This is a genomic window from Entomospira culicis, assembly GCF_028748145.1.
In the GTDB taxonomy this organism is placed as follows: Bacteria; Spirochaetota; Spirochaetia; order WRBN01; family WRBN01; genus Entomospira; species Entomospira culicis.
In genome coordinates this window covers 461,374-519,044 of sequence record NZ_CP118181.1, presented here as the reverse complement: position 1 = coordinate 519,044, position 57,671 = coordinate 461,374, and the positions used below count along the sequence as shown (strand labels likewise).

57 protein-coding genes and 6 tRNA genes (2 of these 63 only partly in view) are annotated in these 57,671 nt (G+C 47.1%); 32 read left to right on the top strand and 31 right to left on the bottom strand.

Annotation, left to right across the window (positions count from 1 at the left end; translation table 11 throughout):
• The 8 genes from PVA46_RS02460 to ilvA all read left to right on the top strand — a co-directional run.
• Nucleotides 1-303, top strand: partial view of a heavy metal translocating P-type ATPase gene (locus tag PVA46_RS02460; protein ID WP_167695178.1) — the 3' end only. Its footprint begins 1,950 nt before the window's first position; the window shows 303 of its 2,253 coding nt (coding positions 1,951-2,253); the start codon falls outside the window, past its left edge; its stop codon occupies nt 301-303.
• A 299-nt stretch (nt 304-602) separates the two neighbouring features.
• Nucleotides 603-884, top strand: coding sequence for a septation regulator SpoVG (spoVG, locus tag PVA46_RS02455; RefSeq protein ID WP_167695177.1), 282 nt, complete (start codon nt 603-605; stop codon nt 882-884).
• Between the two features lie 39 nt (nt 885-923).
• A tRNA-Gln gene (locus tag PVA46_RS02450) sits at nt 924-996 on the top strand.
• A 69-nt stretch (nt 997-1,065) separates the two neighbouring features.
• Complete coding sequence (locus PVA46_RS02445; protein ID WP_167695176.1) at nt 1,066-1,629, top strand: 50S ribosomal protein L25; 564 nt, start codon at nt 1,066-1,068, stop codon at nt 1,627-1,629.
• Nucleotides 1,616-2,218, top strand: a complete 603-nt coding sequence (pth, locus tag PVA46_RS02440) for an aminoacyl-tRNA hydrolase (RefSeq protein ID WP_167695175.1) — start codon at nt 1,616-1,618, stop codon at nt 2,216-2,218. The genes PVA46_RS02445 and pth overlap by 14 nt, the downstream gene beginning before the upstream one ends.
• Entirely contained in the window at nt 2,199-3,161 is a 963-nt protein-coding gene (gene tilS / locus PVA46_RS02435) for a tRNA lysidine(34) synthetase TilS (protein ID WP_167695174.1), read from the top strand. The genes pth and tilS overlap by 20 nt, the downstream gene beginning before the upstream one ends.
• 3 nt (nt 3,162-3,164) lie before the next feature.
• Nucleotides 3,165-4,346, top strand: coding sequence for a tRNA uracil 4-sulfurtransferase ThiI (gene thiI, locus PVA46_RS02430; protein ID WP_167695173.1), 1,182 nt, complete (start codon nt 3,165-3,167; stop codon nt 4,344-4,346).
• A 31-nt stretch (nt 4,347-4,377) separates the two neighbouring features.
• The gene (ilvA, locus tag PVA46_RS02425; RefSeq protein ID WP_167695172.1) at nt 4,378-5,583 is read left to right on the top strand and encodes a threonine ammonia-lyase; all 1,206 of its coding nucleotides are present in this window, start codon (nt 4,378-4,380) and stop codon (nt 5,581-5,583) included.
• A gap of 82 nt (nt 5,584-5,665) precedes the next feature.
• On the opposite strand, the gene gpmI is transcribed toward ilvA, so the two are convergent.
• Nucleotides 5,666-7,312: a 2,3-bisphosphoglycerate-independent phosphoglycerate mutase gene (gpmI, locus tag PVA46_RS02420; RefSeq protein WP_167695171.1), complete on the bottom strand. Its 1,647-nt coding sequence runs from the start codon at nt 7,310-7,312 to the stop codon at nt 5,666-5,668.
• Nucleotides 7,313-7,504: 192 nt separating this feature from the next.
• Between gpmI and PVA46_RS02415 the strand changes: the two genes are divergently transcribed.
• Genes PVA46_RS02415 through truA form a run of 4 tightly spaced genes read left to right on the top strand, consistent with a single transcriptional unit; the run spans nt 7,505 to nt 11,050 of the window.
• Nucleotides 7,505-8,476, top strand: a complete 972-nt coding sequence (locus PVA46_RS02415; protein WP_167695170.1) for a hypothetical protein — start codon at nt 7,505-7,507, stop codon at nt 8,474-8,476.
• Nucleotides 8,477-8,520: 44 nt separating this feature from the next.
• A complete protein-coding gene (locus PVA46_RS02410) occupies nt 8,521-9,429 on the top strand; it encodes a CdaR family protein (RefSeq protein WP_167695169.1) in 909 nt (302 codons plus the stop codon).
• Nucleotides 9,426-10,301: a DUF2225 domain-containing protein gene (locus PVA46_RS02405; RefSeq protein ID WP_167695168.1), complete on the top strand. Its 876-nt coding sequence runs from the start codon at nt 9,426-9,428 to the stop codon at nt 10,299-10,301. The genes PVA46_RS02410 and PVA46_RS02405 overlap by 4 nt, the downstream gene beginning before the upstream one ends.
• On the top strand, nt 10,238-11,050 hold the full coding sequence (gene truA, locus PVA46_RS02400) for a tRNA pseudouridine(38-40) synthase TruA (protein ID WP_167696266.1): 813 nt from the start codon (nt 10,238-10,240) through the stop codon (nt 11,048-11,050). Before PVA46_RS02405 ends, truA begins: the two co-directional genes overlap by 64 nt.
• A 155-nt stretch (nt 11,051-11,205) precedes the next feature.
• Here truA and PVA46_RS02395 read toward each other — a convergent pair whose 3' ends face one another.
• The 7 genes from PVA46_RS02395 to PVA46_RS02365 form a co-directional block, all read right to left on the bottom strand.
• Nucleotides 11,206-11,496: a cell division protein ZapA gene (locus tag PVA46_RS02395; RefSeq protein ID WP_167695167.1), complete on the bottom strand. Its 291-nt coding sequence runs from the start codon at nt 11,494-11,496 to the stop codon at nt 11,206-11,208.
• A 6-nt stretch (nt 11,497-11,502) separates the two neighbouring features.
• A complete protein-coding gene (locus PVA46_RS02390; protein ID WP_167695166.1) occupies nt 11,503-11,844 on the bottom strand; it encodes a hypothetical protein in 342 nt (113 codons plus the stop codon).
• Nucleotides 11,845-11,904: 60 nt separating this feature from the next.
• On the bottom strand, nt 11,905-12,261 hold the full coding sequence (rplT, locus tag PVA46_RS02385) for a 50S ribosomal protein L20 (RefSeq protein ID WP_167695165.1): 357 nt from the start codon (nt 12,259-12,261) through the stop codon (nt 11,905-11,907).
• Between the two features lie 23 nt (nt 12,262-12,284).
• Complete coding sequence (gene rpmI / locus PVA46_RS02380; protein ID WP_167695164.1) at nt 12,285-12,500, bottom strand: 50S ribosomal protein L35; 216 nt, start codon at nt 12,498-12,500, stop codon at nt 12,285-12,287.
• Between the two features lie 33 nt (nt 12,501-12,533).
• Complete coding sequence (gene infC / locus PVA46_RS02375; protein WP_167696264.1) at nt 12,534-13,037, bottom strand: translation initiation factor IF-3; 504 nt, start codon at nt 13,035-13,037, stop codon at nt 12,534-12,536.
• A gap of 158 nt (nt 13,038-13,195) precedes the next feature.
• Entirely contained in the window at nt 13,196-14,167 is a 972-nt protein-coding gene (locus tag PVA46_RS02370; protein WP_167695163.1) for a hypothetical protein, read from the bottom strand.
• Nucleotides 14,168-14,176: 9 nt separating this feature from the next.
• The gene (locus tag PVA46_RS02365; RefSeq protein WP_167695162.1) at nt 14,177-14,758 is read right to left on the bottom strand and encodes a TP0733 family outer membrane beta-barrel protein; all 582 of its coding nucleotides are present in this window, start codon (nt 14,756-14,758) and stop codon (nt 14,177-14,179) included.
• 228 nt (nt 14,759-14,986) lie between these two features.
• On the opposite strand from PVA46_RS02365, the gene PVA46_RS02360 reads away from it, so the two are divergent.
• The 4 genes from PVA46_RS02360 (at nt 14,987) to PVA46_RS02345 (ending at nt 21,431) form a co-directional block, all read left to right on the top strand.
• Nucleotides 14,987-15,406, top strand: a complete 420-nt coding sequence (locus PVA46_RS02360) for a ribosome maturation factor RimP (protein ID WP_167695161.1) — start codon at nt 14,987-14,989, stop codon at nt 15,404-15,406.
• A 15-nt stretch (nt 15,407-15,421) separates the two neighbouring features.
• The gene (gene nusA, locus PVA46_RS02355) at nt 15,422-16,858 is read left to right on the top strand and encodes a transcription termination factor NusA (protein WP_167695160.1); all 1,437 of its coding nucleotides are present in this window, start codon (nt 15,422-15,424) and stop codon (nt 16,856-16,858) included.
• A 90-nt stretch (nt 16,859-16,948) separates the two neighbouring features.
• A complete protein-coding gene (gene infB / locus PVA46_RS02350; protein ID WP_167695159.1) occupies nt 16,949-19,606 on the top strand; it encodes a translation initiation factor IF-2 in 2,658 nt (885 codons plus the stop codon).
• A gap of 79 nt (nt 19,607-19,685) precedes the next feature.
• A complete protein-coding gene (locus tag PVA46_RS02345) occupies nt 19,686-21,431 on the top strand; it encodes a phospho-sugar mutase (RefSeq protein ID WP_167695158.1) in 1,746 nt (581 codons plus the stop codon).
• Here the strand turns inward: PVA46_RS02345 and PVA46_RS02340 are convergent, their stop codons facing one another.
• The 6 genes from PVA46_RS02340 to PVA46_RS02315 are packed head-to-tail and all read right to left on the bottom strand — an operon-like array spanning nt 21,432 to nt 27,795.
• Complete coding sequence (locus PVA46_RS02340; protein ID WP_167695157.1) at nt 21,432-22,673, bottom strand: ABC transporter permease; 1,242 nt, start codon at nt 22,671-22,673, stop codon at nt 21,432-21,434.
• Entirely contained in the window at nt 22,660-23,364 is a 705-nt protein-coding gene (locus PVA46_RS02335; RefSeq protein ID WP_274360311.1) for a hypothetical protein, read from the bottom strand. Before PVA46_RS02335 ends, PVA46_RS02340 begins: the two co-directional genes overlap by 14 nt.
• A gap of 10 nt (nt 23,365-23,374) precedes the next feature.
• Nucleotides 23,375-24,235, bottom strand: a complete 861-nt coding sequence (gene ftsY, locus PVA46_RS02330; protein ID WP_167695155.1) for a signal recognition particle-docking protein FtsY — start codon at nt 24,233-24,235, stop codon at nt 23,375-23,377.
• A gap of 38 nt (nt 24,236-24,273) precedes the next feature.
• The gene (locus tag PVA46_RS02325) at nt 24,274-25,167 is read right to left on the bottom strand and encodes an FAD binding domain-containing protein (protein ID WP_167695154.1); all 894 of its coding nucleotides are present in this window, start codon (nt 25,165-25,167) and stop codon (nt 24,274-24,276) included.
• Nucleotides 25,154-25,618, bottom strand: coding sequence for a (2Fe-2S)-binding protein (locus PVA46_RS02320; RefSeq protein ID WP_167695153.1), 465 nt, complete (start codon nt 25,616-25,618; stop codon nt 25,154-25,156). Before PVA46_RS02320 ends, PVA46_RS02325 begins: the two co-directional genes overlap by 14 nt.
• The gene (locus PVA46_RS02315; protein WP_167695152.1) at nt 25,618-27,795 is read right to left on the bottom strand and encodes a molybdopterin cofactor-binding domain-containing protein; all 2,178 of its coding nucleotides are present in this window, start codon (nt 27,793-27,795) and stop codon (nt 25,618-25,620) included. The genes PVA46_RS02320 and PVA46_RS02315 overlap by 1 nt, the downstream gene beginning before the upstream one ends.
• A 125-nt stretch (nt 27,796-27,920) precedes the next feature.
• Here PVA46_RS02315 and PVA46_RS02310 point away from each other — a divergent pair, with 125 nt between their 5' ends.
• The 5 genes from PVA46_RS02310 (at nt 27,921) to gap (ending at nt 34,286) form a co-directional block, all read left to right on the top strand.
• Nucleotides 27,921-29,894, top strand: a complete 1,974-nt coding sequence (locus tag PVA46_RS02310) for an HDIG domain-containing metalloprotein (RefSeq protein ID WP_167695151.1) — start codon at nt 27,921-27,923, stop codon at nt 29,892-29,894.
• Entirely contained in the window at nt 29,895-30,359 is a 465-nt protein-coding gene (gene ybeY / locus PVA46_RS02305) for an rRNA maturation RNase YbeY (protein WP_167695150.1), read from the top strand.
• Nucleotides 30,360-30,375: 16 nt separating this feature from the next.
• Nucleotides 30,376-31,152, top strand: a complete 777-nt coding sequence (locus tag PVA46_RS02300; RefSeq protein WP_167695149.1) for a hemolysin family protein — start codon at nt 30,376-30,378, stop codon at nt 31,150-31,152.
• Nucleotides 31,139-33,127 (top strand): tetratricopeptide repeat protein, encoded by a 1,989-nt coding sequence (locus PVA46_RS02295; RefSeq protein WP_167695148.1) that lies wholly within the window; start codon nt 31,139-31,141, stop codon nt 33,125-33,127. The genes PVA46_RS02300 and PVA46_RS02295 overlap by 14 nt, the downstream gene beginning before the upstream one ends.
• Nucleotides 33,128-33,203: 76 nt before the next feature.
• Nucleotides 33,204-34,286 (top strand): type I glyceraldehyde-3-phosphate dehydrogenase, encoded by a 1,083-nt coding sequence (gene gap / locus PVA46_RS02290; RefSeq protein WP_167695147.1) that lies wholly within the window; start codon nt 33,204-33,206, stop codon nt 34,284-34,286.
• 71 nt (nt 34,287-34,357) lie between these two features.
• Here gap and PVA46_RS02285 read toward each other — a convergent pair whose 3' ends face one another.
• A complete protein-coding gene (locus PVA46_RS02285; protein WP_167695146.1) occupies nt 34,358-34,552 on the bottom strand; it encodes a hypothetical protein in 195 nt (64 codons plus the stop codon).
• Between the two features lie 247 nt (nt 34,553-34,799).
• Here PVA46_RS02285 and PVA46_RS02280 point away from each other — a divergent pair, with 247 nt between their 5' ends.
• Complete coding sequence (locus tag PVA46_RS02280; RefSeq protein ID WP_167695145.1) at nt 34,800-35,798, top strand: class II fructose-bisphosphate aldolase; 999 nt, start codon at nt 34,800-34,802, stop codon at nt 35,796-35,798.
• A 52-nt stretch (nt 35,799-35,850) separates the two neighbouring features.
• Here the strand turns inward: PVA46_RS02280 and PVA46_RS02275 are convergent, their stop codons facing one another.
• From PVA46_RS02275 to lepB (PVA46_RS02265), 3 genes are all read right to left on the bottom strand, one after another.
• Complete coding sequence (locus PVA46_RS02275; RefSeq protein ID WP_167695144.1) at nt 35,851-37,647, bottom strand: alanine--tRNA ligase; 1,797 nt, start codon at nt 37,645-37,647, stop codon at nt 35,851-35,853.
• A gap of 65 nt (nt 37,648-37,712) precedes the next feature.
• A complete protein-coding gene (gene lepB, locus PVA46_RS02270) occupies nt 37,713-38,387 on the bottom strand; it encodes a signal peptidase I (RefSeq protein WP_274360310.1) in 675 nt (224 codons plus the stop codon).
• Nucleotides 38,388-38,443: 56 nt separating this feature from the next.
• Nucleotides 38,444-39,448: a signal peptidase I gene (gene lepB, locus PVA46_RS02265; protein WP_167695142.1), complete on the bottom strand. Its 1,005-nt coding sequence runs from the start codon at nt 39,446-39,448 to the stop codon at nt 38,444-38,446.
• A 103-nt stretch (nt 39,449-39,551) separates the two neighbouring features.
• On the opposite strand from lepB (PVA46_RS02265), the gene PVA46_RS02260 reads away from it, so the two are divergent.
• On the top strand, nt 39,552-40,349 hold the full coding sequence (locus PVA46_RS02260) for an RNA methyltransferase (RefSeq protein WP_167695141.1): 798 nt from the start codon (nt 39,552-39,554) through the stop codon (nt 40,347-40,349).
• Between the two features lie 48 nt (nt 40,350-40,397).
• Complete coding sequence (locus PVA46_RS02255; protein ID WP_167695140.1) at nt 40,398-40,898, top strand: FKBP-type peptidyl-prolyl cis-trans isomerase; 501 nt, start codon at nt 40,398-40,400, stop codon at nt 40,896-40,898.
• Nucleotides 40,899-40,939: 41 nt separating this feature from the next.
• Here the strand turns inward: PVA46_RS02255 and PVA46_RS02250 are convergent.
• Nucleotides 40,940-41,012, bottom strand: a tRNA-Asn gene (locus PVA46_RS02250).
• 111 nt (nt 41,013-41,123) lie between these two features.
• On the opposite strand from PVA46_RS02250, the gene PVA46_RS02245 reads away from it, so the two are divergent.
• From PVA46_RS02245 to PVA46_RS02230, 4 genes are all read left to right on the top strand, one after another.
• A complete protein-coding gene (locus PVA46_RS02245; RefSeq protein WP_167695139.1) occupies nt 41,124-41,855 on the top strand; it encodes a hypothetical protein in 732 nt (243 codons plus the stop codon).
• Nucleotides 41,856-41,911: 56 nt separating this feature from the next.
• Nucleotides 41,912-43,003 (top strand): 23S rRNA (adenine(2503)-C(2))-methyltransferase RlmN, encoded by a 1,092-nt coding sequence (rlmN, locus tag PVA46_RS02240; protein WP_167695138.1) that lies wholly within the window; start codon nt 41,912-41,914, stop codon nt 43,001-43,003.
• Between the two features lie 77 nt (nt 43,004-43,080).
• Nucleotides 43,081-44,733 carry a putative manganese-dependent inorganic diphosphatase gene (locus PVA46_RS02235; protein ID WP_167695137.1) on the top strand — a complete coding sequence of 551 codons (1,653 nt, stop codon included), beginning with the start codon at nt 43,081-43,083 and terminating at the stop codon, nt 44,731-44,733.
• Nucleotides 44,734-44,804: 71 nt separating this feature from the next.
• Nucleotides 44,805-45,617 carry a ZIP family metal transporter gene (locus tag PVA46_RS02230; RefSeq protein ID WP_212603840.1) on the top strand — a complete coding sequence of 271 codons (813 nt, stop codon included), beginning with the start codon at nt 44,805-44,807 and terminating at the stop codon, nt 45,615-45,617.
• A 20-nt stretch (nt 45,618-45,637) separates the two neighbouring features.
• Here PVA46_RS02230 and ruvC read toward each other — a convergent pair whose 3' ends face one another.
• The 10 genes from ruvC to PVA46_RS02180 all read right to left on the bottom strand — a co-directional run bounded on the left by ruvC (nt 45,638) and on the right by PVA46_RS02180 (nt 51,008).
• Nucleotides 45,638-46,132, bottom strand: a complete 495-nt coding sequence (ruvC, locus tag PVA46_RS02225) for a crossover junction endodeoxyribonuclease RuvC (RefSeq protein WP_167695136.1) — start codon at nt 46,130-46,132, stop codon at nt 45,638-45,640.
• On the bottom strand, nt 46,133-46,870 hold the full coding sequence (locus PVA46_RS02220; RefSeq protein ID WP_167695135.1) for a YebC/PmpR family DNA-binding transcriptional regulator: 738 nt from the start codon (nt 46,868-46,870) through the stop codon (nt 46,133-46,135).
• 90 nt (nt 46,871-46,960) lie between these two features.
• Nucleotides 46,961-47,437 (bottom strand): J domain-containing protein, encoded by a 477-nt coding sequence (locus PVA46_RS02215; protein WP_167695134.1) that lies wholly within the window; start codon nt 47,435-47,437, stop codon nt 46,961-46,963.
• Nucleotides 47,438-47,522: 85 nt separating this feature from the next.
• Entirely contained in the window at nt 47,523-48,527 is a 1,005-nt protein-coding gene (locus tag PVA46_RS02210; RefSeq protein ID WP_246226725.1) for a flagellar filament outer layer protein FlaA, read from the bottom strand.
• Nucleotides 48,528-48,658: 131 nt separating this feature from the next.
• Nucleotides 48,659-49,093: a hypothetical protein gene (locus PVA46_RS02205; protein ID WP_167695132.1), complete on the bottom strand. Its 435-nt coding sequence runs from the start codon at nt 49,091-49,093 to the stop codon at nt 48,659-48,661.
• Between the two features lie 83 nt (nt 49,094-49,176).
• Nucleotides 49,177-50,040: a peptide chain release factor N(5)-glutamine methyltransferase gene (gene prmC, locus PVA46_RS02200; protein WP_167695131.1), complete on the bottom strand. Its 864-nt coding sequence runs from the start codon at nt 50,038-50,040 to the stop codon at nt 49,177-49,179.
• Nucleotides 50,041-50,046: 6 nt separating this feature from the next.
• Nucleotides 50,047-50,655 (bottom strand): hypothetical protein, encoded by a 609-nt coding sequence (locus PVA46_RS02195; RefSeq protein WP_167695130.1) that lies wholly within the window; start codon nt 50,653-50,655, stop codon nt 50,047-50,049.
• Between the two features lie 107 nt (nt 50,656-50,762).
• A tRNA-Lys gene (locus PVA46_RS02190) sits at nt 50,763-50,835 on the bottom strand.
• A gap of 19 nt (nt 50,836-50,854) precedes the next feature.
• A tRNA-Arg gene (locus tag PVA46_RS02185) sits at nt 50,855-50,928 on the bottom strand.
• A gap of 7 nt (nt 50,929-50,935) precedes the next feature.
• Nucleotides 50,936-51,008 (bottom strand) — tRNA-His (locus PVA46_RS02180).
• Nucleotides 51,009-51,117: 109 nt separating this feature from the next.
• On the opposite strand from PVA46_RS02180, the gene PVA46_RS02175 reads away from it, so the two are divergent.
• Together PVA46_RS02175 and PVA46_RS02170 are read left to right on the top strand one after the other, a co-directional pair.
• A complete protein-coding gene (locus PVA46_RS02175; protein ID WP_167695129.1) occupies nt 51,118-52,146 on the top strand; it encodes a lipid II:glycine glycyltransferase FemX in 1,029 nt (342 codons plus the stop codon).
• A 56-nt stretch (nt 52,147-52,202) separates the two neighbouring features.
• Nucleotides 52,203-52,276, top strand: a tRNA-Asp gene (locus PVA46_RS02170).
• A gap of 86 nt (nt 52,277-52,362) precedes the next feature.
• Here PVA46_RS02170 and PVA46_RS02165 read toward each other — a convergent pair.
• The gene (locus PVA46_RS02165; protein WP_167695128.1) at nt 52,363-54,546 is read right to left on the bottom strand and encodes an acyltransferase; all 2,184 of its coding nucleotides are present in this window, start codon (nt 54,544-54,546) and stop codon (nt 52,363-52,365) included.
• A gap of 156 nt (nt 54,547-54,702) precedes the next feature.
• Between PVA46_RS02165 and PVA46_RS02160 the strand changes: the two genes are divergently transcribed.
• Nucleotides 54,703-55,683 (top strand): M15 family metallopeptidase, encoded by a 981-nt coding sequence (locus PVA46_RS02160; RefSeq protein WP_167695127.1) that lies wholly within the window; start codon nt 54,703-54,705, stop codon nt 55,681-55,683.
• 15 nt (nt 55,684-55,698) lie between these two features.
• Here PVA46_RS02160 and PVA46_RS02155 read toward each other — a convergent pair whose 3' ends face one another.
• Nucleotides 55,699-57,132: a lyase family protein gene (locus tag PVA46_RS02155; protein WP_167695126.1), complete on the bottom strand. Its 1,434-nt coding sequence runs from the start codon at nt 57,130-57,132 to the stop codon at nt 55,699-55,701.
• A gap of 157 nt (nt 57,133-57,289) precedes the next feature.
• On the opposite strand from PVA46_RS02155, the gene PVA46_RS02150 reads away from it, so the two are divergent.
• A protein-coding gene (locus PVA46_RS02150; protein ID WP_167695125.1) for a peptide chain release factor 3 crosses the window boundary here: on the top strand, nt 57,290-57,671 show its 5' portion. The gene runs 1,187 nt beyond the window's last position; the window shows 382 of its 1,569 coding nt (coding positions 1-382); its start codon is at nt 57,290-57,292; its stop codon lies off the right edge, out of view.

Below are 57,671 nucleotides of genomic sequence, written 5' to 3'. Positions count from 1 at the left end.
ACCGCACTCACCGTGCACAACGCCAGCGACGTTACCATGGAAGTCGCCGATGTTGTCCTCATGCAAAACGACATGAAGCTTGTCCTAAAAACGATTCTTCTTAGCAAAAAAACCCTCCATATCATCAAACAGAACCTCTTTTGGGCATTTATATATAACATCATTGGCATTCCTATCGCTGCCGGCGTGCTCTACATATTCGGTGGGCCATTGCTCGATCCGATGCTCGGCGCACTCTTTATGGCCTTCTCCAGTGTCTCGGTCTTAACAAATTCCCTGCGCCTCAAGCGTATCAAACTTTAAGTAATCACATGGTAATATCACTCTCCACTTTGATAAAAAATAAGGTGGAGAGCGTTTTTTATCCCTAATTTATTTCGCATAGATGGGGAAAATTCTGATCAATAGAAACGATTTTGGCAAAACAATAATCCTTTTTTTAGATAAAATAATACGAAAATAGGTCAAAATATCCTCTTTAGCCATTTTTTTAAAAAAAATTGTGAAAAAAAAGTGAAAAAAATCGCGCTAAATACTTGATAAAAAATCAAAGTAATGATAAGATTATAGTAGTTATTAAGCATCAAAGAGGAGATGAAAAAATGGATGTAACTGATGTACGTGTTCGTAACGTATCCATGGAAGGAAAGCTAAAAGCTTATGTTACAGTAACTTTTGACGATGCATTCGTCGTGCACAATGTCAAAGTCATTGAGGGAGACGATGGCGTCTTTATCGCTATGCCCTCACGAAAAACCAAAAAAGGGGAGTACAAAGACGTCGCCCACCCCATCAACACCGACTTTCGGGGGGCCTTGCAAGAAAGAATCATTTTAGAGTATAATAAGCATATCAGTGATGCACCCATGGATGAAGATTACTAACAATCAACAGCTAAGGGAATTATACTCCTGATTAAACGTTTGGGCGTCGGCAAGTGGTAAGCCAACTGGTTTTGATCCAGTCATTTCGGAGGTTCGAATCCTTCCGCCCAAGTTCTTTTTATCCAATGCTTCAATTTTATAGAGAGGCTTTATCTTAACTTTAAATAAGCAGGTATGTAAAATGAGTAAAAATTTACTAATTAATGCCAAAGTGCGTAATGACTTTGGAAAAAATGCTAATGGTCGTCTACGTAAAAGTGGCTTAACCCCCGTTGTTCTTTATGGTGAAGGCAGAGAAGGTAATCTTCCACTTGTTGTCGATAGCAAAGAGTTCGCCCAAACCTTTAAGTATATTAACCTCAACAGCACCATCGTAAAACTTGCCATCGAAGGTCAAGGTGAGGTTGAAATCCTCGTAAAAGAGTATCAATTCGATCCAGTACGCGATGTCATCCTACACGTCGATTTCTATCAAATGGTTCGCGATGCCCTTGTAAAAACCAATGTCCCTCTCCTCCTTACCGGTAGCGCCATCGGTCTACGTGAAGGTGGTGTAGTAAGTCAAAAACTAAGTACCATCGAAGTAGAAAGCATGAAGCGCTTTGCTCCTGCTAAGGTACTCCTCGATATCTCGGCGTTAAAGATTGGTGAACAATTTACCGTTGCTGATATTAAAACGCTCGAAAATGTTCGCTTTGTCAACGCTAGCGAGACAGTAGTCGTTACGGTAGATGCTCCTCAATAAGAGTAGTGCAAAGTTAATTGTTGGTTTAGGTAATCCTGGTTTGCAATACCTGCAGACCAGGCATAATATTGGATTCACTCTTATCGACTCCTTCATTGCGACCCACCCACCCCTCAAAATGATACAACATGCTCAATACCAGCTCTATAAGTATCAAGCGTTAGGCGTTACTTTTTTTCTCCTCAAACCCCTCACCTACATGAATCTTTCTGGTGAAATTTTGCCTCTTATTTGGAAAAAAACTGGTACAACTATCGCCTCTACCCTTGTCCTCTGCGACAACCTCGACCTCCCCTTAGCCCAAATGCGATTCAAACTTAAAGGTGGTTCTGCCGGACAAAAAGGGCTTCAAAACATTATCCATGTTGCAAACACCGATCAATTCCCACGTCTCTTCTTTGGCATCGGTCGTCCAAGTCATCCTGCGCAAAGCATTTCAAGCTATGTACTTAGCTCTTTCACTTCAGAGGAAGAACCAACCCTCCAACGTGGCTACGCCATAGCCCTCACCATTATCCAACTCTGGGTTAAAGAAGATTTCAACAAGATTTACGAGGAGCTCGCTCTTCATGCTAAATCAATTTCTTAAAGCTATTCAATCCTTCCATCTACCTCAAAAAACGCGCATCATCGTTGCCACCTCCGCAGGATTAGACAGTGTTGCTCTCTTACATCTCTTGGCAAGAACAAATCATCTCTCTCAGTTTACGCTGGAAATCGCGCATCTTACCCATAATATCCGATCATCCGAAGAGGGTGAGATGGATAAAGCACTCATCCAGCAATTGGCAGATAGTTATCAATTACCTGTTCATTTTTATACATTACAAAGAGATACGCTGAACAAATATGGTCATGAACAGATGGCGCGAACTGAGCGTCAGCGATGGCTTTTTTCGCTTTGCCAAACAGATGAGGACAAAATCGCCCTTGCCCATCACGCCGATGATCAGGTGGAGACGATCTTTATGCGTCTGCAAAAAAATTATCCGCTAAAAGGACTAAAGGGAATCAGCGCAGAGTCCCATCCGATTATTCGCCCGCTTTTAGCCATGAAAAAGAGCCAGCTACGACAATTTTTAGAGGCAAACCACCTTACTTGGCACGAGGATAGCACAAATCAAGATCCTAGCATCGAACGCAATTATCTACGCGCACAGCTCCAACATATTACCCCGTATTGGCCCACGATGATGCAAAATCTGATTCATTTGGGAGTAATAACAACGGAATATAATCAACTTTTAGATTATCTTTTTACAGAGGAACTTAGCCATATTCGCTATGATGCATCAATCCCTCACTTCATCTATCCCTATAACAGATTCACCCATCTACCTAATCTTGTGCGCAATGAATTAATCTTTTATTGGTTTAATCAACTGATGAAAGGCATCATTCGCGCCGACTATCGCTTACCTCTTAAGTTTATCCAAAATATTAATCTATTCCCCCAGCGTACCACTCTTTTACGAGGACATGGGATCATCATTCGTCGAAAAAAATCAAATCTATACATCAGTAAGGAGTAATTTATGGAACTATTTTTATTACGTGCAGGCGAGTATATGCTCAAAAAAGGTAGCCGTCCGCTCTTTGAAAAGCAAATGCAAGCCAACTTAAAACGAAGCTTAAAGCCTTACCTACAAAGGATTATCATGCGCGATGGACGCATCTATCTACAGTGCGTAGAAGGACAACGGAAAGCTGTGAGTCAGATCTTAAACAAAACCTTTGGCATTGCCGATTTTCACTGGGCAAAAGAGAGCCCACTAGTATTAAATGAGATAAAAAGTACCTTACAAGCGCTCTTAGAAACCGAAGGGGTTAGTGATGCGTTGCGGTTTAAAGTAGATGTAAAACGCCCCAATAAATCTTTTCCCATGCAAAGTTATGACCTTAGTGTGGCTCTAGGCGGATGGCTTTTGGATCTTTATCCACAATGGAAAGTAGATTTGCATCAGCCAGAGTTGACGGTGAAAGTGGAGATTCGGGAGCGGGTCTACCTCTATCTTATCAAACATAAGGAACGAAATGGCGCTGGGGGATTACCTGTGGGTGCGGTAGGACGTGGCGTTTTGATGCTTTCTGGTGGTATTGATAGCCCCGTGGCTGGCTATATGATGAATAAAAGGGGCATGAATTTAGTGGCGGTGCACTTTCACACTCCACCCTATACGGGGGAGGAGGCGCTCCAAAAAGTGGAACAATTAGCCCAAGCCTTGGCGCCTTGGAACAGTGGAAAACTCTCGCTTTATACGATCAATTTTACTGAAATTCAACTGAAAATTAATCAATTACCTAAAGCAGAATTTGCTACCATTGTCGGGCGGATTCTTATGATGAAAATCGCACGTCTCATTATGTTAAAAGAAGATGCTAGAGCCATTATTACTGGGGAAGCGCTCGCGCAAGTAGCCTCGCAAACCCTAGAGAGTTTACAGGTTACCGATGCACTCTCGCCTGCTCTCGTTTTACGCCCTTGTGTTGGCATGGATAAGCAAGAGATCATCGAGATTGCCCAAACGATGAAGACCTTTGCCACCTCGATTATTCCGGCAGCCGATTGTTGTTCGCTCTTTGCTCCCGATCGCCCGGCAACCCGACCTAAAATCGAGGAAGTAGCCGACCTTATCACCCAACTTGCAGCAGAAGATCTCATCGAAAAAGCCTTTTCTCAAGCAAAAATTGTAACCTATCCCCAAAGAGAGGCTTGATTTACCCACACAATAAGCTTATAATAAGAAGATGAATATCACATTATTAGACGTTACTAAAGCAAAGGAGCGTATTCAATCGCTCGTTCTGCATACTCCCTTAATGAAATCATTTCTCTTTAGCGATAAAGAACAAGAGGTCTTTCTCAAGCTGGAGAATGTCCAACGTACCGGTAGCTTTAAGCTACGTGGCGCCTATAATCGCCTGCTACAATTGACCCCCGAGGAGCGAACACGCGGGGTAATTGCCGCTTCGGCGGGGAATCACGCACAAGGGGTTGCCTTGAGTGCCAAGGAGCTGGGCATCCATGCCACCATCTGTATGCCAGAGAATACGCCCCTCACCAAGATCCGTAAGACACAATCTTATGGTGCGGAAGTTGTCTTAGAGGGAGCAAACTTCGACGCTGCCTACGCCTATGCGCGTACCATTGCTGAGAAGTCGCGCGTGGCCTTCATCCATCCCTTTGACGATGTGGATGTAATTGCTGGACAAGGGACTATCGCGCTAGAAATTCTCGCGGATAATCCGCATATTGATGCAATCGTGATTCCAATTGGGGGCGGCGGTCTGGCCTCTGGTATTGCTGTGGCTGCCAAAGCGATCAATCCCCACATCAAGATCATCGGTGTGGAGGCCGAAGGCGCAGCCAGTTTTAACGAAAGTTTTCAACAATCACGTATTTGTACCCTAGATTCAGTAAAAACCCTTGCCGATGGTATTGCCGTAAAGCGCCCCGGTGAGGCGACCTACGAACTACTCTCTCGCTACCTAGATGCTCTAGTTTTGGTGAATGAGGATGAGATTAAGCAGGCAATTATGCAACTCTTAGAGCACCATCAAATTCTCGTAGAGGGCGCAGGAGCCGTCGCCGTGGCAGCCTTTATGCATGGTAAAATTGAGAAGAGCTATCGTCAAGTGGCGTTGATTACCTCGGGGGGAAATTTGGATCTGAGTACGCTCTCTAAAATTGTCGATTATGGCTTAATGCAAGCCAAACGACGCATTAGCTTCACCGTCGAACTAGAGGAGCGCGCCAGCCATTTGCATGAGCTCATGCATATCTTTGAGCAATACAATGCCAATATCTACGCAGTAAGCCAGAGCCGCAATCATGCCAATCTTAAATTTGGCTACCAAGATACCGACATCGTGCTAGAGACTAATGGCGAAGGACACGCCAAGAAGATTTTACAGGCGATAAAAAAGGCGGGGTTCGTCTTACGCAATGCATAACTTTTTATATTGAGTATCAAAATAAATAAAAAGTATATGAAGGAGATCCATATAACAAGCGGATCTCCTTCATAAAACCATGTTACTTCAAGGTGATAATCGACGTGTCGTAGTCGCTTGGCGCCTCGTAGCCTAGGAGGTTGATCAAGGTGGCAGCAACGTGTGAGATGCCTAAGCCCTCTTTGAGTTTAAGATCGTACTCCCCTTGGTAGGTGGGATCGAAGATGATAAACGGCACGGGGTTGAGCGAATGGCTCGTCTTTGCCTTTGGTTTGCCATTCTCCATGGCAACGGTACCATCTTTTTTGAACTCATACATCTCATCGGCATTACCATGATCGGCGCTGACTACGAGGATACCACCCACTGCCTCAATCGCCTTCTTGAGACGACCAATATTGAGATCCATCGCCTCGAGGCTAGCAACCGCAGCTTGATAGCTACCGGTGTGTCCGACCATATCACCATTGGGGTAGTTAATTTTGATGAAATCGTACTCTTTACTATTGATTGCCTCTAAAACCGCATCGGTAATCTCGGCGCACTTCATGGCAGGGCGTTGCTCGAAGGGAACGTTATCGCCTTTAATTTCTACATAAGTTTCTAAATTTTCATCAAACTTACCGCTCTTGTTCCCGTTAAAGAAGTAGGTGATGTGACCAAATTTCTGCGTTTCGCTAATGCTATACTGCTTAAGCTTGAGCGCACAGAGAAACTCGGCAAGGGTACGATCGATTGCAGGGGGCGTTACCAAGTAGTGCTTGGGTACGTGAAGATCGCCATCGTACTCCATCATGCCGGCGTAGAAGACCTTGGGGACGCGGATACGATCGAAATGAGGAAAATCATTGCCCGACTCAAAGGCAGAGGTGATTTCTAGCGCGCGATCGCCACGGTAATTAAAAAGGATCACTGAATCGCCATCTTGCACCGTACCGATAGCCTTGCCGTCTTTAGCGATAACAAAGGGAGGAAGATCTTGATCTAGGGCACTGGTTTCAGCGCGCAATGTCTTAATCGCCTCGACAGAAGAGCTAAATTGACGCCCCTCACCCAAGACGTGGGTGTGCCAACCACGCTCAACCATCGGCCAATCGGCATTGTAACGATCCATCGTGATATACATGCGCCCACCGCCACTGGCGATCTTAGCATCGAATGTTCCATCGGCATTGAGTTCAGCAAGGAGCGCCTCAAAGGGCTCAAAATACTCTAAAGCGCTGGTGGCAGGGACATCACGCCCATCAAGAAGTGCGTGGATGCGCACCACTTTAACGCCATCAATCTTAGCCTGCTTAACCATCGCCTCAAGGTGCTTGATATTGCTATGCACACCGCCATCGGAGAGGAGGCCGATAAAGTGTAGCACGCCTTGGGTCTTGATGGCCTCTTGCCAAGTATTCCCGCTAAACATCGAGCCCTCTTGGAGCGACTTATTAACCAACTTCGCGCCTTGAGCAAAGATGCGTCCTGCACCAAAGGCGTTATGACCTACCTCGCTATTCCCCATATCTTCGTCGCTAGGTAGACCAACGGCCTCACCATGAGCTTTAAGTTTGACAAGCGGGCAAGTGCTAGAGAGCTCGGCAAAGGTCTCCATCACCGCGTTGGCGACGGCATCACCCTCTTTGCGCTTACCGTAGGCCACGCCATCCATGACCACAAAGACCACTGGCCCCGAACGCTTTTTCCAGTTAGCAAGTTTCTTCAATGTCTCTACCTGTTTCATCTCGATTCCCTTCATTTAAATATAAATTCGCTATATCAGAAGAAGTAGCTCTTTTTACTATAAAAAAAATTCATCATCTTGCCTAGACTCTTACCCACTTTTTTCGAGAATTTCGTCTTATTTTATCGAAATTTATCAATTAATAGAACTAGATGTTCAAGTTTTTCCACGCAAGCGGTCGACATAAAAAGTATGAAACGCTTAACATTATTGAGTTCCATCACCCTATTACTCCTTAGCTCCAGCCTCTTCGCCACCGAGCGATTGGTGCATCAACAAATTCTCTATCAAGGCAGTAAAACGATCTCATCCAGTAACGATCAAAATCCGGCATGGAGTCGTATCGCTAGCCCCACCTTCCAGCATGTCAACAGCACCCTCACCGCAAATGAGTCACAAAAGTGGCGTCTCAAGGTCTTCTATAGCGTACCAGAGGCGACGGGACCGTTTAGCATTCAAGCCAGAGTAAACCTTGGCAACGATCAACGCCCGATCTTCTCTTTGGGCTGGGATAATGCGGGGCGTACCGGTAGTCGTGAGGTTACCAGTAATTGGTTAGAGCTTAAAGATAGCTCCACCATCTCGTTAATGGATATCGATCTCTACCTAGCACGCTCCTCCAACAATCCTAAAGCTAAAGTTGAAATCCACAGCATTCAGCTAGAAATTTGGCAAGGCGATTTAAACGATCGGACACAACAAGCCAATCTTGGTGCGCCTAGCGTTCGCCCTGGAATCGTAAAAAATCCCATCAGCAATCCAAAAGAAGCCGCCAAAACTGCTGGCATCGAATTCCTCAAAGCTGCCATGAGTGGCGACCGCAAAGCCATGGATGAACATCTTTCCATCACCCCTGTCAACATGACGACGATGATCGCCGTAGATCGAAACTCGGTTGCCAATCTTGTCTTACCCAATGGCAAGACCTTTGCCGACTATCTCGATAGTTACGATATCGAAGTGATCGCCTACCAAGATGTTGCTGGTCTCTTTGACGACTGGGAAAAGTACGAGGTGCGCGGTTGGCAAATCTCTAACAAAAGTTTTATCTTTATTGGCAATACCCCTAAGTTTGGCAAGCAAGACTTTATGGCTGGCAAGCCACTCATCTTTGTGATGGAGGAAGAGAACGGAAAGATGGTCGTAAAGGGTATCCTAAGCTAGCTATGGCATTAGCGAATCTACTTAAAGAGTTTTTCGTTAAGGATATGTTTGCAAAAGTTGTGAGCGTTCTGCTCGCAACGCTCTTTTTTTTTATCTACCGTGGGCTGGATTCCGAACAGATCTCGTTCTCCCTACCCATTCAATTGACCCTTCCTGAGGATGTTGTTGTTTTAGAGCAAGATGCTAGCACCGTTAAAGTAACGCTAAAGGGAAGACGTGCAGATATCGCTCAATTTGAACGACGAAATATCGCGCTTTCCCTTATCATCGATGAATTCAAGGAGGGGGAACACTCCTACCCCATTCAGCTTGCACCAACCGTACAGCGACACTACCTTAAGGATCTGCGTCTATACTTGGAGCCGGCAACGGTGCAAATTCGCTTAGAACCCATCATCGATAAGCTAATCCCCATCGAACCAGTGCTTCTAGGACAGCCAGCCAAAGGCTTCATGCAGAGCAAGCTCATCCTAGAGCCCGATAGCGTTATCGCCAAAGGACCACGCTCTATGCTGGAACGCATCAATATCATTCGCACCCAACCCATCGATATCAGTAACCAAGTAAAATCGCTTCAAACCACCATCGATCTCCATATTAATCAACCAAAAATTGAGCTCTCGCATTATCAAACCATGCTTACAGTTGAGATTATTAGCCAATTCCAATTTAAACGTACACTGGAAATCCCCTTAACGCTTCTCAATCTCGCCGAGCATCTTGAACTGGAAGATATTAATCTATTTTATGGAAAGATAACCATTGAGAGTAAAGTCAACAATTTCGATGCCATTAATCCTAACGTCCTCTCCCTCAAGCTCAATATGGAGCAAATTACGCAAGCTGGCCTCTATAATTTACGCCCAGAATTAAATAATCTTGCGCAACTACCCGATGATTATAACATCATTGTCAACCAGATAACTATTAAAATAAAAGAGAAAGAGTCATGAGCGATATACCAAAAGTTACCTACTTTGCCAAAAACCCCTTAACTTGCCCCATTTGTGGTCATTCCGTCATCAAAGAAGAGCTCCTCTCGGGATCTGGACGACTCATTGCCGGCGATTTAACCGATGAGCTTCACCGTAAATACGAAAAGACCAAAAAATTTGGTACCATCTATCCCCTAACCTATGTCCTACCACACTGCTCTAGCTGTCACTTTACTGCATTTACCCCCGATTGGCAAAATTTTAAACTCAAAATGAGTAAACAATTGCTCATGCACGAACAAAAACGTGCCTATGAAATGGCCGAATCCATTCTAGGGCCACTCAATTTTGATGAACCAAGACGCCTGGAAGAAGGCATCGCCAGTTATCTCATCGCGCTCTTTGTCTACGAGCAAGCCGCCCCAGAGATGATACCCATATTCAAGCAAGCCCTCGTTACCCTCCGTGGCGCTTGGCTTGCCAGCTATCTTGCCCAAGAAGATCCAGAAAAAGAAGAGACGTCCCAACAGCTCTCTGCCATGCTCTACCGAAAAGCGGCGTTTTATTATCGATATTCATGCGAACTGGAGGAGACGACATCGCAGGGCTTCACCAAACTGAGCTTTCAGGGGCCAGACCAAGACAATAATTTTGGCTTTGACGGTGTCTTATATTTAGCGGGATTACTTGAATTTAAATATGGACAGCGCAATAATCCAGAAGCACGCCTTATTTCACTTAACAGCGTCAAAACAATCATTAGTAAGATTGTTGGTAGTGGCAAGGCAAGTAAGTCTAAACCTAAAGATATCCTAGATTTAGCTCGATCGCTCTATGCTGCAATCAAGGCCGAAGTCGAATCGTTGGAGCACGAATTATCCAAAGAATAAAACTCATTATCGCCTACAATGGCGCACAGTTTTGTGGATGGCAAGAACAACCTATTGGGCGTAGCGTCGAATCGGTGCTCTATCGCGCCATTCGTACGTTGCCTTTTCCCGTCGAACGCATCCAAGCTGCCGGACGTACCGATGCTGGCGTTCATGCAAACGGGCAGGTTGTCGCCTTTAGTATGAAAAAAAATAACATCCCCGTACACAAATATCCACATATTCTTAATCCTAAGCTTCCTCACGATTTACAAGTACTTCACAGCGAAGAAGTTCCGCTTCTCTTTAATCCCCGACGAGATGCAACCTCGCGTCTCTACTGTTACCGCATCGCAGCCCAAGAAGGATTAATGCCAACGCAACCCAATATCACGATTATTCGCCATGCTTTATCCTTATCAAACATCAATATTCTTGCTGACCTATTTGTTGGTACACATGATTTTACCGCATTTTGTAGCAGCAAAGATATGAACAAAACAAAAATTCGCACCATCTATAGTGCGCAATTTATTGCGGTGCATAATCAAATTCACTTTTATATCCGTGGCAATGCATTTTTAATGAATATGGTTAGACAAATTGTCGGAACTATCATCGAACCGATCGCCTTTGAGACAAACTATCAGCGTATCAAGCTTGCGCTTTTACATAAGGATAAAGCCATGACCGGTCCAACAGCACTTCCCCATGGATTAACCTTGGAAGAAGTAAGTTACAAAAAACCCCATAGCGCCGATGAAGAGTAAAATCCAACTTGAAGCTTTATTTCAAGTGGGTTCTCGCAAAAACGTGTCAACGTCAGACAATACCAACGTTTTCTCCATTTTAATCTGAAAAACCCTTAGGATATTTTTGTGCAAGTGAATATACTCCCCTGTCGCACGCCACAGGAACAACAATTTTACTTTAAAATACGATCCATTAACTTTGACATACGCAAAATTTTATCCTGAATCATCCGTTCCTCTCTACTATCAACGGAGAGATCCTCTTTTTTATGGAGCTGATCAGACAAAAAAAATCCAGCCATGATTGCTACCGAAATAGGATCTTGAATGCCCAAATTTTCTTGTACATCAACCGTAGCATCCAACAACGATTTTTCTAACTTACGCAGATAGTCGATATCCTCCGTCGTTTTAACCGTAAGACTCACCCCAAGTAAGTGAATCGTGTAGAGATGAACATCCATTCACAACTAATGATGGTGAGACTCACCAGAGGATTGCTCATCATTTTGAGGAGTAATGTAAGGGGTAGGCTCGTCTTTGAGCTCCACATTATCCTCATACGACCGACTAGCCTCATCGAGCAACCCGATAGCATCCATGATGCCCTTTTCCACCATCAACTGTGCACCTTCTAAAGCTCCAGCCTTAGAAGTAACTGCCTCATAGCGCTCACGTAAGACATTGAAGTCAGACTCAAGTTGCTTTTTCTCTAAACGAATGCGCTCGTTTTCACTACGCAACTCCTCGACAATCGCGACAACTTGTTGAACTTTTGCCTCCAGTTGCTCTACTTGTTCTAATGTTACCATAACTCTCTTCTCCCCAAAGGTGCACATGTTTTGTTAGGCAAGTACACCCTATTTTGGATTTTAGGCTAGTGCCTTTTTTGCCTCAACCACAAGTGATTCAAATGCTTTTGCATCTTCAATCAAGAGGTTGGATAAGGCTTTGCGATTAAGTTGGATATTAGCCTTTTTCAAGCCATCCATAAAGCGTGAGTAGCTCATATCTTGCGAGCGTGCACCAGCAGAGATACGGGCGATCCATAAGGAGCGGAAGTCTCTCTTTTTTGCACGACGATCGCGATAAGCATAGATCCCAGACTTCATGAGCTGAGTTTTTGCTACACGGTGCAACTTGCTACGTGTACCCCAGTAGCCCTTGGCCTGCTTTAAAATTTTATTTCTTCGATTCTTACGACGAGTTCCATCGACTGCTCTTGGCATTTTGCTCTCTCCTACAATGCGTTTTAGTAAGGCATCATCACCTTAATTTTCTTCATGATATTTCCAGACATGACTGTCTTCTGGCGCAATTTTCTCTTACGAGAAGAAGGCTTTTTCGTAAGAATGTGACGCATTCCCTGTGGTCTAAACTTGACCTTTTTTCCACTGCCGGTAACGCTATAACGACTGGCTGCAGCCTTACGGCTCTTAACCTTATGCTTTTTGACTTTACTTGCCATGATTAACCTCTTCTATTCTTTTATAAAAATGATCTACTTTTTCCCCGATTTAGGAGCCAAGGACATTGACATATAGCGACCCTCCATGAGGGGAGGCTTTTCAACGATACAGATATCCTCTCCTAAATGATGCAACACTTCTTGTAGCACATCAGCGCCACGTTCGGTGTGAGCAAATTCGCGACCTCTAAAGCGCACCGAGACCTTAACCTTGTCGCCTTCGCCCAAAAATTGACGAATATGCTTGATCTTAAACTCCATGTCATGCGTATCAATTTTAGGTTGCATACGCACTTCTTTGAGTCTGGTCTGCTTCTGATTTTTTTTTGCTTCACGTTGTTTTTTGTCTTGCTCAAAACAATACTTGCCATAATTTAGAATACGGCAGACCGGCGGCACAGCCTTAGGGGCAATCTCCACTAAATCTAATTCTAAATCCATCGCCTTTTGCAAAGCCCACTTTGTATCAACGACGCCGGCCTGTTCACCATTTTCGTCGATTAATCGAATCGTAGCAACACGAATTTGTTCGTTCATGCGCACATCTTTAGCAGCCAAACTTCCTCCTCTAGACTCTTAAACCAAATCTCTCTGTCTATAATCATTCTCATTAGTGAGAACTTAAGTGCCTTCATAATATAGCATTTTTTTCTATTTAAGTAAAGTACCCCTCATGCAAAGTCGAAAAAAATCTTTTACTCCCAAATCCACACGCCATCAGCACCACTTTGCGTCCATAAACCGCGATCGGTGGTGAGGGCGAATAGGATGCCATTTTTATAGAAAAAGCGCTCAATGTAGGTTGTATTAAGTTCGCTAGCTAGATAAACGTTGCCATCCGTAACACTAGTGATGGGATTTCGAGAGAGATAGCGTCCATCAACATCTTGAAAAATCTCGCGATAGCCACCAACGACAACCCCCGCAAGGGCGATCGTCGGAGGGCTTCCGTCTGTAGCGGTAGTGTTAAACGCGGTGGTATTGGAGATAACCGAAGCTCCGGTAACCCCTTCTGCTAGGATAGAGCCAAACGCTGCGCCTGAGATCTCGCCCACACGTGTATTAGCCACCAACCAAACGCCATCGGTACCACGCGGATCACGAAATTGATCAGGGTTAACAGCGGTACCCGTTGAACCGACGGTAAAGACGCCTGTTGTGCTGATTACATAGGTCGTGCCGATGACTCCCACATAGCGCCCGACATACCGATGACCGTTGACAAAAAAGATATCCATAGGATTATTTGTCGTCTCATCTCGCCCGTAGGTGATGGTAAGTGCAGGACTTACTGTTTTGTCAAAAAAAGCACGCTCAGCAGAGGCATCAAGCACCGTACCTAAGTTCATACTAGAAAAATCGTAGGTATAGATACCTTCAGTAAAAGAAATTCGCCCACCCTCTACGTCGATAGAGTGCGCCCACTGTGGTAGCTCATAACGCTCCCAGTCTACCGAGCCAATGGCGCGTCGGTAGAGAATACCACCAGCAAGGGCGTAGAGATAACTGCCATCCGTATCTACATCGAAGATACGTGCGCTCTTATTTAAATTATTCTGTGGGGTACGCCCTTCTACCACCTGTGTCCAGAAGATAGGATCTTGACACGAGCCCATCATGAGCGCGACGATCGTAAGCAAGCCTATGCGTCGTATAATATGTTTCATTCTTCTCTCCTATAGCCTGTAGCGCCCTGCGATCATCACCTCAACAAAGGTACCTACCCGACTCTTAGGTAGATCATCCCAAACCACTTGAGGAACAATCCAGAAGGTAGTGTCGATGCCAATAGACCAAGAGCGTGTGATATTAAAGAAGACACCCGCGTGCGGACGCACTAAAAAATTGATCGCAAAGAGCGTTCGATATTTATTAAAGAGTAATCCTACATCCACACCCACAGGAAAATCGAAGCGAATGGTGTGGAACTCCCAGCTGATACGCGTAACTACGGGCACTAAAAAGGAGTAATTTTTGCTAGAGTTGGTGATACTGCCAAACGAAGCACTGCCACCAATCTTTAAATTATTCGATAAGTAGTAATCAAAGCCCAGCCCAATCGAAAAACCTGTCTTCATACTAGACATGGTAAAGTCTGAAAAGTTAAACGCATGGACGTAGAGCGGAAAGAGTGCCCCCACCCCCACACGAATTTGCACATCACCCTTTTCGTAAACCTCATCACTTGCGCCACTTTGTGCCCAGAGATTGCCTACCGAAAGACTACATATAAATAAAACGAAGACCAATTTTCGCACAATTTACCTCACTACACTGATGCAAAGTATACCCCTTTTCCCCAACAAGATCAAGAGACCCCCAAAGCATTTATCCCGAGAATTCGTAAAAAAGGTGCGCACCCCTTGACTATTTTTAGCTTTTTATCTATAATCTAGTTGGTTAAATGGTTTTATGTTTACACATAATACAGCTTACAATCTTCATTGTAAAGCTTTTTTTTTATTCCAATATGCGAGGTACCTTCCATGCTCAACCTAGAAGACGTGATCACCACTCTCACCCAAGAGCTCCACTACCATGTGGTAGAGCTCACCATTAGCCCCAGCCGTGGCGGTAAACGCGCAACACTTTATATTTATAAAGAAGGCGGAGTGGGCTTAGATGATTGCTCCACTGTTGCCTCCAGCATCAACCTCCAACTCGAAGCCCTCCACCCCGACCTCGCCCTCGATCTCCAAGTCTCCACCCCCGGTATCGACCGTCAATTTAAAGCCAACCACGAGTACACCATCTTTATGCACCATCAAATTGAAGGTACTAAAAAAGATTCTACTCAATTTTCCGGAGAAATTACCGATGTTAAAGAGGATGGGTTCTACCTAGACCAATCCACCTTTATCGCCTTTGCCGACGTTTCTAAAGCGAAACTCAAAACCGACTTTTAATCTAAGGAGAAGATAATGCCTTCATTTATTGGAGATGCTGTACGTCAGCTACAAAGTGGACACGATATTTCAGAAGAGCTGGTAGTAAAAACCATCGAGGATACGCTCTTGGCTGCCTATAAGCGTCGCTTTCGCTCCTCGGAAAATGCCATGATCCAATTTTCTAAAGATCTGCAATATGTAACCCTCTACGCTCGCCGTGAAGTCGTGGAGGATGACGACTGGGACAACCCCTACACGCAGATCGAAATTAGCGAGGCAAAAAAGCATAATCAAGATGCCGAAGTCGGCGATGAAATCCTTATCGAGGTTGACCCAAAAGAGTTCGACCGTACCGATATTCAAGCAGGAAAACAGCGTAACCGTCAAGACTTTAAAGAGATCCAAAAGAATACTCTCTACAGCGAATTTAAAGATAAAGTCGGTGAGGTTGTTATCGGCTACTATCAGCGCCTCCACAAGGGCAATATCTATGTAAGCCTTGGTAAAACCGAAGGCATTATCCCCAAACGCTACCAATCGCCTCGCGAGCATTACGAAATCGGCGATCGCATTAAAGTGATGATTTGGGAGGTCAAGAAGAGTACTACAGGTCTCTCTATCGTCCTCACCCGCACCCATGCCGAATTTGTCAAGCGCATTCTTGAGATAGAGATTCCAGAACTTAATGACGAGACCGTTCATATCCACAAAATTGTACGCGAACCCGGCTATCGCACCAAGTTGGCCGTCTTCTCTAGCCGTAGTGATATCGACCCCGTAGGTGCCTGTGTTGGTGCAAAAGGACAACGCATCCAAAGTGTTATCCGTGAGCTTGAAGGCGAGAAGATCGACGTGCTCTTATATGAAGATAATATCGCCGAATTCATCAAAAATGCCCTCTCTCCAGCCAAGGTTCAAGCTGTTTATATCCTCAACCAAGCCACGCGTAAGGCGCTTGCCATTGTGGGCGAGGATCAACTCAGCTTAGCCATCGGGAAAAATGGCCTCAATATCCGCCTAGCTAATAAGTTAGTCGACTGGAATATCGATGTCAAAACCGAGGCACAAGTCGCTGATATGGAGATCGATCTCCACGAAGCAAGCATGCCCGACGGTCTCTTTGACGATAGCTACGAAACCGATCTACGTATTGATGAACTGCCTGGTGTAAGCGAGCGCCTTGTTGCCCTCCTTAGCTCCAACGGCATCGAATTTGTCGACGGTCTGCAAACCCTCATCGATGGTCAAGGTCTTGAGTCTCTAGCTGGCATCACCGCCGAAGACATCACACGCATCCAAGAGATCCTAAATCTCCACTCCGAAATCGAAGAGCACCACCATCAGCAACAAGAGATCGAAGAAGAGACCTACGAGTGCCCCGAATGTGGATCGCCTATCACCGTGGAGATGCATGAATGCCCCAATTGTGGCGTTGGTTTGAGTTTTGAGGTAGAAGAGCACGAGGAGTAGTAGACGTTCTTTGCAAAATGGTATAGAATAAGAGAGACCTCTCCCCTCTGGGTAAAAGGTCGACGTATAAGGAAGGGTTAAATAGTAAGCATGACAAGCGAAAGCGATAAGGACAAAAAAGAGGGCGCTCCTCTTATCAAAAAGGACAAAAAGATCAAAGAGCAACCAGCGGTCGCTCCTGAGAAGAAGGAAGAGCAAGCTCAAGTCAAGGATGTAAAGAAGAAACGCGTCGTCGTCGTCTCCAAAAAGAGTCGAGAAGAGGAGTCCAAACCTAAGCCATCCTCCCACCAAAAGAGCGAACAGAACGCTCCTACCCCTGCTTCGCCCCATGTGCAGAGCTTGGACACCCCACGTACCCACAAGCGTGCTGGTAATCTGGCAGGTAACGCCTCTAGCAATACGACGCGATCCTCCTCTTATGGATCTTCTAGTAGCTACGGCTCACGCCCTACCAGTAGTGCTACCACCCAACGCTACGAGCAGACCTCTAGTTATGCGGGACGCCCCACTAGTAGCTATGCTAATCGTTACAACTCCTCACCCAATGGCGAACGTCCCCCCCGCCCAAACTACCCACAAGGGGATCGTCCCGCTGGGAGTCGCCCACCCTACGATCGCGATCGCGCTAATCAGGGTGGAGGCAGACCCCCCTACGGATCCTCGCCCAATGGTCGCACGGGAGGTGCCCAATCTGGTCGCCCCTATAGTGGTGGCAGTGCCGGTGGTGGTCGTCCGCCCTATGGCTCTTCCCCATACAATAATAATCGCCCCAACAGTGGCGGATCCACCTACAATCGATCAGGACCAGCACGCGCAGGCGGAGCTAAGCCGGCGGCAACCGAGACCATCGACACAAGCCGTAGCGCAGGAGCTGCTCGCTGGGCTGCCTCCAAAGGAAAGAAGAGCTATCAATCCAAAAGTCAAAGCGACAGCGAAAAATTCTTTCAACAGAAACGCAAAGCGCTCAACAACACCAAGGTTGTGCCCAGCTCTATCGACATTATGGAGAGCATTACCGTCGCCGATCTCGCGCGTAAAATGAACCTCAAGGCCAGTGAACTCATCGCCAAATTGATGGGTATGGGCGTAATGGTTACCATTAACGGACAAATTGACAGCGACACCGCCACCATCCTTGCCGATGAGTACAACTGCACGGTCAATGTCGTATCCCTTTACGATGAAACCGTCATTGAAACCGTAGCTGATCGCCCCGAAGATCTCTTACCACGCACCCCCATTGTTACCATTATGGGACACGTTGACCATGGTAAAACCAAAACCCTCGATGCGATTCGTAGCGCTGATGTTGTCTCCAAAGAGGCCGGAGGTATTACCCAACATATTGGTGCCTATCAAGTTACCCTTCCTAACGGTCAACAAATTACCTTCCTAGACACCCCCGGACACGAAGCCTTTAGCGCCATGCGTGAGCGCGGTGCTTCGGTTACTGATATTGTCGTCTTGGTTGTTTCGGGTACAGAAGGCGTTATGCCACAAACCAGAGAGGCCATCCGTCAAGCCCAAGAGGCCAAAGCGCCGATCATTGTTGCGGTCAATAAAATGGATCTTCAAGATGCCAGCATGGAGAAAATTCAACAACAACTTGCTGAATTCGAACTGACTCCAGAGAGTTGGGGCGGAAGCACCATCTTTGTCCCGATCTCTGCGCTCACCGGCATGGGTATTGACCTATTATTGGAGTCGATTCTCCTCCAAGCCGAGGTGATGGAGCTTAAGACCAACCCCCACTGTGCAGCCGAAGGACACGTCATCGAGGCACGTATCGATCCTGGGAGAGGAATTGCAGCAACAGTTCTCCTTAGTCGAGGTACGCTTAATGTGGGTGATGCCTTTGTTGCCGGTATTTATCACGGTAAGATTCGTGCCATGTACAACGATAAGGGTCAACGCATTAAGAGTGCAACCCCTGCCCAACCCGTGGAGATAACGGGATTCTCCGAAGGCACGCCCAAAGCAGGCGATCCCTTTCAGGTTACCAAAGATGAGGCGTTTGCTCGTCAAATTGCCAGCAAACGCCAAGAGCTCCACAAGATGGAAGGCGCGAAAAACATCAAAAAGGTCTCCTTGGCAAACTTTATGGAGAGCATCTCCGAACTCGATCAAAAAGAGTTACGCCTTATCATCAAGGGCGACGTGCAAGGGTCGGTTGAGGCACTCAAGCAATCGCTGGAGAAACTCTCCACCCAAGAGATCCGCCTCACCGTATTGAGCGCGGCAGCAGGTGCAATTGTTGAACAAGATGTCAAGAGCGCCGCCACCTCCGACGCGATCATTATTGGTTTCCACGTTCGCCCCACGCCCAAAGCACAGCTCCTTGCCGATCAAGAGAAGGTGGAAATTCGCAAGTACAACCTCATTTACGAGGTGATTGAGGATATTACCCTTGCCATCGAAGGTCTACTCTCTCCCGAGCTACGTGAGCAAGTTACCGGTCAAGCTGAAATCCGCAAGGTCTTCTCTAGTTCTAAGGTCGGTAATATAGCAGGATGTATGGTGCTTAGTGGTGTGATTACTCGCAAGAGTCGTATCCATGTCATTCGCGATAGCGTGGTGGTTGGCGACTGTACTATCGCTGGTCTTAAACGTGAAAAAGATGATGTTAAAGAGGTTAAAGAGGGCTTTGAGTGTGGTGTTACCCTCCAAGGCTACTCCGATGTTCGTCTGGGTGATATCCTTGAGGCCTATGAAATTACCGAAATTAAACGCCGACTTGCTTCTAAATAACTCCTTCTCTATAAATTTCTATCATAAAAAGCGACATATTTTTGTCGCTTTTTTTTGCTTTCCATAGTATACTATTATCATGATGAGTACAGACCTAGAGAAAAGAGTTCAATTTTATGTAGAACATGAGCATGATCCGCACTTTTTAGCATTGGCAAAAAAGCTTCAACAAGAGAATAAACCCGCTCAATTAGAGGAGCTATTTGCCGGTTCCATTCAATTTGGTACGGGCGGATTACGTGGCATCATGCAACCGGGATTTACCACGATAAATCCGCTCACGATTCACTTAGTTAGCCTTGGCATTGGGCAATACGTAACCTCGCTAAACCACAACCCACCACGTGTCGTTGTTAGCTACGACACACGGCTCTATAGCCGCGAATTCGCTATCACCGCCGCCCAAACCTTCGCTACCCTCGGCATGCATGTGGAGATTTTCGCCCAACCCACGCCCGTTCCCCTCCTTAGTTATGCTATCCGTACGTTAAAGGCAGACTTTGGCGTGATGATTACCGCAAGCCACAATCCCAAAGAGTACAACGGCTATAAGGTTTACTGGAATGGCGGTGAGCAAGTTGTTTCTCCCCACGACAAGGCGATGGAAATGGCCATTCAAAAAGCTCAACCACGCGCTCTTTTAAGCGAAACCGAGGCGCAAGAGACGGGACTTTGGCACTGGTTAGACACAGAAATTCTCCATCAATATCAAACTGCCATCGCCGAGCAACCGATTATTCTTGCTGTGAACGCATTGCTCAAGACTCCGATAACCAATCGCATTTGTTATAGTCCCTTACATGGATCGGGGCGTGAACCGGTGCGTTATCTCTTGGAGCAGGCAGGGTTTAACGTCGTCATGCCCCAAGCGCAAATGCAGTATGATGGTAATTTCCCCTCGGTAAAGACACCCAATCCCGAAGACGCGGAAAATTTACAAATGGCGATTACACTGGCTAAAGAGCAAGATGCCTCTCTGGTCTTAGCTACCGACCCTGATGCCGATCGCTTGGGCGTAGCAGTTCGCCATCAAGGGCAATTTATTACCCTCACGGGAAATCAAATTGGTGTCTTGGCGCTACACTTTATCATCGATATCGAGAAAAAAGCAAATACATTACCGAAAAATGCGCTCTTCATTAATACTGTGGTTACCTCGCCCCTCCAAAATAAGATTGCCAAAGCCCATCATGTTACCGAAAAGCGCGTACTTACTGGCTTTAAACATATCGCCGAGGTTATCGCCCAAAGCGAAGCCAAACAATCCCACACCTATCTTTTTGGTTGTGAAGAGAGCTATGGTTACTTAATTCATCCCTTAGCCCGCGACAAAGATGCCGTCTCGATGGCGCTCCTTGTTGCCCTGATGCAAGAGTATTATACCCAGCAGGGACAGACCCTTATCGACACCCTCGAGCAACTTTATCTGACCTATGGTTACCATCGGGATCAGCAATTAAGCTATACATTTAAGGGATTGTCGGGAGTAAAAGCGATGCAACAGATGATGGATGCCATCGCAGAGCATAGTCCCGTCTGGTCGCAAGAGAGCCCACTCAAAGCGATCTACAACTATCGTACCCAGAAAGTCTATCATCCCGATGGTACGGAAATTCCTCGTAAAGAGACGCTACCCAAAACCAATCTTCTCCAATTTGAGCTTGAAGATGAGACGTTGATTAGCGCGCGTCCCAGTGGTACCGAGCCAAAAATCAAATTTTATATCAGTATTGTAGCGCGCGATAGCAGTACGGCAACCACCAAGGCAAGTGCAATCGTAAGCTCTATTGAGGCATTTATTCAGCCCTATCTTGCAACAACATAATTACAACTCTAACGGTCGTCGCGCAAAGGGCGCGCGGCCTGCTATCCACCCAGCAAAGGAGGTAATACCGATAGCACTCGTGCTAATAAAGAGAATATCACTCCAAAAAATCTCCACCGGAATCTTCTGTAAATAGAAGAGAGAGTTGTCAAACAGAAGGTAGACGTGCATGCCAAAGAGATTGAGGATCTGGTTGATTGCAAGACTTAGCCACTGAATCACCGTATCTAAATTCCACGCAAGGGCAATGCCAAAAAGAATCCCTAAGCTGGTGCCAAATAACCCGATAAAAAATCCTTGTAAAAGAAAGATGATACGTAACTCTCGACCCGAAAGACCTAGGGTACGCAAGATCATCGACTCGCGCTCTTTTTGTAGAATCATCCGCCGTCTACCTTGATAGATATTGATCGCCGTAACAATAAAAATGAGTTGCAACATGAGGCTCATCAAACTCTTCTCCAACTGAAGCGCGCCAAAAAATGCGCGATTATACTCCTGCCAGCTCTGCGCCTCATAACCTAACCCAGTCAGGTGCGACTCCAACTTCTTGATCTCTCGCATATCCTCTAATTTAATCGTGTAAAAAATCGAGCGATCCGATCCCAGTAACTCGCGCATATAATCTAAGTTAAGAATCGCCAAATTAGCATCAAAGGTGTAGTACCCACTGCTAAAGAGGCCACTCACCTCCAAAGTCAACGCATAAGGCTCTAGCGACCCCTCGGCAAGCACTAAAATCGTTACCAAGCTTCCCACATCTACGCGCAACTTCGTCGCAAGTTCACTGCCCAAAAGCACAAAACCCGCAGGTGGAAAGTAGCCACTTTTGATATTAAGTTGTGCACGCAAACCCGTATCTTCGCTCCATGTCGCCTCGGAGACGCCAACCAATTGCACCGCTTGATAGCCACTAATAAACGATCGCATCATCGTCGTCTCTTTCATGCGTGCAGAAAAATTACGTACCCGATGCCTCGCAAAAAGCTCCAAGATCGCCTCATCTTGCTGATTATCCAACAGGCGATGCGAGTAAATCTGCAGATGCCCACTCTCTACTTCTAAAATCGTACGGATATACCCTTGTTGTAAGCCATTCATCACCCCCAACACCGAGACCATCGCCAAGACACCGATCATCACCCCCAGCACCGCTAGAGCCACACCTGACGCGCGTGCACCACGTCCTTTAGGCCAAAAGTAGCGCCAAGCAATACTAGCTATCAATTTAGGGCGTGCCATCCATCACCTCCTCGGCAATAATTTTATCGTCGACAACAATACGCTTTACCACCGCCTCGCCTGCATGATAAAAGATCTCCTCATATCTATTCTTATTCGAAAAGCGACGCTCCCGCTCCAACACGCCGTACCGATAATAACGTAAGCCGATCAATACACCGTCCTGCCAAATTTCTTCCACCTGCTGAATCGCGCTACTATCTAAGAGAAAAGTGGGCGGATTTTTACGCGATTCTTGCGGTTGCTGGGGATCATTTTTATCAAAAAAAGAGAGACGTTGCCGCACACCTTGGGCTTGCCAACTCTGTGCCTTACGCCCAATAAGATAACTACGTTGGGCGCTCAATACCAGCCATAAGCGGTGATCCTGCCGATAAATCAGCGCCTCATCATAAATCGTACGTTGTGCTACATCCATCTGCACACGACGTACCACTCGCCCATCGGGTAAATAAAAGAGATACCAACGCGCCACTTCTTGCCCATCCAAATAATGCCAACGCTCTTCACGCAAGAGATTATCCACCTCTTGCGAGAACGCAATCATGATCGCATAACCCGTTGTAGGAATAGAGGTTACCTCAACACCGATTGGTTGAAAGAGCGCTGAAGCACGAAAAATCCGTTGTTGGGAATAGAGCGGAAAAAGAAAGAGAAACCAAGCCAAGCCAACCCTCAAGCAAAATGCCATGAGGTCGTCACTAAGTATCCATGGCGATAACGTCGCGCATAAATGCTTTCGCATCAAAGACCGACAGATCGTCTGGTCTCTCTCCCGTGCCCAAGAAGTAGATGGGAAGTTGTAAATCGCGCGCCATTGCTACCAACACACCACCCTTGGCGGTGCCGTCATACTTACTGGCAATTACTCCCGAAAGCCCCACGGCTTCATGAAAGACCTCGGCTTGGCGTAGACAATTTTGCCCGGTATTTACGTCGATAACTAAAATACGCCTATAATTCTCTTCGGGTACGCGCTGGCGAATAATCTTATCCATCTTACGCAACTCGTGTAAAAGCTCGCTCTTATTATGCATACGACCGGCGGTATCTACCAATAAAAGTCTATCTTGATGGGCAAGGGCTGCGGTTAACGCGTCATGCACCACAGAGGCAGAATCGGCTCCGCTATGGCTCTTAACCACGCGAAAGCCAAGCCGTTCGCCATGAATGCCCAATTGCTCACTGGCAGCAGCGCGAAAGGTATCACCGGCGGCGGCGCTGATATGTTTTACACCTGATTGCTGAAAATAGTGCGCGACTTTCGCAATCGTGGTGGTTTTGCCAACCCCATTAACCCCTAAAAAAAGCAAAACATTGAGCCCATCAGGAGTGAGAGTCAACTTCTCGGCAGTGATTAAAGGAGAGATACGTTCATCGACAATCTTCGTAAAGGTTTGGAGATCCTTCGCCTTTGCTTTGCGCAAGAGTTGGGTCAACTCACTTGCCAACTTAGGGCCTAAATCTGCCTCGATCAATTTATCTTCTAAATCCTCATAAAAGTCGGTACTTAATGCCGAACGTGTGAAAAAGTCTCGTATCTTACTACCCAATCCCGCCATGTCTTTTATAATAACATAAAGAAGAATAAAATGCAAGGCTAGCCTTGGGGGAAAGTGGAATTTCTTCCCTGTAAAAAGTCGATAACAACCTCCTCGATGACGTGGCGCATGTAGTCGGAGAAGCTCTCTTCGTCGGTGGTGAGGCTCTCTTGCAAGAGCTCAAGAAAATAGTCACGATCTTTGGGCGAAAGCGGATAGCGCCGACCAATTGCTTGTGTATTTAGATTATAATCATAAAATAGGTGTTGCCCATGCGTTAAGATAATCAGATGAAATCCTAACACCATTGCTTTTTCCACGCGTGCAACCATGGCAATGATGAGGGTACGTTGGTCGCTGGTGAAGGGACGCTGAATTTTACGATACTGCCAATGCGTCCAATGCGTGATAGGCAAGCGTATCGCGGTGATGACCTCTGCGCTAGCAATGTCGAGAAAACCCTCCCGCACCAAACGTAGGAGTGCCTCTTTACGGATCTTGCCACGTCCACCTCGATGCGTAAAATCCCGAATCTCCACCTTGGCCTCCAAGAGCGCCAATACCACAAAGAGATCGCTACGATAATTGGGTAAGGCAATCGATCCGGCGATGGTCATTTGATTGCGTAAAGCAACCGTTGCTATCTCTTTGATTGTCTGACTCAAAATTGGAGGCAAATACTCACCCGCTTGCTCCAGAAAGTGTTGTAAGGTAACGCTCGCGCCTACCTCCAAAAAGTGATCGTTGCGCGTAAGACGGGTAAGCTCTGCGACTTTGTGTAAGAGAACAATCTCGGCAGGTAGGCTGAAGAGTTCGCTATCTTGATTGACACGTACATGCACCCCACCCCCCATCAACAAGGCTCTAGGTCGTCGATGAATGATTTGCGCCAACTGTGAAAGCGACAGTGGCTCAAGAATTTCGGGGGCGATATATCTGTTACCCTGCATCATGCACCTTCAAGCGATAAGCTAACCGAAAGATCCGCGCCACGTCATGCTGGCTAACACACGTGCACTGCACCATGGAAGCGCAAGCGGTCATCTCTACTGGCGCATCATCTCTTTCTAAGAGATAGACAAGGCTTAGCAAGCGCGCATCCCGACAACCCTCGCAAAAAAAGAGCCGTTGCATCGCCTGTGCCCATAAAAAATAACGCATTATCCTACGCTCCTGCCAATATTTAGCGCTATGAATCTGGGTACTACGCACCTCAAAAGCCATGAGAAGACAACTATGCATTAATCGATCGTCCATAAAAATCAAACAACGCCCACACGATCCATCCCGACAACCGCGTGCACCTTGCTGATGTCCCAAATCGCGTAACAGCGCGCTCAAGCGCAAGTGAGGCGGAACCTTCACCGTAATGGGTGCGTCATTTAACGAAAAAGAGATCTCCATCACTGCTCCTCTACTTTTTCTGCTAGGCGTCGGCGCTGCTGCAGCTCTAGCATCATATCTAACCATTGATACTGTACGAAAATCGACTCATTCTGTAGCGACAAATGGCTGATCGAGCGCTGAAGCGCCTGACTAATCGCCAGTAAGTGCGCTACGGGTAAGATGCTCTGCACCAAACCACTCAAGCCTCGACTCTTGCTGTGAATATTCTGTCGTTTCTCTAAAAATTCTATCTGTAAACGTTGCGGATAAAGCGTCGTGGTTACCAGCGAAGCATTGGCATAATCGCGTTGCTCTCCCCCATGCTCCTTACGAACACTCAACTGTTTGAGCGTCTGCTCTACCTCCAGGGCTACCTGATTTCGCGCCTGTTCAGGCAATAAGATCTTCCCAGCATCTACCACTAGGTAGATGGCACGGGTATAGACATTCATCGTCTTGCTGTCGACCTCCACCTCGCTGACCACCGCCGCCCGACTCACACGCTCACTCAAGTCGCCCTCAAAGTGGCGATCCTTCCACTTGCGATATCGCTTATCCACCAAAGCCACCGAGATCGGTAATCCCTCACGAAATCGACGCTTTTGGATCTCCTCACAGGCATCTTGAAGCATCGCCGTAACCATATGGACATTACCTCCCAACATTCCAGCCACATCTTCATCACAAGGAGATTCCTTCTTATCCGAAGAGAGGCTACGCATCGGCATAAATTCCACTAATTGCCGATCAATCTGAAGCATACGGCTGACGAGACCTCGCCAATAAGTCAACAAAGAGGCACGCTGGCCACCCACATTGAGGCGAATCTCTACACAGTGAGCAGGCGTTAGTGTCATCTCCATACGAATGGGAGCGTAAAGATGGCGCAAAAATCCCGATGGCAACTCCGCCAGCGCCAGCCCAATCCCCCGATAGTGTTGAAGATGTTCGCTAGATTGCACCGCCTCGCGCGCCGAGGCCTCGCGCTGATAGGCATCGTACTTACGCGGGTAGCCCGAAATCGCATAAAGACGCTTAATCAATGCGATATAAGAAGTATCGTGACGCCACTCGTGATCGAAAAGATCGATATCGCCTTTACCATAGAGAAAGTGTGTCCACTCACGAATGGTGCGATGGCTTGGACGTTGATAGATTGTCGCTAATGCATGTTCTAATGCATAATTGATCGCGCTCACGCCAAAAGTAGCATCAGGTAGAGCTGGCTCTTGCGCACTCTGACGTGCCTTGATCTCCACCCCTAGCGCCGCCTTACGGTAACGCACCCCCAAAGCCCAAATCATCCGATCGATCACCTCATCCAATCCGATAGCATACGCGCCTGCATCAAAAATCGCACGACAGCGTACCGCCAAAAGCGCCTGCTCACTATCAAGGGCTAACTCCAACTCTAATTGCAGATCCCCCCCCACGTTGCTACTAAAGAACGGGCGACTACCTGCCCAAATTAAACGTGTCGATTTGCCCGTATGCAATAACGCCCAAACCACATAGCAAGCTCCGAGGTGCACATGCAGATCAAACCCATCCTCTTGGGCAGTGCGAGGTAATTGCCGAATCTCTAACTCTTCGCAAGATAAGTCGAAGAGACGCATCAGCGCAATACGGATGCGATTGCTCCAAATCGAAGCCAAATAGACAATCACCTTGCCATCCTCATAACCAGCAAAGACCCCCAGCTCATTCTCTAGCTCGAGATTTCGCCGATCGACATGATACTTCTGGCTAAAGGTCTGATGCGCAGTACTAAAAATATACTCTAAGTCGAACCCCTTCTTCACATTTCGCTGGACAAAAAAGTGATCGGACTGCGAAGTGGGAACAACTTTTTTGCGCAAAAAAGGCGACAATTGCAATGAGGCGCTCGTGGAGTGCGCAGGGTAGTGAATCGCCAGCTTCTCACGCGCAACATGCGCTTGCCAGAGGGTAGGGGCTAAAAGCAAGGCGATCGGTTGTCCTACATAAGCAACCTCCCCATGCGCAAGTAAGGGGATGCGACTTTGACCGATCTTTGTTTGCTGTTGCTCTGGCTCAAGCATCGAGGCAACCAAATACTCCCCTGCCTCCAAAGAACTCTCCAAGCGAAATTCGCCAACACGATAAGAAGTTACTGGCATCACCACCTGCTGTGCCTTGTGCATCACTGCTGTAGAATAAACAAGCTCCTGCCCCATGATGCCACGCCCTCCTTTCCTTACCTAACACTGCGCTCTCTCTAAATATATCGAATGCTTGCGCCTATCTATTGACTTTTTTATCGTTTCCCTTCAAAATACTAGCTATAGATACTAGGAGACATATGTTTAAGAGACCTTATCATGCAATATTCCTCTTCATGAATCCCCTCTTGCGTCAGAAATATTACTTACTCACCTATCTTCTTCTGCAAGCGTTATTCCTTATGCTAATTTTAACCTTTGCCCAAGGCCGCCCCATTTGGCACAACATCCACCACCGTTACAGCGAACAGAGTAATCATGCATTAATTCCAGTCTATCATAAAAGGAGCTCTCACCAAAGCCAACAGCACTTTGCCATTGTTAGACAGAGCGTCTTACAGTCGAACAACCCCAGCCTTCTGTTACGTCAGGTGTTAGCCAGCCCACAACTAGACTCCTTAGAGCTCAATCTCATACAAATGGAACAAATCTATACCATCAGTGAAGACATTTTAGCCCAAATCTACGCCATCGGCTACACTGGCAGAGAGCTCCCTAGAGAAGCCGAGCGAGGGGGATTTGTCCTCATTCGTGAAGATAACCATCACGATATGCTCTTATCCGCAAAAGAGCTCCTCACCATAGAGAACATCCATGGTTACATCGACCACGCGCTTTTACCCTATGACCTTGAAGTGCAACTCTTTGCCAAAGCACTCATTCACCTCTTCTTGCAACCCAACCTCAACTTTACCAACCTAGAACGCCATCAAATTACAGAAATATCACCCATTCTTCTGCAACAAGAACAAATAGGTTCCATCCTCTACATGCTCTTGATTACCGCGGCAATCATTGCCATTATTCATGCTCTCTATCGCGAAGCCATCATTAAACTCGATCGCCTCAAACCCATCGCCAAGCGCTACTACATGATACTCGCGATCGCCTTTATCGCCTTGATCTCCACCTTCTTTATTCTTACCTGGCAAGGCGCACCCTATAGAGTCCCCGCCGTCATGATGAGCCCAGCAATTGCCGTTAGCTTTGCCATCACCTTGCTCTTTGGCTACCGTATAGGACTCCTCTTCTCGCTCCATTATCTGCTCATCTTTGCACTGGCGGTACGCTTTGATATGCTCTCCATTATCTATCTGCTCATGAGCATGCCAGTTGCTATCTATCTTGCCCACCATGCAACCAATCGTAATCGCCTCTTTTTGGCCTCTTTTTGGCAAGCACTGCTCCAAGCGCTTGCGTTCTTTATTCTCGCCATGGTAAACGCTACAGAAGAGTTTGATCTGCCTAGTTTGATGGTTGCGATTGTCAGTGGACTCCTAGTCTCACCCGTTGCGCTCACCATCAGCCCAATCGTTGAACGGATGCTCAATCTGCCTACCAACTATCGCCTGCTCGATCTCTGCAACCTCAATGCGCCCACGCTAAGACGGCTACAATACCTCGCCCCCGGCACCTACACCCATAGCCTCAATGTAGCGATACTGGCGGAGAATGCCTGTCAACATATCGGCGCGAAAGGTCTTTTGGCGCGGGTGGGAGCCTACTATCACGATATTGGAAAGATGGAAAATCCTGAATACTTTGTCGAAAATCAACAAAAAGGCACCAACAAACACAACAGCATGCGCGCCAACCTCTCCGCGGCGATGATCCGTAGTCATGTGCGCATCGGTTATGAAATGGGCAAAGAGATTCGCCTACCCCAAGAGGTCTTGGATATTATTAGTGAGCACCATGGCGAGAGTCTGGTGAGCTTTTTCTATACGCGTGCTAAAGAAGAGCTTAGCGACCCCGAACAGAGCATCAATGAGGCGGATTTTCGCTACTCAGGACCGCGTCCGCGCAGTAAGGAGAGCGCCATTGTCATGCTGGCCGACTCAGTAGAAGCTGCCAGCCACACCCTCAAAAAGCCCAATCAAACCACCATCGCCAAGTTGGTAGACGATATTATTAGCCATAAAATTGAAACCAAAGAGCTACAAGATAGCCCTTTAGCTCTAAAGGATTTAGGCAAGATAAAATTCTCGCTCGTGCAATCGCTCATCGGGCAGTATCACCATCGTATTGAATACCCCAAAGGAGAGAAAGAGTAAATGATCGATATTTTTTATGAAGAGCCACTGCCCCCATCCATCCAACCATCAGCGTTAGAAGCGTTTGTGCAGGCAGTTGTTACTCATTTAAACATTAAAGAGATTTTTAGCCTAAGCTTTATCGACGCACAAGCCATGCAAGAGCTCAATCGCACCTACCGTGGCAAAGATTATCCCACCGACGTCCTCACCTTCACCCTGGAGGAGGAGCCAGACGATCCCTTTCTCCAACTCAGCCAAGACGACGAGCCCAAGAGTCTTGGCGACATCCTCATCTGTCTGGCAACCGTCGCCCAAAATGCACAAGAATTTAACGTCAGCCTCCACGAAGAGACCAAAAGAGTCATCATTCATGGAATTTTACACCTTTTAGGAAAAAACCACGCAACAAATGAGGCTAATGAGCCGATGCTTATAGAACAAGAACTTATCATGAAGGAGTTAAAAGAGCTAAGCTTGCAATAAGCTGCGTTCGACATTTATGGCTTTATTTAAAAATTGGATTTCGCAAAAAAAGAGACAAGAGGAACCCAAAGCAATTAGTGCCGAAAAAGAGAAGATGATCCAAGGCATTCTCTCCCTAGAAGAGACCAGCGCCATCGAAGTGATGGTGCCGCGCGTTGATGCCATCTTTCTCAATGCGGATAGCTCCTTTGAGGAGATCTTAACGATCATCTTAGATCACCGTTACTCGCGCTATCCCGTCTACAAAAATCGGGTAGACAACGTCATTGGTGTGCTTTATAGCAAAGATCTCATCCGCTATCTCTACAGCCAAGAGAGAGAGCCTTTCCAACTCGAACGCTACTGTCGCGAGCCATTCTTTGTTCCTGCAAGTAAAAAGCTCGACGGCTTATTACGTGAGTTCAAAAAACGCCATGTGCATATGGCTCTGGTCTTAGATGAGTACGGCGGAGTGAGTGGTCTTCTCTCACTGGAGGATATCATCGAGCAGATTGTTGGTAGCATTCAAGATGAATTCGACAACGAAACCGAAGAGATCCACAACCTCGGCAGCGGACACTACATGATCGACGCACGTATCGCCATTGACGAACTCAACGCGCTCTTGCATATGTCGCTTCCCAACGATAACTTTGACACACTCGGTGGATTTTTGTATAATCTTTTTGGCAGAGTCCCCGCCCTTCATCAAGAAGTGGAGTATGAGGATGCTCTCTTCATTGCCCGTGAGGTCGATGGACAAAAAATTAAAAGCGTAGAACTTATAAAGGATAGAAAACATGAAAAAGATTAGCCCCATTGTCGGTATACTGCTCTTCTCCTTCTTTGTCATCCCGATGAATTTTGCCCAAACGCAAATCGCTCCCCCGCAACAGAGCGCCATGGATCTCTACAAAGAGGGCTTAGCCGCCACCGAACGGCAAGATTTCTTTCAGGCGATTACCCTCTTTCGACGCGCCCTCAACATCAACCCCAACTATGCCGAAGCACGCCTACGCATCAGCGAAGTCTACTTTTTTCTTGGCGAATATCATGAAGTACTTAGCAACCTCAATCTCTACGATCGTCTTGCTAATAATGTTGATGCGAAAACGCTTCGCGCACGCGCCCACACCGGATTGGGTCAGAGTGGGCAGGCAAGAGCCATCTTTCAAGATGTCCTCTCCAAAGAGCCTAATAATGTTGATGCGCAATTTGGCATGGCAGAGGTCAACCTTTTAGAAGGCCGTAGCGATAACGCCATCGCATTGATCGAGAAGATGCTCAAAGAGCGCCCACAAAATCGTCGTGCGCTCCTTAGCCTTGCTCTCATCTTCGACGACAGACGCGAATTCCACCGCTCCACACCCTACATTCGTCAAGCTATCTTCTACTTTCCCCAAGATGCATTGGTACGTTTTCATGCAGGTCTTCACTACGAAAAACAGCTCAAGTGGCGCGAGGCACTCATTGAATATGATGCCGTCTATCGGATCAACCCTAACTTTCATCAATTAGCCATGCGTCGAAGTCAAGTGCTGATGGGGCTTACCCGTTATGATGAAGCGGTTAAAGTCTTAGAAGAGCTCATCAAAGGCCGTGGGCGAGAAGAGACCGAAGTCTGGGCGCTCCTTGCCGAGGCACTGGAACGATCGGGCGACCTCACCAAGGCATACAATGCCTATGTAGAGCTTCTTAAACTACAGCCTAGCCATGAGTTACATCGCTTAAGTGCAGAAGATTTTATCATGCGAAATTTTGCCATTGGCGATAAAGAGCGTAACACCTTTGCCAGCCAACGACGAGAACAAGCTCGGCTCCTCTCCCGTAATCTCGATAATACCCGCGCCTTGCAAAGCTATCGTCGCTCCCTCATTCTCAACCCCCACGACGCTCAAGCACGTTTTGAAATGGGTCGCATCTTTGCGCAACAAGGTTTTCCTTTAAGCTACGTCGATCAACTTCGCCTCCTCAAAGAGGAGGGCATTGCCACGCCAGAAATGCTCACCGTTTTAGCTCGCGAGGAGCGCCAAACCTATCCCAATCCTGCCAAAAAATTTGGTCTCTCCCACATGCCGATGGGGCGTCCCTTGCGTATTCTGGTTACGCGTATTCAAGGAGAATCGCTCTTGGGGCAATATGGTGTCGACGCGCTCCTACAACAAGTTTTTGTCGACAAAATGCGCTTTAACACCCGCTTCGAACTCACCGACGCAGGTGCTAGCCAAACCCAAAGTGAAGCTTGGCAAACCGCCTACAATCAACACATGGATTACAGCATTATTTTACGCTTTATCGAGCGCGATCGTCGCCTCTTTACCCAAGCCGATCTCTATATGGTCAACACCGGCACACTTATTCAGAGCTTCAGCCTCAACCGTACGGGGAATACGCGTATTGAAGATGCGATGAACGATATCATTAAAATGATCGACGCAACCATTCCGATCCGTGCGCAAGTGATGCGTCGTGAAGGATCTCGTATCTTAATTAGCGTTGGATCCCTGCACGGTGTCAAGACTGGCGATCAATTTATCATCATTGCAAAAGGCAATAGTCGCCTCATCAGTGGCGCACCCTACTTTGAAATCATCAACAACAGTGAGCTTGGGCGCGTAACCATCGACGAGTTGGGTGAGTTTAGCTCCGCAGGATCAGTGCAACCCACCGTGCGCCCCGATGTCATCACCACCGAAGATGAACTCTTTCTCCTCCGCGACCCCAACCAACTACCCCAATCAAGCTCCCCCGTGCTAGGAATTCCTGAAGGATTCTTCCTACTTCATTGACAGAGTTGGCGTTTTTGAGTATACTATTTTTGAGAAGATAAAATCTTTATTTTCACCTGAATAGGGGGATAGAAGTATGAAAGTAGCGATTAATGGTTTTGGTCGCATCGGACGTTTAGTTTTCCAAGCTTTGGTCAATCAGAAGCTCTTGGGCAAGGAAAAGAATCAAATTGATGTAGTAGCGGTTGTCGACATGTCGACTGACGCGGATTACTTCATTTATCAGCTTAAGTATGACTCAACACAAGGACAGATGAAAGCTAAATTTGAGTCGAAAAAGAGTAGCGATGGCTTAGACCACAACGACATCATTGTTGTTAATGGACACGAAGTTCGCTGTATCCAAGCTAGCCGTGAGGGTCTTAAAGTGCTTCCATGGAAAGAGCTAGGTGTTGACTATGTCATCGAGAGCACCGGTCTCTTTACCGACATGGACAAAGCTCATGGACACATCGAAGCCGGCGCGAAGAAAGTCGTTATCTCCGCTCCTGCTAAGGGTGGCGTAAAGACTATCGTTATGGGCGTGAACCACGAAGAGTATGATCCTAGTCAGCATAACATTGTCTCCAATGCTAGCTGTACGACCAACTGTCTTGCTCCTGTCGTTCATGTCTTGCTCGAAGAGGGCATTGGCATCGAGACTGGTTTGATGACCACGATCCATAGCTACACCGCAACCCAAAAGACTGTCGATGGCGTAAGCGCCAAAGATTGGCGTGGTGGGCGTGCTGCGGCTATCAACATCATTCCTAGCACCACTGGCGCTGCTAAGGCTGTAGGTGAAGTTCTTCCTGTAACCAAGGGAAAACTCACTGGTATGTCTTTCCGCGTGCCTACGCCTACGGTATCTGTGGTTGACCTTACCTTCCGCACCGAGAAGAAGACCTCCATCGCGGAGATCGACAAGCTCATGCAGAAGGCTAGCAAGAGCTACCTCAAAGATATTCTTGGTTATGCCGACGAAGAGTTGGTCTCCACCGACTTTATCCACGATGCACGATCGAGTATCTACGACAGCCTTGCTACCAAGCAAAACAACCTTCCTAACGAAGAACGTTTCTTCAAGGTTGTCTCTTGGTACGACAATGAGTGGGGTTACTCCAATCGTGTTGTCGATCTCGTCAAGTACATGGCGCAGAAAGACGGCATCATGAATTAATCTCTCTTAAAGAGAAAAGAAGACCTCACCAGCAGGTGAGGTTTTTTCTTTCTAAAACACAAAAAAGAATCCTAAAAATCCTTCTCTTGTACCGTCTTACGCTTGTCGCGCTTGGCATTCTCGATGGCAGCATCACAAAGCTCCCTTACGCGGTCAGACAAGATATCGATCACCTTCTCCGAGCACTTCATCCCATCGCTCTTCTCTTTTATATAGCTCTTCACTTTAGAACGAACCACGAGAGCTTCTTTGTTTTCATCTTCCATACGTTTACCTTCCTACAAAGCTTCATTATGCTAAAATAACCAACCAACTATTGCTAGTCGGTCTTTTCTGGTTTAGAGTAGCACATTTTTCAAAAAACTACAACTCAATTTATTAGCTTTTGAGAAAATTTATGGTAAATTCAATATATTTAAGCGCGGACCTAGTGCTATTTTCTTCGAAATATTGTATAATTAATTTAGGCGCTCGCAGCGAGAGCCAATATGTATTTTTTAGGAGAGTCAATATATGGTTAGTTACAAAGATTTAGGTTTGGTAAACACCAAAGACCTATTCGCTAAAGCCATGGCTGGCAAGTATGCGATTCCTGCCTACAACTTCAATAATCTAGAACAACTTCAAGCCATCGTTCAAGCCTGTGTCGAGACCAAGAGTCCCGTCATTTTACAAGTTTCTTCGGGTGCACGCAAGTATGCCAACGCGACCTTGCTTCGCAACATGGCTAAAGGTGCCACCGAATATGCTAAAGAGCTCGGATACGATATCCCTATCGTCCTTCACCTAGACCATGGCGACAGCTTGGCGCTCTGCAAAGAGTGTATCGAGTCTGGCTTCTCGTCCGTTATGATCGATGGTAGCCACCTTCCTTACGAAGAGAACGTTGCACTGACCAAGCAAGTGGTTGATTTTGCTCATAGTCAAGAGCACTACGTAACCGTTGAAGGTGAGCTTGGTATCCTTGCTGGTATCGAAGATGACGTGGTTGCCGAGCATCACACCTACACCGAGCCCGATGAAGTCGAAGATTTCGTCAAGCGTACCGGTGTTGATAGTCTTGCTATCTCGATTGGAACCAGTCATGGTGCCACCAAATTCACCCCCGATCAATGTACCCGCAATGCCGATGGCGTCTTGGTTCCACCAGAACTCCGCTTCGACATTCTCGAAGAGATCGAAAAGCGTCTTCCTGGTTTCCCTATCGTTCTTCACGGATCTTCTAGCGTACCCATGGAGTACGTACGCATCATCGAGCAATTCGGTGGCAAAGTGCCTGATGCCGTTGGTATTCCAGAAGAACAACTTCGCCGTGCCGCTGCTAGCGCTGTCTGTAAAATCAACATCGATTCCGACGGTCGCCTTGCTATGACTGCGATGATCCGTAAGGTTTTCGCCGAGCAACCATCCGAATTCGATCCGCGCAAATACCTCGGGCCTGCACGTGATGAGCTCAAAAAACTCTACATGTACAAGAATCAAAACGTTCTTGGTTCCGCAGGAAAAGCGTAAATTTTTTACGCGTCTATATAAAGAAAGAGACCGCAAATGCGGTCTCTTTTGATTAATCCACTAAAATCGCTTTGATGCGTCGCACCCCACGGCTACTGGATTGCTCCTTGACAATTTTGAATTTGCCTAACTCGCCAGTATGTTCCACATGTGGCCCACCACAGACCTCAACGGAAAAGTCGCCCATGCGGTAGACCTTCACCTTTTCATCATAACGACCTTCAAACATTGCCTGTGCGCCGATATTTTTTGCCTCTTCAATCGACATCACTTCAAACCCAATAGGTAAATTCGCCTCAATTTGTGCATTCACCAACGCCTCTACTTGTACGATTTGCTCTTCGCTTAACTTATCATTCCAGTTAAAATCGAAACGTAAACGCTCTGGCGTAATATTACTACCCGCCTGATGCACGCCATCGCCCAAGACACGCCGTAATGCCTCATTCAGTAAGTGTGTCGCCGTATGATAACGCGTGCTGGCCATGCTATCATCCGCCAAACCACCCTTAAAGAGCTTATCCGCGCCCGCTTTACTTGCCTCTTGATGCTTGGCAAAGGCCGCATCAAACTCTGTACGATCGACACCTAAGCCATGCTCGCGCGCTAACTCCTCGGTCAACTCAATCGGAAACCCATAGGTATCGTAGAGCTTAAAGGCCAAGCGACCACTCATCATCTTTTGCGGATTTTTCAATAAAGAGGGCAACATTTTGAGAAATTCACGCTCGCCTTGCATCAGTGTGCGACTAAATTGTTCTTCTTCTAAGCGTAACTCGTCATGCAAAAAATTACGCTTATCTTGCATTTCTGGGTAACTATTTCGATAAATATCTAGCACGACATCGGCAAGCTGTGGCAAAAATGATACCTCAATGCCCAGTTTCCGCCCAAATCGAACCGCACGACGAATCAAACGGCGCAAGATATACCCCTGCCCCACATTGCTTGGGCGAATGCCACGCTCATCACTCATAATCATAGTAGCGGTTTTAATATGATCGGCGATCACACGAAAGGCTTTCGTCGTCTCTTCGCTCTCTTCGCCAGTATAGCGATGACCCGAAATCTCTTCAATTTTCTGGATAATCGGTTGAAAGAGTTCGGTATCGTAGACATTTTTTTTACCCAACAAGAGACAGAGGGTACGCTCCAAACCCATGCCTGTATCGATATTTTTCATCTTTAAAGGAAGATAAGATCCATCCTCTTGCTTGTCGTACTCCATAAAGACATCGTTCCAAATCTCAATGTACTTGCCACAACTACAACCCGGTCGACACTCGGCGCTACAGGGCTCTTTTTCGGTATCTAAAAACATCTCGCTATCAGGCCCACAAGGGCCGGTCTGTCCGGCGGGTCCCCACCAATTATCCTCGCGTCCTAAAAAGTAGATACGCTCAGGAGCGATGCCCATCTCTTGCCATAAGCGCGCCGACTCCTCATCACGGGGAACCTCATCATCGCCGGCAAACACCGTAACATGCAACCGAGAAGGGTCGATACCCAAGTAATCTGGCGAGGTTAAAAATTGATAGCTCATCGCAATCATCTCTGATTTAAAGTAGTCGCCTAAGCTCCAGTTGCCCAGCATCTCAAAAAACGTTAAGTGATGCGCATCACCAACACTCTCAATATCGCCTGTGCGGATACACTTTTGCACATCGGTCAAACGTCGCCCCGAAGGATGAGGCTCACCCAGAAGATAGGGCACCAATGGATGCATGCCCGCCGTGGTAAAAAGCACTGTGGGATCGTTTTCCGGTATTACCGATCGACCAGAAATCTCCACATGATCATGCTGTGTAAAAAAGCCAATAAATAATCTTCGTAATTTCTCTGCATTCATAACTATATTATAGCTAGAGTCTTGCTCTTTGACAAGGGCGTATTTTATATTAGCAGGAAGTTGTTCTACCGACCCAAGTACTTAAAGAGTACCACCGCATGGATGTCGCGTTTTGTGATGAGACCAAAATTGCGGCTATCGTTAATAAGCGTACGGTTATCGCCTAGAACAAAGTATTCATCCTCGCCTAGGAGATACTCAACCAAATCACCCGAGAAAGGCGAGAAGGGCAACCAATCTTCTCGACGCAAGGGCGTTGTAATCTCATATTGTAACGATGAGGCCTCAAATTCGCTCACAAAAAAGGTGTGCGAGGGAGTCTGGACAAAGACCTCATTGCCCTCTAGCCGAATCCGATCCCCCGGCAGGGCAATCACGCGCTTCATCATGAGATGGGGAATGCCACTGCGCTCTTTTTTACTCTTAATCCAGAAAAAATTACCCGAAATAAAGCGTAACCCCGGATTGAACAAGTACCCTAGCCATGATTGCTCCTCCTTCTCCTGATGCGTTTGCAATAAGACAACGTGCCCTCGCTTAATCTCTTTATTAAGAGGTAAATGATCATAAAAATCACTTAAGCCAAAGGCATTTGCCATCACCATACTACCCTTAGGATAATAGGGCGACATCCCCTCCGCTTCAACCCGATAAGTGGCCACGAGAGCAAACTTTGTAAAGGTTAAAAGCGCAATCAAAAGAAAAATAAAGAGTACATAGCGAAAGATCTGCTTTATCATCGCGCGAGTTTGTTGATACGAATGTTTGCGAAATTTAACCTTCTTTCTCATGGTGTTTAGTGAATTCCACCTATTCTATCCCAAGGCCACATACGTAAAAATGCCCTACCTTGTACTATTTTTTGTGGAATAACCCCAAAGTAGCGCCCATCTAAAGAGTTGTCGCGATTATCGCCCAAGGGCAAAACATAGCCATGTGGGACATAGATCCCACGATTATGGCGGTAGTAATCATCCAACTTCTCTTGACGGTTTGCATAAATCATCATGCTGGCTAAACTCCTAGGAAAAGGATTGCCTTGCGTGATGCGCCCTAAATAACGGGTGCGCTCTTGAGAAAATTCTTCAAATCGCTCTAAATGAGCGGGTAGGGTTAAGCGTAAATCGCGATAGATCGAATACTCCGCGAGCTTGGCAACCAGTTCGCTATTATCTTGTGTGTACCCACGTTGCGTATAATAGGAGATGTTATTGACCCGTTGAAAGAAGTGTTCAGGAAGCTCAAAGCTCTCACCTTCGCCCTTAATGAAGAGTTCCCCATCACGGAAAATTAGGCGATCACCGTTGTAGCCGACAGCACGCTTAATCAAAAGATCAATAGGCGGATTGCCTTGTGCATCACGCCCGATGTCTACAGAAGTTAAAGAAATATAAAAGAGGAATCGACGTAGTGTCTCAAAGATAACCCCTTTGCTCTCATAATCGGGATTGGGGAACGTGATGATCTGTCCACGCACCACAGGATTAATGGCAGGCAAATGTTTGTCCACCCCAAGCCAAATTTCAGGACCATAATGGAATTTGTCGACAAAAATACGATCATCTGGGAGCAACGTTGTGTTCATCGACTCTGAGGGAATCACATAGGCTTGAATCACGTATAAATTAAGTAAAAAGACAATCAATAAGGTGCTGGGGATACTTGTAAGGAGATCAAGGAAAAACCCTTTACGCCGTGATCGCTCACGCGACAACATTTTATGTCGCTTGCGCCATGTTAACATTTTCTCGGTCTTCTCTAGTAAAAAATCGCCTAGTTTATCTTCTTTGTCCACACTCATGCGTCAAATCATACCACAACCACGCACTTTTGACAAGAGTCCTCTTGCGAAAAAGCCTTGCGCTATCTTGCCTAAAGCCATAAAATATGGTACGATGATAGCTATGTCTTGTGCAAAATATGTAACTGTTTTAGAGAATATTACCATTGTTTTAGTACGACCCGAAGGGCAAGCCAACATTGGCGCCATCTGCCGAGCGATGAAAGCGATGGGCGTGCACCGTCTTCGCATTGTCGATATGCAGAGTCCTGAGGACTTAACCGCTATCCGCACGTGGAGTTTGAGCGCATTTGATATCTATGAAAACGCCCAACACTTCGCCACTCTGCCCCAAGCGCTTGCCGACATGACCCTTGTGGTGGCCACCAGCCGACGGTTGGGTAAAAATCGTAAATTTTTTAGCCTCACTGCCAAGGAATTTGCGCAAAATCTCCCGCAGTACGCCAATAGCCACGTGGCGATTCTCTTTGGCAACGAGAAAAATGGTCTCAATGAAGAAGAGGTCGACCTTGCCCATCAGCTTCTCTACATCCCCACCAGCGATCAATACCCCAGCCTCAATCTCGCGCAGGCCGTACAGCTTGTCTGCTATGAGCTCTATCAACACAACTGCGCGACGCATATTCACTTTCACCCCATTAGCGCGCCCGAAACGCAACAGTTAGCCCAAACCATCACCAATCAACTCGACAGCATTGGCTTCTTCGCCATCTCCAGAGAGAACGGCGAGCGCCATCTCTTTAACTTTTGGCACGCGATCATCGCGCGCGCACAACTCTCGCAAAAAGAGGCGATCTTCTTAGAAAAAATGATGCGCCAGCTCACCCACATGAAGCCCAAAGAGAGCCTCAAAAGCTCCCCAAACAAAGAAGATAAGCAATCACCCGATGGATTAAATTGATCAAAAGGTGTATGTTTAAGATAAAAATATCTCCTTGGAGGATATACCATGAAAATTTCTCACAATAGTGCTGTAATCTTTAACTACAGCATTAAGGACGAACACGGCACGCTCTTAGAGTCGAACGCCAATGAACATGTCGGCTACATTCACGGTAGCGGAACCACGCTCCCCGGTTTTGAGGCTGCCCTCGATCAAAAAGAGGCCGGTTACACCACCACCATCGTGCTCTCCCCAGAAGAGGCCTTTGGGCATCACGACGAGAGCCTCATCATTCAGGTACCCATCGACGACTTTCATGGACAAGATTTAAGTCTCAATATGGAATTTGTGATGGACGAGGGCGAAGCCGACGAAGCAGGCACCATCGTCTGGCGCATTAGCGAGCTAGGCGACGAAACCGTTACCCTGGATGGCAACCACCCCTATGCCGGTAAGACGCTTACCTTTGATATTGAGGTAAAAGAGGTGCGTACCGCCACCGACGAAGAGCTTGAACATGGGCATCTGCACTTTGAAGGCGATGAACATCACCATCACGACAACTAAGCAAATAAAAAAAGAGTTCTTATTGCAAGAACTCTTTTCTACTCCTCCTGTTGGACTCGAACCAACGACCCAAGGATTAACAGTCCTTTGCTCTACCAACTGAGCTAAGGAGGAATATCCTTATGTTCCCTATCATAGCACACCCTAAAAATTTTGTCAATAGCTAACTTCGCAAAAATCGATCAACCCTTGCCTTTTTTTGCTCTTTTTGCTATGCTGAAGAGCATGAACGATGCTAGCTCTTTACATCTATTAAGCGAACTGCCTCCCATCCGTCGATCGCGTGGGGGCTATCTGTATACCCAAAACGGCGAACGCCTCCTCGATCTCTGGCTGAATAATGCCACTATTCTTCAGGGACATCAACCAGCAGGACTACTGACTGTCGCCAAAAACGCCCTCGCCCAAACCTTCATTCACCCCTATCCCTCGCATTGGCACCAACGCGCTATCCAAGCCATTCAAATAACATTCGATGCTCACGCGGTACACATTGCCCCCCACCGCGCGCTCTGCATGCATGAACCTTGGCATCATCACCCCAAAGGATATTATCTCTTACGTGCGGGTATCCCTCTACCAAAGGATTGCACCATCGCGCAATTGGCACTTCCGCTCTCTGGCTATGCGTGCTATCTGCTTATCGATAAAAATGCCAAAAACGAACTTCCCACCGCAGAAATTTTACCTGCCTATTTAGCGCGGACACTCTTGCGTATGCTAACGCACTTGCTAAATTTCACCCCAGAAATCACCCCAATAACCTCCACCAATTTTAGCCAACATCACGCCTACTTCACCTACAACCAGACCTCCATCGATAGCCACCAAGCGCTCTTTCGCTTAGCTCTTAAAGAGAAGATTCTCCTTCCACCCTCGCCTCAGGCAACGGGGTTATGGCTACCGCATCTCTTCTCGGCAGGACAAAATCAGACGATAAAAGCGATCTTATCGTAATATTTTACCCCCATCTGCATTGATTTTTCTTGCCACTTTAGCTACAATAAGAAGCTATGAAGAAGATTAATATCGATATATTACAATATAATTATGCAGAAATCGTCGAACTTTTTGCATCTAAATACAAAAAGCGCGAATACCACGCCAAGGCATTTTGGCAACAGCTCTACCGCCAAGGGACACCTCATGTGATGCACTTGCCCGAATTTGCCCAAAATCAAGCCGTGGCTAAGCGCATCGCCGAAGAAATTCCCCTAGATCTCCCCGAGGCGAGCTTTGTGGAAGAGGTTGAAGGTAATATTAAATTCCGTCTCACGCTTGCCGACGGGAATTTCTGTGAAGGCGTGGTGATCGCGATGAGTAGCTACAAAAGCCTCTGCATCTCCAGCCAAGTAGGCTGTGGACGTGGCTGTAAATTTTGTGCCACCGGACAGATGGGACTCACACGCAACCTCACCGTGCAAGAGATTATCGCGCAGTACTTCTTTGCCCGCTTCACCTTGAAGCAACCAATCAAAAACATCGTCTTTATGGGCATGGGTGAACCGATGGACAATTTTGATGCCGTCATCAAAGCCATCGATATTCTCTCCGACCAACGCGGAATTCGTATCCCCACCAAATTTATCACCATCTCCACCGTCGGCGAAGTAGCGGGATTACGTAAACTCGAAGCACTCATGCAAGCCGATATCGACCAAGAAAACCAGCGTCAAGCAGGCACGCCCGCGCCCACCTGCTATCGTAATATCAAATTGGCCATTAGCTTACACGCCCCCACCAACGCCCTGCGTTCTAGCATCATGCCCGTCAACGATCGCTACCCCGTGGAAGAGCTCAAAGCCGTCCTCCAGAGTATCCCGATTAAGCGCAAATACCACGACCTCTTCATCGAGTACACCCTCATCCCAAACGTCAATGACAACGCCCAAGCGCTCGCGGAGTACCTCAAAGATCTCCCCTGTGTCGTCAATCTTATCGCCTATAATCCCGTTCCCAACCTCACCTTTACTCGCCCCACTATCGCCCAAATGGAACAATTTAAGCGCGAACTGGAGAGCTTTGGACAAGTGGTTCGCTGGCGAAGAAGCCGTGCCGACGAAATCCTGGGCGCATGCGGACAACTTGGCGCAACCTCGCTCTAAATCAACGTTAATCTTTAAAAAAAGAATCGCCAAATCCTCTCTTTCGTGGTATAATAGGAGCAAAAGAGAGGAATTTTATGTCAACAGCCTACAAGCAAATTTATGTGGTGGGGCATCGCAACCCCGACGCCGACTCCCTCATCAGTGCCCACGCCTATGCTAATCTCAAGCAGTTGCAAGGAAATAGTAACGTCATTGCCATCCGCAGTGGCGTTGCCAATAGCCAAAGCGAGTATATTTTTCAACGCTTTAATGCGCCCCTCCCGCTCCTCTTACCCGACGTTATTCCCAAAGTGATGCACTTTATGCAAGCCGATCCGATAACCATTCACTATCAGCGTAGTCTCTGGGACGCTCTGCAGATCATCACCCAAGAGCAAATCGATACCCTGCCCGTCGTCGATGATGAGCGTCGCTACCTCAAGCTTCTGTGCTACGAGAGCATCTCGCTCTACATCATGCAAAAGACCACCGCTTCCTTACGATCGTTGCTCATCTCTAGCCTCGATCTTATTCAATCCACATTGAAAGCGCAACCCATCACCGCCTTCAGCCCTACCAAAATTCAGGGATACACGCTACTGGTTGCCTCCTCCTACTCCTCGACATTTAAAGAAGAGTTCGACCGCGAAGATCCCCAGACGCTTATCGTCCTTATCGGCGATCGTATCGATCTTCAGCGCTACATTATCGAACGCAAAGTGGCCATCATCATCGTAACCAACAACTATATTATCCACCCCGATCTACAAACTCTCGCCCAAGAACATGGCGTCTCTATCCTCATCAGTGCCCACGACGCCACCACCACCTCGATCATGCTCCTCTACAGCGTACCCGTTGGACATGCGGCATTGGAGACCCCCGCAGTTGATTATGACGATACCACCGCCAAGGCAAAAAATCGTATTGAACACTCCACTGCGCGCGCCGTAGCAGTCGTCAACCAAGAAGCAGAAGTCATCGGATTACTCAAAGAGATCGATCTCAATCGCCGTCCCAACATCGCGCTTATTCTCGTGGACCATAATGAATTAAGCCAAGCCATTAGTGGCGTAGAGCATGTCGATGTCCTTGAAGTGATCGACCACCATCGCTTAGGAGGCTTCAAAACCAACATCCCCATTACCTTTATCAATCAAACTGTCGGCTCCACCTCCACCATCGTGGCGAATCTCTACAAAACCCAACATACCCCACTCGATCGCACCACTGCTTCGCTGTTGCTCTGTGGCATTTTAAGCGACACCCTCGGCCTAAAGAGCGCCACCACCACGCAAATCGACCGCGACACCGCTCGCTACTTAGCCAGCCTCACGCAAATCGACATTACAACTCTAAGCCAAGAGCTCACCGAAGCCTCAAACCACATCATGCACCGTAGCCCCAGCGAGGTTATTGGGATGGATAGAAAAGAGTATCAAGAAGACGATTGGAAATTCTTCGTAAGCCAAATCGAAACTAGCAACCCCGACTTCTTTCTCCATAACAAAGCACAATATATCGATCTCCTTACAAGTCAGATGGCAGACGAAGAGGCGCTCTTCTGCGGTCTGCTCATCACCGACACCACCTCCCTCTCTAGCTACCTCATCATCACCGCGCAAGAGAATTTTATCTCGCTCATTCCCTACCCCAACCACAGCGATCACGTCTACTTTCTCCAAGATGTCCTCTCTCGTAAAAAACAACTCATCCCCATGCTCACCGAGATCATTTCCACGCTCTAACCTAGACAAGAATACAAAAATTTGCTACATTAAACACGCATCATTTAATAAAAAGAAAGGATCCAATAGATATGATAGAATGGTTTTCAGCAATTAACCCCGTCCTTGCCGCGCTTATCGGTGGGACATTTACGTGGTTCGCTACCGCCTTTGGTGCGATGTTTGTCTTCTTTTTTAAACATCTCAATCGTAAATTACTCGATGCTTCTCTGGGCTTTGCCGCCGGTGTGATGATCGCAGCGAGTTTTTGGTCGCTCCTAGACCCAGCCCTCGAACTCAGCGAAGAGCTTGGCTATATCCCTTGGCTGTGGCCTCTTGTCGGCTTTCTCAGTGGTGGTATTTTCCTACGAATACTCGATTTATCTTTACCTCACATGCATCGCTATATGCGTAAAGGCGAAGAGACCGAAGGTCCACAAAGCTCGCTAAGTAAAAATATGCTCATGATTATCGCTGTTACCATCCACAACATTCCAGAAGGATTGGCCGTAGGTGTTGCCTTCGGGGCAACCGCGATCTTTCCACAAGTAACCATCGCGGGAGCTATCGCGCTAACCGTAGGTATCGGTATCCAAAATATCCCCGAAGGTTTCGCCGTATCGATGCCCCTGTTAGAAGAGAAAATGACCAAACGACGCGCCTTCTTTTGGGGTCAAGCCTCCGGGAGCGTCGAAGCCATTGCCGCAGTGGTGGGTGCGCTCTTAGTAATTCAGATGCAAGCCATTCTTCCCTTTGCCCTAGGTTTTGCTGCCGGAGCAATGATCTTCGTCGTCATTGAAGAGGTTATTCCCCAAAGCCAGAGCGCAGGTAACAACGATCTCGCTACAGGCGGTGGCATGCTCGGTTTCGCCATCATGATGTTTCTGGATGTCTCCTTGAGTTAATCTTCTCGCGATATTTTACATTACGTTAATCGATCACTCACCGCCGGTACACCATACGCGTAACTTATCGCAATGGCAAGCGCATCGGCTGCATGGTCGGGCTTAGGAATCTCTTCGAGTTTAAGCAAAAGTTTCACCATCTGCTGAACCTCACCCTTTTTCGCCATACCATTACCCGTAACGGCCTGTTTAATAGTATTGGGAGCAAAGCTCTTGATGGATACATTTTGTTGTATAGCAAGAAGTAAAATCACTCCCCGTACATGCGCAACAGGAAGCGCAGAACTCACATTTTTGCTAAAAATAAGCGCCTCGTTCGCCAATGCCTCGGGGGTATATTTATCGAACAACTTAACTAAATCTTGATAAATAGAGAATAGACGTTCAGGCATGGAAAACGCGGCATCCGTAGTAATCACCCCGTGAGCAATATGGCGCATACGTTGTGGCGTTTGCGCCTCAATCACCCCCCAACCTAAATGTTTTAGACCGGGGTCAATGCCTAAAATAATCAATTAACCCAAATCCATCGAGGGATCGATTGCTAAATTGGAAAAGACCGTCTGTACGTCATCATCGTCCTCAAGCTTATCGATTAACTGGAGAACTTTCAGTGTCTTCTCCTTATCAAGCATCACTTTTTGGTCGCTAATCATGCTAATTTCCGCATTAAGCGTCGGAATCGCACGCGCCTCTAATGCATCCAAAAATGCCCCAAACCCACTAGGCTCAATAAGAACCTCAATGCTCTCGCTCTCTACCTGCACATCTTCAGCGCCCATCTCGATAGCAAGCTCCTCTAGCATATCGGCATCTACTTTATCCTTCGCAAAGAGAACAACCCCCATACGCTTAAATTGATAACTCACCGCGCCGGTCGTTGCCATCTGCCCGCCAGCCTTAGTCAAAATACTCTTGACGTTCGCTGCTGTACGATTTTTATTATCACTTAGGGTTTCAATGATAAGACCAACACCACCACTAGCGTATCCTTCATAAACTAGCTCAACATAATCAGCCCCACCAGCCTCACCAGATCCCTTTTTAATCGCTTTTTCGATGTTATCTTTAGGCATGTTCGCTGCGCGCGCCTTCAATACGGCAGTGCGCAACTTAGCATTACTCTCCACATCGGCACCATCCTTAGCGGCAATCACAATCTCTTTGATAATTTTGGTGAAAATCTTACCACGCTTAGCATCCGCAGCGCCCTTTTTGTGCTTAATCGTACTCCATTTACTATGTCCTGACATGAATCAATACACTCCTTCTCCAACCACTCAACCGGTTTAATGTTAGCTATAGTTTATCATATTATATCAACTTATTCAAGATACTCAAGATTAACGCATACGAATTCGCAAGATGCTTAATAAAAATAAGATCAGAAGAATAGGCCAAAATATCAAGGCGATCGCTAAAAAAAGAGCGATAATACCAAAGGTAATGAGTACGTGTAATAACGAGCCCCCAGCCGAAGCACGCGGGCGCGAGGAGCGATAGGTGTAAAAGTGATAACGTTGTTGCGAAGAGCGCTGAAAAGGATCACCAGCTGAGAAGGATGAATTTCCGCTAAAGTTTTGTTGCATATAGAGTTGGTTGTCATACTTTTTGCGTAGATTTTCATCTTTTAACGTGGTGTATGCGTTAGTGATCTCTTTCATCTTCTCGGTCATGCTTGCTTGCTGACTAGCGGGCAAACCATTTAAACGATCAGGATGATATTTCATTGCTAACGACTTATACGCCTTACGAATCTCCTCCGAAGAGGCCTCTTTGCTTACGCCGAGAATATCATAATATGTGCTTCCTACTGCCATGCTATTTAGTATACCCGATTTTGAAAAAAAAGACAATGAGAGCAGAGGCTCTCATTATCTCTAAAGATCTCATTAAGAGTAAAGATTACTCCTCATTTACCTCAGATGGGCGACGATCATTTACAGGAATCGCACCATGAGCTGGGAAAGTTTGTGGACGAGTGGTGTCCATGAGCTTAGCTTGAGTAAACTCGTAAACCAAGCGCTCACCAAGACGGCGAAGCTCAATCTTCATGCGGGACATTTCACGATCACGAATAATGTTCCAAACAGCCTCATCATCGATATCTACAGGCACGTCATCACGTACTGCTTTGTCAAAAACAAGCACGATGTCATCGATGTAAGCGATAAAATCACCGCCCATGTTGTGTCCACTGCGGTAGAACTTAATACCATTCAACTTGATGTAAGGAACGGTGTAAGGATAGACAGGAAGACGGCGAAGGTCGCGTTGGCGTACTTCGAAAGCATAGGAAGGGTTAGTCCAAGTAAGGGTCTTCCAACCATCGAAGTCTAAGCTACCCATAGGAATCTCTTCAACACGACCACCGATGCGCTCAAGAAGAATGCTAACGGAGTGTGGGAAGTTGAGACCACGGATGTTCATCTCGACCATTTTAAGGATACCAACGTTGTTGACAATACCACGTCCGACGAATTCATTTTCGTCGAAGTAATTGCGTTGCTCGCCATCTTCCTCAATGCCACCTTCAATCAACGTAGGGTTGATGGCTGGTACTGGAAAGGGAGGACGAACGACTGCATTGGCATTGTTCGAACCGTTGCTTGGAAAGTGCACACGCACACCCATCACTGTCTTGCCACGCGCTGAGGACTCAACTGGGCGAGCAGTGGTTAAACGATCTGCCACGACATTGCGAGCAGAACCATTCAATGTTACAACCCAGTTTTGAAGGGCGTATGATGTCTTCATCATATCCTTCTCTTCTTGGGTGTAAGTCTGTCCAGCGTGAACGCTGTAATCAAAAGTGGTCTCTGCATGCTGACCATCATCACCAGCAACGAAATCGCCAAAATTAATTAGCTGTGCTTCTTCTGCTGTCACGAAACTAGCAGCGAATAGCATGGCGACACCACTTAACGCTAAAATTCGTTTCATTTATACGCTCCTTACCTATAAAAAATATCTTGTAGAAGCATAGTGTATCACTATCTTCCAAATCAATTATCGTCCAAAATTCTCAATAACTCAAACCATCAGGCAATTCCTTTGTCGATCACTAACGAAAAAGGGGCTAACTCAGGAAAGTTGAAGTTTAAGCCATACTCAACAAGCTCCATATCGAGAGTTAAATCGCCACGGAAATGCACGATTTCGGGCCAAGTTACCACCACCACACTTTGATGAGGTAAAAGATGCACCGCACGTACATGCGCAAGACCGTCAAAGATGGGCCGCATGTTGCCGTTGGCAGGGCGACTCAACAATGCTAGCAGGTAAAAACGAATCGCATCTTCAACCTGACTCTGCCCTTTTTGGGCAAGAATACTCCCTTCTTTGCGCTGTTTTGCTTCGTTAAAAAAGAATAATACCCGTGCATGGTAACTATCAAACTTACCTACGGCGAGGGCACTTACCGTAAACATTGCGCCGGCAACAAGAAGAAAAATCACTATGGCAATATTTCGCATGCTTTAACCATCCTCATCACATCTTCCATTATACATCTTTTTTCAAAATGCGTCTAGTAACCTACTATATAAAATGCAAAATCTTATCTTAAAAAAGCCCATATTACGCGCGCGCTTCCCGCCAAATCCTTTTCTATAAAGATGTTGGGAAAGTTAGCCTGACGTAGCGCCTGTGCCAGATGGGGCATCTGCTCGCTGCTTGCCTCCAAAAAGAGTGCTTGTACGCGCCCTTTAGCCTGCTCAATTAGTTGATAAATGAGTCCAAGACCACCGTCGCCGACTTCCACTTCACCATCTAGTGCCAAAGCAGGTTCGCGCCACAAAAGCTCCATGCGCTCTTGGGTCTCTGCTCTCGTAAGATAGGGTAAATTCGAGACTAAAATATCCGCATCCCCCCCATCGTCCCACAAATTACCCACAAAAAAGTGCACTTCACTGCGTAGAGAAGCTTTCAAGTTTGTATGATTTTTCGCAAAAACCGCATAGGCATCAGCGCTCACATCACTAGCGATAATCATTTTATGCTCCAACTCACAAGCTAGCGTAAGTGCGATTGCCCCACTGCCAAAACCCACCTCACGGATGCGTTGCACGGCATGCGTTTGCGCGTATTGAATAACCGCTTCCACTAGAATTTCCGTATCTGGACGGGGGATTAAAACACGCTCATCCACATAAAAATTCCTGCCGTAAAACTCCTTGTAACCTAATAAATACGCTACAGGATAACCAGCTAGGCGCTTCTCCAAGAACTCCTGAAATTGCGCATAAATCGCATCACTCACCAATCCATGAGGATCGTTCGCCAACAGTGCCGTACGACTACAACCCATGCTCCTCGCCAAAAGCAACTGCGCATCCAATAGTGGACTCTCTGATATCGGTGCTAATGCCAAACGGGCACTCTCTAAAAGAGTGCCAATTACATAATCATCTTTATTGAACATAAAAAATTATTTAAGTTGCTCCATCAGGTATAAATGCACCAGTTCAAGTTGATTCTGATCTAAAATAAACGCCTCACGTGTAATATCAGTCTGACTATCAAAAAGATGAAGCTCTAAATAATTAGAATTTTTCATCTCACGCAACACCTGTTCGTTTAAATCCATCTCCATATGAAAGACCTCCTCACGCACAAGCGTTGGCATCGGGGTGCGACGATAGCGCCCTTGCAACCATAAATTCCCGCCCATACTCACCGGACGTTGCAACTGTGGTGGCTTCATTCCCAACTGCGGATTTGCCCGCCCCATAAACTCGTTACTAGGATCCCCTTTTACATAACGAAAGCCACGCTCCTTCACATCCTGCACGCTCCAAAGGTAGGTACCCTTCGCAAAACGCAAGGCTATCGTATCAAACTCTACCAACGGCTCATGCATGATATACTCTAAAATGAAGCGATTCTCTTCGCCTTCAGTTTCACGGATAAGTCGTACCGCGCGCGTACCATTGTCTGCACTCCACTCCAGCGCGATCTCTCGCCCAATCGGGGTACTGGCATGAAGCATACTGATCGAAACAATAAAAACTAGCGCTAATTTAATCATGTTTTTCATAAAAAACTCTCCTCCCTTACAATAATCAAAAAAATCACAAGTGTCTATAAAAGATAGACAAAAAAAAGAGAGGCAAGCCGATAAAAGCTTAACCTCTCTTGATAAAGTGAGCCGCAAAGGGATCGAACCTTTGACCAACAGATTAAGAGTCTGTCGCTCTACCAGCTGAGCTAGCGGCCCATGTTTTAAAAATTCCAAACGCACCCGGTAGGATTCGAACCCACGACCTACAGATTCGAAGTCTGTCACTCTATCCAGCTGAGTTACGAGTGCATAGGAGGGTAAGCGACGGGACTTGAACCCGCGACAACCAGAATCACAATCTGGGGCTCTACCGACTGAACTACGCTTACCATGTCTGCTACTATCATATCAAAAAGATTTTTTTTTGTCAAGAGCCTTTCCCCATTTTTCCTTAGGTGTGCTTGCCAAATGCCTCTTTTTATGGCATAATATTGCTATATGAGTCAAGTTACCCTATTTAGAGAGCCTCTTTTGGCGAGCAATAACTTTCTACAAACTGAATTTTGGGCCTATTTTAAAGAGAATTTTGGCTGGCAGGCGCACACCTTTCGCCTTAATATCGAGGGCGCGGATCCTACCTTCATCCTCGTGCTTACGCGATCTCTCGCGCCAACCCTTACCCTTGCCTACGTACCTCACCCCAACCTTAACCACCTCGATCCGCAGGCAATCCCGAGCATCCTCAAGCAGACCGCAAAGCTCATGAAGCGCCATATTCCTGACCTCTTTTTGGTGCGATGGGATCTCAACCTACCGCGCACCCAAGGAGCCATCACCCACTTTCGTAGCTATCTCAAGGATCTTCCTAGCCTCTCGATCCAACCAGCCGACACCACTATCCTCAACCTCCAGCCCGATCTCGAAACGATCCTAGAGAAGATGCACAAAAAGACACGTTATAATATCCGTCTTGCCGAAAAGAAGGGGGTCAAAATCGTCCAAGCGCCCATCCACGATGTCGTTAAGTGGTACGACCTCTACAAAGAGACCGCTAAACGCGACGGCATCACGATACACTCCCTTGCCTACTACCAGAAATTCTTTCAAGTCTCCCACCAGCACCACTACTATCCCAAAGCCCAACTCCTGCTGGCCTACCACGACGACGATCTGCTTGCGGGTATTATTCTCCTCTTCACCGATACCCACGCCACCTACGTCTACGGCGCAAGTAGCAACCACAAACGCAACCTGATGCCCAGCTACGCCCTGCAGTGGCAGGCCATCCAGCTTGCCAAAGAGAAGGGGTGCACCGCTTATGACTTCTTTGGTCTGCCCCCCGAACCCAACCCAGACCACCCGATGTTCGGACTCTATCAATTTAAGGTTGGCTTTGGTGGCGATATCCACCACTACATGTCCATTTGGGATGCGCCAACGAGTTGCTTGCGCTATCGCCTCTACCGCTTGGCCGAGGCATTGCGCGCGCTACGCAAGCATCGCCACAAAAAGCATCTTAAACGATAATTTTTTGTCAAAGGGCTTGACATTTTTTTGCCTCTATGCTATTATCAGTATCAGATGGAGCTGTAGCGAAGTTGGTTATCGCACCTGCCTGTCACGCAGGGGATCGCGGGTTCGAGTCCCGTCAGCTCCGTTTTAGAGAACACGTTATGTGTTCTCTTTTTTCATATCCCACCACCAAAATAAAAAACAATATTCCTAAACGAATAAAATTCTACATTAAATCTCTAAGACAGTGCGAAAACGCTCGCGCGTGATGTGGGCGTAAGCGGCGGCGAGGTAGGAGTTATGACGCACTAAGGTCACCCGATCCAGCAAGGAGTAGCTAGCCACCGCGCGCACTTGGAGGCGAAAAGGATCGTTGCTAATCAGGCGAATTTCGATCTGGCTGGGAGGGTTTTTACCCAGAAAAATAACGACATTCTGTTGATCGATGATGTCCATCGGCACGTTGGCAGAGACTACGCCAAAGTTACGATCGCTGCGGATATAGAGGTCGAGATACTCCACCTGCTCCAGATTACCTAAAGTGATGTTACTGGCGGTGCGGTTGAGGATCTCTTCAAACTCTACATTTAGGGTAAAGTCGTAGCCCGAGGGCTCTATCGGGATGCCATCGACCACCAAATTGGGAATATCGACCAGTGCCAGCTCTTTTTGGTTAGTGTTATTGATCAGTTTAAGATCGCCTAGCCGTTGGATACTCCAGATACGCGCGGTACTCTGCCTGCGTTGCCCAAACCCACTCTCGCTCGCCACCAGCCATAGCGGTTCTTTCTCTGATTGTCGATACGGATGATAGTAACGCAACACGCCATAGAGCCCGATGATCGCCACGATATAGATGACGAAGGAGATATATGGCGGGAGGCGATGCAGGCGCAGGCGCTTACGATGATTAAAGTGCGACATGATCAGCATGAAGATGGGAGCGAAGATAAAGAGGAGAATGATGTTTCCTAAGATAGAGTCGAAGAGGAAGAGTTGCGCGATGGCCGGCGGAGCGTGATTGAAGAAGTCGCTCGCAAAAAAGATGATCATCACAGGGGCTAAGAAGAGAAAGACCAGTCGCAGGTACAAGGGCTTTACCATAACATAGCAAGTATACATAAAGAGAAACCAAAGCCAGCCAAGGGCGTAGATGATATTGATCATAGCAAAGAGAAGCAACGAGACAAAGCCAAAAATCAATGCGGAGAACGTATAAAATTTGCTCGATCCTTGCCGACGAACGCCCTCAAAGACTCTGCCAAAGAGCGCCGATAAAAAGAGCGTCCAGAGCACTTTGTAGAGGACAAACATCAAGGGCATGTATTGCCAAAAGGCGTTCTCACCCCGCTGATGGTTTACATAATAAGTGATAAAAGAGGCCAAGAAGAGCGCAATGAAGGTCATGGGCAGGAGCACTAAGCTCGATTTACCTTGACGACGAAAGCGTACCCACTGCGATCGCAATTGATGACGCGAAATGGCAGCAGCAATCAAAAGTAAAAAGAGGCCAAAGACCAAAAGCGTAAGATAGTGCTTCTCCCGCAAGATCCACTTGCCAAAGACGACGTAGTTGATCTCCCACTCGCTCTCAATCTCGCTAAGGTGTTGATGATAGAACTCCCTACTCTCTTGCGCCCGACGGTTTGCCCAACCTACCGCCTCCTCTAGCGAGTAAACAACATCTTGATCTTCTCCGCTAATCAGCACGGTGGCCAACTCTTGATTTAAATACTCATCCACCGCATGCGCATACGCACGAATAAAACGACGTGGCACGACATTACTCTGTTGTAAATAGATTTGCCGATCAAACAGTTCGTACAACTGGTGCATCATCGCGATCACGCTGTAAGGCGATCGTAAATATTGCTCCGCCCCAATCGTATAGGTATTGGTCGGCGATTTTAATTGATAATAAAGAAGATAACTTTGGTTATTGATAATGCCTAAGCGCAACAAATTTCTTGTGCCGATGGGATAGCTAAGGGCGCGTTCTTTGGCACTAGCAACCAACCAGTGAGGCGACTCTTCCCCCGAGAGAAAGAAGATGCGCATCGTGTAGCGCAAGGAGTCGTGTTTAGCTAGCTCCTGTGCCAAGGCAATCCCCAAGAGTAAGCTACCATCATAGTGGCTCTGGGGAATCAAAATGACAATCTCTTCTTCACGCTCACCCGGAAAGTAGTAGCCCACATTCGCGCCAAAGCTGTGCACATTACGGCTAAAATCCACTAAATCATAACGCGTCGCGTCAATGCCTAATCGCTGTGCCTCACGCATCAGCCAGCCAACTAATGCCTGCTCCGCAGCGTTACCCTCATCGCGATCACCAAAATTGAGGATACTCTGCCACTGCTCCACTTCTAGGGCGTAGCTCCAAGGTGAGATCATCCATACTAAAAAAGCGAGGATCATGCTTAGTCTCTTCACGTCTTTTTGAGGATACCCCACAATCTAGCCTCTGTCAAGAACTTGCCTCCTAAAAATATGCATAAATTACCCTCATCGCAAAAAAACATTGATTTAATCCACCAAAATCCCGATGACTTTGAAGAGAAGAGGAACAATGTTATGAAAAAACTATCCATATTATTCAGCCTAATGCTCTTAATTATGCCTACCATGAATTTCGCGCAAGAGAGCTTTAGCACCAAAGAGCAAAATAATCACCAAAGAACGCTCATCAAGCAGGGGTTTCCCGCCAATCTCTTAAAAAATTACACCCTTACCCCTATCGAATTACCCCAATTGTTACGTCTCTTGGCTATCTACAACACGTACGAGCAGAGCCATCAGCTCACCCTAGGGTACGATGCAGAAGTCGGCGACTGGGTACTCACCTTTGCCGGAAAAACCGATCTCTACTGGGCAAAAGGGAGAATCCTACCCAAAAGTGAGCTTGCCCATGTCGACAAGTACCGTAGTTACATCAGCTATCAATGGAGCGAAGTACCCGCCGACATGCGCACTTGGCCCCTAGAGCGCCTGCAACGCTTTCAGAATTCCACCAATCCTAATGTGCAACGCACCCGCACCACCTATCATGGACAATTTCATCACCTGCTTTATGGGGGATACGATCAAAAGAGCATCGAAGCACAGTTGATAGAGATGGAATTTCTAGGCACGCGTCTCAAAATGAACAAACTTGTTGCCCCTGCCCTCAAGCGCGTAGAAGAGAGCATCCTCAAAGAGAAAGCGCGTGACGCATCACTTCAAGCATTTCTGAATACCCTCACCAACTCCTCTAGCTACTACTGGCGCAACATCGCAGGGACGAATAGCATCAGCTACCACTCCTACGGCATCGCCATCGACATCAACCCCATCAAGACCACCAAGCCGATCTACTGGCTATGGGAGCGCGCCAGAAATCCTGAGTGGTTCCTCGTTGCCCCAGAAGATAGATGGCAGATTCACCCCAGCGTCTTACGCGCCTTCTTTCAAGAGGGATTTTTATGGGGCGGTAGCTGGCCTCAATACGATATTATGCACTTTGAGTATCGCCCCGAACTTAAAGAGCTCGCCAGACTTAACGAACTCTTTAAATAGAAGCAACATAATATGTTACACCTCAAGTTGGGGTAAATCTGCCTGCTCCAGCCAAGAGGCGTACGGCGCTAAACGTTCTTCCATCCACCCCACGTACGCAAGGGTCTGCTCTTTTGCAAAGCCAGCCACCGCTTGACTAGAGAGAATTTCTTCTAATGTCTCTTTGGATAAAATACAGCGCTTATCCGCCAAGAGTAGTGGGATAAGATCGAGCTTTTTGCCCTCGCTCTTCAACGCCAAGGTCAAGGTGTGCGATGCCTCACGGATCCACTCATGCGCCTCTTGACGATCGCCCCCCGCTTGCACGTGCGCCATCATCATCTTCTCGGTGAGGAGGAAGGGTAGCTCTTCACGAAGATGGAGCGCGATGACCTTATCATAGACCTTGCCATCATGAAAGATGCCTTGGAGCAAACGTAACAGGGCATTAACGCCAAAAAATGCCTGAGGAATGTTCAAGCGACGAATCGCCGAGTCATCAAGCGTGCGCTCAAGCCACTGGGTCGAGGCGGTGCTGACACTGCCACTGTGCAACGAACTGACCCACTTTGCCAAGGCACTCACCCGCTCGGCTTTCATGGGGTTGCGCTTATAGGCCATTGCCGACGACCCTACTTGTTGCGAGGAGAACGGCTCCTCAAACTCTTTAAGATGTTGTAAGAGACGCAAGTCATTCGAGATCTTATGGGCGCTCACAGCAATTTGGTTCAAGAGATCCATCACCCGCAAATCCCACTTACGATCATAAGTCTGTCCTGCTACGGCTTGAATCTGACTAAAACCCGCATATGTCGCGATCAACTGCTCCATTTCACGATATCGCGTATAATCACCATCAAAGAGCGCATGATAACTCTCGGCGCTCCCCGTTGCTCCTTTAAAGCCCTTCATCGGTAGGCGCGCGATAAGGCTAAGTAAATCGTCCAGATCGCTAGACAAACTCTCCAACCAGAGCGTCGCACGCTTGCCCACCGTGGTGGCCGTAGCGCTTTGAAAGTGCGTAAAGCCCAAGGTTACTACGCCTGCATGCGTCTTTGCAAACTGGTTGAGCCAATGCATGGTCAAGACCAGATCCGCTTCAATCAACTTGAGCCCTTGACGCATCATCAACATATCGGCATTGTCGGTGATATCGGCACTAGTTGCTCCCAAGTGCAAGATTGCGCGCGCGCTTGGTGCTTGATCGGCATAGGCGTGTAGGTGTGCCATCACATCGTGCTTGAGCTCTTTCTCATAGGTGCGCACCGCCAACAAATCGATGCTCTCTAAGTGTGCCTTCAGCGCCTCTACCTGCTCATGCGTAATCGGTAGACCCAACTGATGCTGTGCTTTAGCCAGATAATACCACATCAGTCGCCAGTGATACGCCCGTGACTTAGCACCAAAAAGGCGAAGCATCGCCTTACTTGCATACCGATCTGCCCATGGGCTCTGCCATAAATCGTCCATATCCACTCCTCTCTCTTCAGCCATAAAATTCCAACGCATACGCTCTAACATATCGACCAGCACGAAAAAAAAGCGCAACTATCTTGCCAAAAAGTGCAAAATACGCTAGGATAAACCATTACTTTATAAATTAAAGATTTCAGGAGTATCATCTGCCATGTCGCACTTGCCCCGATTAACCTTTGCTATCATCTCTCACCCCGACGCCGGTAAGACCACCATCACCGAGAAGCTCTTGCTCTTTGGGGGCGCCATTCAAGCAGCCGGATTGGTTAAAGCCAAACATGGCGGACGTGGTACCGTGAGCGATTTTATGCAGATGGAGAAGGAGCGTGGTGTCTCAATTAGCACCTCGGTCATGGGCTTTGACTTCGCCGGACGCAAGGTCAACCTCCTAGACACCCCAGGGCACGCCGATTTCAGTGAGGATACCTATCGTACGCTTACTGCCGTCGACTCCGCCCTCATGGTTATCGACAGTGTGAAAGGCGTGGAAGAGCGCACCCGAAAGCTTTGTGAAATTTGTCGCATGCGTCGCA

Bases quoted from the DNA above. Each gene is read 5' to 3' on its own strand.
- spoVG (WP_167695177.1), top strand. From the start codon at position 603: ATGGATGTAACTGATGTACGTGTTCGTAACGTATCCATGGAAGGAAAG.
- PVA46_RS02445 (WP_167695176.1), top strand. From the start codon at position 1,066: ATGAGTAAAAATTTACTAATTAATGCCAAAGTGCGTAATGACTTTGGA.
- pth (WP_167695175.1), top strand. From the start codon at position 1,616: ATGCTCCTCAATAAGAGTAGTGCAAAGTTAATTGTTGGTTTAGGTAAT.
- tilS (WP_167695174.1), top strand. From the start codon at position 2,199: ATGCTAAATCAATTTCTTAAAGCTATTCAATCCTTCCATCTACCTCAA.
- thiI (WP_167695173.1), top strand. From the start codon at position 3,165: ATGGAACTATTTTTATTACGTGCAGGCGAGTATATGCTCAAAAAAGGT.
- ilvA (WP_167695172.1), top strand. From the start codon at position 4,378: ATGAATATCACATTATTAGACGTTACTAAAGCAAAGGAGCGTATTCAA.
- gpmI (WP_167695171.1), bottom strand. From the start codon at position 7,312: ATGAAACAGGTAGAGACATTGAAGAAACTTGCTAACTGGAAAAAGCGT.
- PVA46_RS02415 (WP_167695170.1), top strand. From the start codon at position 7,505: ATGAAACGCTTAACATTATTGAGTTCCATCACCCTATTACTCCTTAGC.
- PVA46_RS02410 (WP_167695169.1), top strand. From the start codon at position 8,521: ATGTTTGCAAAAGTTGTGAGCGTTCTGCTCGCAACGCTCTTTTTTTTT.
- PVA46_RS02405 (WP_167695168.1), top strand. From the start codon at position 9,426: ATGAGCGATATACCAAAAGTTACCTACTTTGCCAAAAACCCCTTAACT.
- PVA46_RS02395 (WP_167695167.1), bottom strand. From the start codon at position 11,496: ATGGATGTTCATCTCTACACGATTCACTTACTTGGGGTGAGTCTTACG.
- PVA46_RS02390 (WP_167695166.1), bottom strand. From the start codon at position 11,844: ATGGTAACATTAGAACAAGTAGAGCAACTGGAGGCAAAAGTTCAACAA.
- rplT (WP_167695165.1), bottom strand. From the start codon at position 12,261: ATGCCAAGAGCAGTCGATGGAACTCGTCGTAAGAATCGAAGAAATAAA.
- rpmI (WP_167695164.1), bottom strand. From the start codon at position 12,500: ATGGCAAGTAAAGTCAAAAAGCATAAGGTTAAGAGCCGTAAGGCTGCA.
- infC (WP_167696264.1), bottom strand. From the start codon at position 13,037: ATGAACGAACAAATTCGTGTTGCTACGATTCGATTAATCGACGAAAAT.
- PVA46_RS02370 (WP_167695163.1), bottom strand. From the start codon at position 14,167: ATGAAACATATTATACGACGCATAGGCTTGCTTACGATCGTCGCGCTC.
- PVA46_RS02360 (WP_167695161.1), top strand. From the start codon at position 14,987: ATGCTCAACCTAGAAGACGTGATCACCACTCTCACCCAAGAGCTCCAC.
- nusA (WP_167695160.1), top strand. From the start codon at position 15,422: ATGCCTTCATTTATTGGAGATGCTGTACGTCAGCTACAAAGTGGACAC.
- infB (WP_167695159.1), top strand. From the start codon at position 16,949: ATGACAAGCGAAAGCGATAAGGACAAAAAAGAGGGCGCTCCTCTTATC.
- PVA46_RS02345 (WP_167695158.1), top strand. From the start codon at position 19,686: ATGATGAGTACAGACCTAGAGAAAAGAGTTCAATTTTATGTAGAACAT.
- PVA46_RS02340 (WP_167695157.1), bottom strand. From the start codon at position 22,673: ATGGCACGCCCTAAATTGATAGCTAGTATTGCTTGGCGCTACTTTTGG.
- PVA46_RS02335 (WP_274360311.1), bottom strand. From the start codon at position 23,364: ATGGCATTTTGCTTGAGGGTTGGCTTGGCTTGGTTTCTCTTTCTTTTT.
- ftsY (WP_167695155.1), bottom strand. From the start codon at position 24,235: ATGGCGGGATTGGGTAGTAAGATACGAGACTTTTTCACACGTTCGGCA.
- PVA46_RS02325 (WP_167695154.1), bottom strand. From the start codon at position 25,167: ATGATGCAGGGTAACAGATATATCGCCCCCGAAATTCTTGAGCCACTG.
- PVA46_RS02320 (WP_167695153.1), bottom strand. From the start codon at position 25,618: ATGGAGATCTCTTTTTCGTTAAATGACGCACCCATTACGGTGAAGGTT.
- PVA46_RS02315 (WP_167695152.1), bottom strand. From the start codon at position 27,795: ATGGGGCAGGAGCTTGTTTATTCTACAGCAGTGATGCACAAGGCACAG.
- PVA46_RS02310 (WP_167695151.1), top strand. From the start codon at position 27,921: ATGTTTAAGAGACCTTATCATGCAATATTCCTCTTCATGAATCCCCTC.
- ybeY (WP_167695150.1), top strand. From the start codon at position 29,895: ATGATCGATATTTTTTATGAAGAGCCACTGCCCCCATCCATCCAACCA.
- PVA46_RS02300 (WP_167695149.1), top strand. From the start codon at position 30,376: ATGGCTTTATTTAAAAATTGGATTTCGCAAAAAAAGAGACAAGAGGAA.
- PVA46_RS02295 (WP_167695148.1), top strand. From the start codon at position 31,139: ATGAAAAAGATTAGCCCCATTGTCGGTATACTGCTCTTCTCCTTCTTT.
- gap (WP_167695147.1), top strand. From the start codon at position 33,204: ATGAAAGTAGCGATTAATGGTTTTGGTCGCATCGGACGTTTAGTTTTC.
- PVA46_RS02285 (WP_167695146.1), bottom strand. From the start codon at position 34,552: ATGGAAGATGAAAACAAAGAAGCTCTCGTGGTTCGTTCTAAAGTGAAG.
- PVA46_RS02280 (WP_167695145.1), top strand. From the start codon at position 34,800: ATGGTTAGTTACAAAGATTTAGGTTTGGTAAACACCAAAGACCTATTC.
- PVA46_RS02275 (WP_167695144.1), bottom strand. From the start codon at position 37,647: ATGAATGCAGAGAAATTACGAAGATTATTTATTGGCTTTTTTACACAG.
- lepB (WP_274360310.1), bottom strand. From the start codon at position 38,387: ATGATAAAGCAGATCTTTCGCTATGTACTCTTTATTTTTCTTTTGATT.
- lepB (WP_167695142.1), bottom strand. From the start codon at position 39,448: ATGAGTGTGGACAAAGAAGATAAACTAGGCGATTTTTTACTAGAGAAG.
- PVA46_RS02260 (WP_167695141.1), top strand. From the start codon at position 39,552: ATGTCTTGTGCAAAATATGTAACTGTTTTAGAGAATATTACCATTGTT.
- PVA46_RS02255 (WP_167695140.1), top strand. From the start codon at position 40,398: ATGAAAATTTCTCACAATAGTGCTGTAATCTTTAACTACAGCATTAAG.
- PVA46_RS02245 (WP_167695139.1), top strand. From the start codon at position 41,124: ATGAACGATGCTAGCTCTTTACATCTATTAAGCGAACTGCCTCCCATC.
- rlmN (WP_167695138.1), top strand. From the start codon at position 41,912: ATGAAGAAGATTAATATCGATATATTACAATATAATTATGCAGAAATC.
- PVA46_RS02235 (WP_167695137.1), top strand. From the start codon at position 43,081: ATGTCAACAGCCTACAAGCAAATTTATGTGGTGGGGCATCGCAACCCC.
- PVA46_RS02230 (WP_212603840.1), top strand. From the start codon at position 44,805: ATGATAGAATGGTTTTCAGCAATTAACCCCGTCCTTGCCGCGCTTATC.
- PVA46_RS02220 (WP_167695135.1), bottom strand. From the start codon at position 46,870: ATGTCAGGACATAGTAAATGGAGTACGATTAAGCACAAAAAGGGCGCT.
- PVA46_RS02215 (WP_167695134.1), bottom strand. From the start codon at position 47,437: ATGGCAGTAGGAAGCACATATTATGATATTCTCGGCGTAAGCAAAGAG.
- PVA46_RS02210 (WP_246226725.1), bottom strand. From the start codon at position 48,527: ATGCTATTCGCTGCTAGTTTCGTGACAGCAGAAGAAGCACAGCTAATT.
- PVA46_RS02205 (WP_167695132.1), bottom strand. From the start codon at position 49,093: ATGCGAAATATTGCCATAGTGATTTTTCTTCTTGTTGCCGGCGCAATG.
- prmC (WP_167695131.1), bottom strand. From the start codon at position 50,040: ATGTTCAATAAAGATGATTATGTAATTGGCACTCTTTTAGAGAGTGCC.
- PVA46_RS02195 (WP_167695130.1), bottom strand. From the start codon at position 50,655: ATGAAAAACATGATTAAATTAGCGCTAGTTTTTATTGTTTCGATCAGT.
- PVA46_RS02175 (WP_167695129.1), top strand. From the start codon at position 51,118: ATGAGTCAAGTTACCCTATTTAGAGAGCCTCTTTTGGCGAGCAATAAC.
- PVA46_RS02165 (WP_167695128.1), bottom strand. From the start codon at position 54,546: ATGATCCTCGCTTTTTTAGTATGGATGATCTCACCTTGGAGCTACGCC.
- PVA46_RS02160 (WP_167695127.1), top strand. From the start codon at position 54,703: ATGAAAAAACTATCCATATTATTCAGCCTAATGCTCTTAATTATGCCT.
- PVA46_RS02155 (WP_167695126.1), bottom strand. From the start codon at position 57,132: ATGGACGATTTATGGCAGAGCCCATGGGCAGATCGGTATGCAAGTAAG.